The sequence below is a fragment of the Rhodococcus sp. P4_B6 genome, assembly GCF_056402215.1.
In genome coordinates this window covers 1-57385 of the sequence record NZ_JBFUHV010000048.1, presented here as the reverse complement: position 1 = coordinate 57385, position 57385 = coordinate 1, and the positions used below count along the sequence as shown (strand labels likewise).

General features: G+C 64.6%; 52 protein-coding genes and 2 pseudogenes (1 of these 54 cut by a window edge). 18 read left to right on the top strand and 36 right to left on the bottom strand.

Annotated elements, in window-relative coordinates; genetic code table 11:
• Positions 1-962, top strand: the 3' portion of a protein-coding gene (locus AC1DWT_RS22820) for an oxidoreductase (RefSeq protein ID WP_477922336.1). Its footprint begins 166 nt before the window's first position; 962 of the gene's 1128 nt are visible here — the last part of the coding sequence; the start codon falls outside the window, past its left edge; the stop codon is at positions 960-962.
• Between the two features lie 176 nt (positions 963-1138).
• Here AC1DWT_RS22820 and AC1DWT_RS22815 read toward each other — a convergent pair whose 3' ends face one another.
• The 4 genes from AC1DWT_RS22815 to AC1DWT_RS22800 form a co-directional block, all read right to left on the bottom strand.
• Positions 1139-2251, bottom strand: coding sequence for a Zn-dependent alcohol dehydrogenase (locus AC1DWT_RS22815; protein ID WP_477922334.1), 1113 nt, complete (start codon positions 2249-2251; stop codon positions 1139-1141).
• A 192-nt stretch (positions 2252-2443) separates the two neighbouring features.
• The gene (locus tag AC1DWT_RS22810; protein WP_477922341.1) at positions 2444-3742 is read right to left on the bottom strand and encodes an MFS transporter; all 1299 of its coding nucleotides are present in this window, start codon (positions 3740-3742) and stop codon (positions 2444-2446) included.
• A 172-nt stretch (positions 3743-3914) separates the two neighbouring features.
• Positions 3915-5306 carry an MFS transporter gene (locus tag AC1DWT_RS22805; RefSeq protein ID WP_477922332.1) on the bottom strand — a complete coding sequence of 464 codons (1392 nt, stop codon included), beginning with the start codon at positions 5304-5306 and terminating at the stop codon, positions 3915-3917.
• A complete protein-coding gene (locus AC1DWT_RS22800) occupies positions 5270-5734 on the bottom strand; it encodes a hypothetical protein (protein ID WP_477922330.1) in 465 nt (154 codons plus the stop codon). Before AC1DWT_RS22800 ends, AC1DWT_RS22805 begins: the two co-directional genes overlap by 37 nt.
• An 89-nt stretch (positions 5735-5823) precedes the next feature.
• Here AC1DWT_RS22800 and AC1DWT_RS22795 point away from each other — a divergent pair, with 89 nt between their 5' ends.
• On the top strand, positions 5824-6381 hold the full coding sequence (locus AC1DWT_RS22795) for a nuclear transport factor 2 family protein (RefSeq protein ID WP_477922328.1): 558 nt from the start codon (positions 5824-5826) through the stop codon (positions 6379-6381).
• Positions 6382-6478: 97 nt separating this feature from the next.
• Here AC1DWT_RS22795 and AC1DWT_RS22790 read toward each other — a convergent pair whose 3' ends face one another.
• Positions 6479-7555, bottom strand: a complete 1077-nt coding sequence (locus tag AC1DWT_RS22790) for an LLM class flavin-dependent oxidoreductase (RefSeq protein WP_477922326.1) — start codon at positions 7553-7555, stop codon at positions 6479-6481.
• Positions 7556-7690: 135 nt separating this feature from the next.
• On the opposite strand from AC1DWT_RS22790, the gene AC1DWT_RS22785 reads away from it, so the two are divergent.
• From AC1DWT_RS22785 to AC1DWT_RS22775, 3 genes are all read left to right on the top strand, one after another.
• A complete protein-coding gene (locus AC1DWT_RS22785; protein WP_206016473.1) occupies positions 7691-8902 on the top strand; it encodes an acyl-CoA dehydrogenase family protein in 1212 nt (403 codons plus the stop codon).
• 93 nt (positions 8903-8995) lie between these two features.
• Positions 8996-9652 carry a TetR/AcrR family transcriptional regulator gene (locus tag AC1DWT_RS22780; RefSeq protein WP_206016474.1) on the top strand — a complete coding sequence of 219 codons (657 nt, stop codon included), beginning with the start codon at positions 8996-8998 and terminating at the stop codon, positions 9650-9652.
• A gap of 94 nt (positions 9653-9746) precedes the next feature.
• Positions 9747-10853 (top strand): CaiB/BaiF CoA transferase family protein, encoded by a 1107-nt coding sequence (locus AC1DWT_RS22775; RefSeq protein WP_477922324.1) that lies wholly within the window; start codon positions 9747-9749, stop codon positions 10851-10853.
• 93 nt (positions 10854-10946) lie between these two features.
• Here the strand turns inward: AC1DWT_RS22775 and AC1DWT_RS22770 are convergent, their stop codons facing one another.
• From AC1DWT_RS22770 to AC1DWT_RS22720, 11 genes are all read right to left on the bottom strand, one after another.
• The gene (locus tag AC1DWT_RS22770) at positions 10947-11990 is read right to left on the bottom strand and encodes an acyl-CoA dehydrogenase family protein (protein ID WP_477922322.1); all 1044 of its coding nucleotides are present in this window, start codon (positions 11988-11990) and stop codon (positions 10947-10949) included.
• Positions 11987-13138 (bottom strand): acyl-CoA dehydrogenase family protein, encoded by a 1152-nt coding sequence (locus AC1DWT_RS22765; RefSeq protein ID WP_477922320.1) that lies wholly within the window; start codon positions 13136-13138, stop codon positions 11987-11989. The genes AC1DWT_RS22770 and AC1DWT_RS22765 overlap by 4 nt, the downstream gene beginning before the upstream one ends.
• A 31-nt stretch (positions 13139-13169) precedes the next feature.
• Complete coding sequence (locus AC1DWT_RS22760; RefSeq protein WP_283334463.1) at positions 13170-13961, bottom strand: enoyl-CoA hydratase/isomerase family protein; 792 nt, start codon at positions 13959-13961, stop codon at positions 13170-13172.
• A gap of 5 nt (positions 13962-13966) precedes the next feature.
• Positions 13967-14749 carry an enoyl-CoA hydratase/isomerase family protein gene (locus AC1DWT_RS22755; RefSeq protein ID WP_477922318.1) on the bottom strand — a complete coding sequence of 261 codons (783 nt, stop codon included), beginning with the start codon at positions 14747-14749 and terminating at the stop codon, positions 13967-13969.
• 9 nt (positions 14750-14758) lie between these two features.
• Positions 14759-15523 carry an SDR family NAD(P)-dependent oxidoreductase gene (locus tag AC1DWT_RS22750; protein ID WP_477922316.1) on the bottom strand — a complete coding sequence of 255 codons (765 nt, stop codon included), beginning with the start codon at positions 15521-15523 and terminating at the stop codon, positions 14759-14761.
• Between the two features lie 61 nt (positions 15524-15584).
• Positions 15585-16715 carry a thiolase family protein gene (locus AC1DWT_RS22745; protein ID WP_477922340.1) on the bottom strand — a complete coding sequence of 377 codons (1131 nt, stop codon included), beginning with the start codon at positions 16713-16715 and terminating at the stop codon, positions 15585-15587.
• Between the two features lie 93 nt (positions 16716-16808).
• The gene (locus tag AC1DWT_RS22740) at positions 16809-17651 is read right to left on the bottom strand and encodes an SDR family NAD(P)-dependent oxidoreductase (protein ID WP_241031774.1); all 843 of its coding nucleotides are present in this window, start codon (positions 17649-17651) and stop codon (positions 16809-16811) included.
• Positions 17602-18387 carry a crotonase/enoyl-CoA hydratase family protein gene (locus tag AC1DWT_RS22735; RefSeq protein ID WP_477922314.1) on the bottom strand — a complete coding sequence of 262 codons (786 nt, stop codon included), beginning with the start codon at positions 18385-18387 and terminating at the stop codon, positions 17602-17604. Before AC1DWT_RS22735 ends, AC1DWT_RS22740 begins: the two co-directional genes overlap by 50 nt.
• 113 nt (positions 18388-18500) lie before the next feature.
• The gene (locus tag AC1DWT_RS22730; RefSeq protein ID WP_283334469.1) at positions 18501-19304 is read right to left on the bottom strand and encodes an amidohydrolase family protein; all 804 of its coding nucleotides are present in this window, start codon (positions 19302-19304) and stop codon (positions 18501-18503) included.
• The gene (locus tag AC1DWT_RS22725) at positions 19301-20455 is read right to left on the bottom strand and encodes an acyl-CoA dehydrogenase family protein (RefSeq protein ID WP_477922312.1); all 1155 of its coding nucleotides are present in this window, start codon (positions 20453-20455) and stop codon (positions 19301-19303) included. Before AC1DWT_RS22725 ends, AC1DWT_RS22730 begins: the two co-directional genes overlap by 4 nt.
• Entirely contained in the window at positions 20452-21900 is a 1449-nt protein-coding gene (locus AC1DWT_RS22720; protein ID WP_206016484.1) for an aldehyde dehydrogenase family protein, read from the bottom strand. The genes AC1DWT_RS22725 and AC1DWT_RS22720 overlap by 4 nt, the downstream gene beginning before the upstream one ends.
• Before the next feature lie 185 nt (positions 21901-22085).
• On the opposite strand from AC1DWT_RS22720, the gene AC1DWT_RS22715 reads away from it, so the two are divergent.
• Complete coding sequence (locus AC1DWT_RS22715; protein WP_477922309.1) at positions 22086-23297, top strand: acyl-CoA dehydrogenase family protein; 1212 nt, start codon at positions 22086-22088, stop codon at positions 23295-23297.
• Between the two features lie 7 nt (positions 23298-23304).
• Positions 23305-24318, top strand: coding sequence for an acyl-CoA dehydrogenase family protein (locus AC1DWT_RS22710; protein WP_283334473.1), 1014 nt, complete (start codon positions 23305-23307; stop codon positions 24316-24318).
• Between the two features lie 137 nt (positions 24319-24455).
• On the opposite strand, the gene AC1DWT_RS22705 is transcribed toward AC1DWT_RS22710, so the two are convergent.
• The 5 genes from AC1DWT_RS22705 to AC1DWT_RS22685 all read right to left on the bottom strand — a co-directional run bounded on the left by AC1DWT_RS22705 (position 24456) and on the right by AC1DWT_RS22685 (position 31255).
• A complete protein-coding gene (locus tag AC1DWT_RS22705) occupies positions 24456-26540 on the bottom strand; it encodes a hydantoinase B/oxoprolinase family protein (RefSeq protein WP_477922308.1) in 2085 nt (694 codons plus the stop codon).
• Complete coding sequence (locus AC1DWT_RS22700) at positions 26530-28617, bottom strand: hydantoinase/oxoprolinase family protein (RefSeq protein ID WP_206016488.1); 2088 nt, start codon at positions 28615-28617, stop codon at positions 26530-26532. Before AC1DWT_RS22700 ends, AC1DWT_RS22705 begins: the two co-directional genes overlap by 11 nt.
• Before the next feature lie 195 nt (positions 28618-28812).
• On the bottom strand, positions 28813-29556 hold the full coding sequence (locus tag AC1DWT_RS22695; RefSeq protein ID WP_477922306.1) for an SDR family NAD(P)-dependent oxidoreductase: 744 nt from the start codon (positions 29554-29556) through the stop codon (positions 28813-28815).
• Positions 29557-30057: a Zn-ribbon domain-containing OB-fold protein gene (locus AC1DWT_RS22690; protein ID WP_206016490.1), complete on the bottom strand. Its 501-nt coding sequence runs from the start codon at positions 30055-30057 to the stop codon at positions 29557-29559.
• 1 nt (position 30058) lies between these two features.
• Positions 30059-31255: a thiolase C-terminal domain-containing protein gene (locus AC1DWT_RS22685; RefSeq protein WP_477922303.1), complete on the bottom strand. Its 1197-nt coding sequence runs from the start codon at positions 31253-31255 to the stop codon at positions 30059-30061.
• A 238-nt stretch (positions 31256-31493) separates the two neighbouring features.
• Between AC1DWT_RS22685 and AC1DWT_RS22680 the strand changes: the two genes are divergently transcribed.
• From AC1DWT_RS22680 to AC1DWT_RS22655, 6 genes are all read left to right on the top strand, one after another.
• On the top strand, positions 31494-32108 hold the full coding sequence (locus AC1DWT_RS22680) for a MaoC family dehydratase (protein ID WP_477922301.1): 615 nt from the start codon (positions 31494-31496) through the stop codon (positions 32106-32108).
• The gene (locus tag AC1DWT_RS22675) at positions 32098-33021 is read left to right on the top strand and encodes an HpcH/HpaI aldolase/citrate lyase family protein (protein ID WP_283334479.1); all 924 of its coding nucleotides are present in this window, start codon (positions 32098-32100) and stop codon (positions 33019-33021) included. The genes AC1DWT_RS22680 and AC1DWT_RS22675 overlap by 11 nt, the downstream gene beginning before the upstream one ends.
• A complete protein-coding gene (locus tag AC1DWT_RS22670) occupies positions 33018-34253 on the top strand; it encodes a CaiB/BaiF CoA transferase family protein (RefSeq protein ID WP_206016494.1) in 1236 nt (411 codons plus the stop codon). The genes AC1DWT_RS22675 and AC1DWT_RS22670 overlap by 4 nt, the downstream gene beginning before the upstream one ends.
• A complete protein-coding gene (locus tag AC1DWT_RS22665) occupies positions 34246-34749 on the top strand; it encodes a MaoC family dehydratase (protein ID WP_477922299.1) in 504 nt (167 codons plus the stop codon). The genes AC1DWT_RS22670 and AC1DWT_RS22665 overlap by 8 nt, the downstream gene beginning before the upstream one ends.
• Positions 34746-36089 carry an MmgE/PrpD family protein gene (locus tag AC1DWT_RS22660; RefSeq protein WP_477922298.1) on the top strand — a complete coding sequence of 448 codons (1344 nt, stop codon included), beginning with the start codon at positions 34746-34748 and terminating at the stop codon, positions 36087-36089. The genes AC1DWT_RS22665 and AC1DWT_RS22660 overlap by 4 nt, the downstream gene beginning before the upstream one ends.
• 461 nt (positions 36090-36550) lie before the next feature.
• A complete protein-coding gene (locus tag AC1DWT_RS22655; RefSeq protein WP_477922338.1) occupies positions 36551-37879 on the top strand; it encodes an MFS transporter in 1329 nt (442 codons plus the stop codon).
• Between the two features lie 768 nt (positions 37880-38647).
• Here the strand turns inward: AC1DWT_RS22655 and AC1DWT_RS22650 are convergent.
• On the bottom strand, positions 38648-39541 hold the full coding sequence (locus tag AC1DWT_RS22650) for an HpcH/HpaI aldolase/citrate lyase family protein (RefSeq protein ID WP_477922297.1): 894 nt from the start codon (positions 39539-39541) through the stop codon (positions 38648-38650).
• Between the two features lie 397 nt (positions 39542-39938).
• Between AC1DWT_RS22650 and AC1DWT_RS22645 the strand changes: the two genes are divergently transcribed.
• The gene (locus tag AC1DWT_RS22645) at positions 39939-41063 is read left to right on the top strand and encodes an NDMA-dependent alcohol dehydrogenase (RefSeq protein ID WP_477922295.1); all 1125 of its coding nucleotides are present in this window, start codon (positions 39939-39941) and stop codon (positions 41061-41063) included.
• 405 nt (positions 41064-41468) lie between these two features.
• Positions 41469-41747, top strand: a complete 279-nt coding sequence (locus AC1DWT_RS22640) for a DUF3263 domain-containing protein (RefSeq protein ID WP_477922293.1) — start codon at positions 41469-41471, stop codon at positions 41745-41747.
• Positions 41748-42166: 419 nt separating this feature from the next.
• On the opposite strand, the gene AC1DWT_RS22635 is transcribed toward AC1DWT_RS22640, so the two are convergent.
• The 6 genes from AC1DWT_RS22635 to AC1DWT_RS22610 form a co-directional block, all read right to left on the bottom strand.
• Positions 42167-42976: a TetR/AcrR family transcriptional regulator gene (locus AC1DWT_RS22635; protein ID WP_477922291.1), complete on the bottom strand. Its 810-nt coding sequence runs from the start codon at positions 42974-42976 to the stop codon at positions 42167-42169.
• Positions 42977-43476: 500 nt separating this feature from the next.
• A complete protein-coding gene (locus AC1DWT_RS22630) occupies positions 43477-43629 on the bottom strand; it encodes a hypothetical protein (RefSeq protein ID WP_477922289.1) in 153 nt (50 codons plus the stop codon).
• Positions 43617-43841 (bottom strand): hypothetical protein, encoded by a 225-nt coding sequence (locus AC1DWT_RS22625; RefSeq protein WP_477922287.1) that lies wholly within the window; start codon positions 43839-43841, stop codon positions 43617-43619. The genes AC1DWT_RS22630 and AC1DWT_RS22625 overlap by 13 nt, the downstream gene beginning before the upstream one ends.
• Before the next feature lie 23 nt (positions 43842-43864).
• Positions 43865-44188 carry a ribbon-helix-helix domain-containing protein gene (locus AC1DWT_RS22620; RefSeq protein WP_477922285.1) on the bottom strand — a complete coding sequence of 108 codons (324 nt, stop codon included), beginning with the start codon at positions 44186-44188 and terminating at the stop codon, positions 43865-43867.
• A 73-nt stretch (positions 44189-44261) separates the two neighbouring features.
• Positions 44262-45089, bottom strand: a complete 828-nt coding sequence (locus tag AC1DWT_RS22615) for a zeta toxin family protein (RefSeq protein WP_477922283.1) — start codon at positions 45087-45089, stop codon at positions 44262-44264.
• A 41-nt stretch (positions 45090-45130) separates the two neighbouring features.
• Complete coding sequence (locus AC1DWT_RS22610; RefSeq protein ID WP_477922281.1) at positions 45131-45595, bottom strand: winged helix-turn-helix domain-containing protein; 465 nt, start codon at positions 45593-45595, stop codon at positions 45131-45133.
• Positions 45596-46167: 572 nt separating this feature from the next.
• Here AC1DWT_RS22610 and AC1DWT_RS22605 point away from each other — a divergent pair.
• Positions 46168-46665 carry an N-formylglutamate amidohydrolase gene (locus tag AC1DWT_RS22605; RefSeq protein WP_477922279.1) on the top strand — a complete coding sequence of 166 codons (498 nt, stop codon included), beginning with the start codon at positions 46168-46170 and terminating at the stop codon, positions 46663-46665.
• Positions 46666-46884: 219 nt separating this feature from the next.
• On the opposite strand, the gene AC1DWT_RS22600 is transcribed toward AC1DWT_RS22605, so the two are convergent.
• The 6 genes and pseudogenes from AC1DWT_RS22600 to AC1DWT_RS22575 all read right to left on the bottom strand — a co-directional run bounded on the left by AC1DWT_RS22600 (position 46885) and on the right by AC1DWT_RS22575 (position 51693).
• On the bottom strand, positions 46885-47064 hold the full coding sequence (locus tag AC1DWT_RS22600; RefSeq protein ID WP_005257571.1) for a YegP family protein: 180 nt from the start codon (positions 47062-47064) through the stop codon (positions 46885-46887).
• Between the two features lie 740 nt (positions 47065-47804).
• Positions 47805-47987 (bottom strand): annotated as a pseudogene (locus AC1DWT_RS22595) (hypothetical protein); the annotation flags it as partial.
• Positions 47988-48492: 505 nt separating this feature from the next.
• Positions 48493-49203 carry a tyrosine-protein phosphatase gene (locus AC1DWT_RS22590; protein ID WP_477922277.1) on the bottom strand — a complete coding sequence of 237 codons (711 nt, stop codon included), beginning with the start codon at positions 49201-49203 and terminating at the stop codon, positions 48493-48495.
• Positions 49200-50021 carry a phosphonate ABC transporter, permease protein PhnE gene (phnE, locus tag AC1DWT_RS22585; protein ID WP_477922275.1) on the bottom strand — a complete coding sequence of 274 codons (822 nt, stop codon included), beginning with the start codon at positions 50019-50021 and terminating at the stop codon, positions 49200-49202. The genes AC1DWT_RS22590 and phnE overlap by 4 nt, the downstream gene beginning before the upstream one ends.
• Positions 50021-50809, bottom strand: coding sequence for a phosphonate ABC transporter ATP-binding protein (gene phnC / locus AC1DWT_RS22580; protein ID WP_477922273.1), 789 nt, complete (start codon positions 50807-50809; stop codon positions 50021-50023). Before phnC ends, phnE begins: the two co-directional genes overlap by 1 nt.
• Entirely contained in the window at positions 50806-51693 is an 888-nt protein-coding gene (locus AC1DWT_RS22575; RefSeq protein WP_477922271.1) for a phosphate/phosphite/phosphonate ABC transporter substrate-binding protein, read from the bottom strand. Before AC1DWT_RS22575 ends, phnC begins: the two co-directional genes overlap by 4 nt.
• Before the next feature lie 165 nt (positions 51694-51858).
• Between AC1DWT_RS22575 and AC1DWT_RS22570 the strand changes: the two genes are divergently transcribed.
• Entirely contained in the window at positions 51859-52614 is a 756-nt protein-coding gene (locus tag AC1DWT_RS22570; protein WP_477922269.1) for a GntR family transcriptional regulator, read from the top strand.
• A gap of 55 nt (positions 52615-52669) precedes the next feature.
• Entirely contained in the window at positions 52670-53185 is a 516-nt protein-coding gene (locus tag AC1DWT_RS22565; RefSeq protein WP_477922267.1) for an amidohydrolase family protein, read from the top strand.
• 103 nt (positions 53186-53288) lie between these two features.
• On the opposite strand, the gene AC1DWT_RS22560 is transcribed toward AC1DWT_RS22565, so the two are convergent.
• Positions 53289-56570 carry a protein kinase domain-containing protein gene (locus tag AC1DWT_RS22560; RefSeq protein ID WP_477922266.1) on the bottom strand — a complete coding sequence of 1094 codons (3282 nt, stop codon included), beginning with the start codon at positions 56568-56570 and terminating at the stop codon, positions 53289-53291.
• 561 nt (positions 56571-57131) lie between these two features.
• Positions 57132-57385, bottom strand: a pseudogene (locus AC1DWT_RS22555) (TetR/AcrR family transcriptional regulator); the annotation flags it as partial.

The following is a 57385-nucleotide window of genomic DNA, read 5'->3' as shown; positions in this document are numbered from 1 at the left end:
GTAAGCGGGCGGCCGGTGGGGTCGGAATGATCATCACCGAGGGAACATTGGTTCGAGCTCCCGCAGCCGGAAGCAGCGCGAGTATGCCGCACATGTACGGCAAGGACAGCGCCGCGGGATGGCGTTCGGTCGTGGAAGCTGTTCACGGTGAAGATGCGGCGATCGTCAGTCAACTGATGCACATGGGCGTGATGCGCGGCGGCGAACCAGAATTCGAACCGGACGTTCCCACCGTCGGACCGTCCGGCATCGGAGTAGACGGTGAGCCCCTTGGACGAGCCCTCACTCGTGCTGACATGGACGCAATCAAAGACGCGTACGTCGAATCAGCGAAGCTGGCTTCCGACCTCGGCTTCGACGGAGTCGAAATCCACGGAGGACACGGAATGGTGCTCGATACGTTCATATGGGAACAAACGAATCGACGTGAAGACGAATACGGCGGCACGCTCCGGAACCGCGTCAGGTTCCCCATGGAAGCTGTTTCCGCCGTACGGGAAGCGCTTGGACCTGGCTTTCCGATCATTTATCGATTCTCGCAGTGGAAAGTGGGACAGTACGACGCGGCTGTCGCGTCGACTCCCGCGGAACTCGAGCAGATACTGTGCCCGCTTGCTGATGCGGGTGTCGACATGTTCCACCTGTCGACACGTCGACACTGGTTACCTGCTTTCCCCTCGGAAAACTCCGCCGACCAGCACATGGGACTGTCCGGATGGGCCAAGAAGATCACGGGCCTACCTGCGATCATGGTCGGGTCGGTAGCAGTAGACCACCCATTCGTCGGGGACGACCCCGCCGACGACCAGGACCGAGACGAGAAGCTGCGCTTGGTGGTGGAAAAGTTCGAACGCGACGAGTTCGACCTACTTGCACTCGGACGCCCATTACTTGCTGATCCTGAATGGGTGAACAAGACCCGCACCGGCAAGACCGACCAGATCGTTCATTTCAAGAAGTAGGAAAACCACCGAGAATTCCTGGCCGTCGGAGTCGCCATCTCCGACGGCCAGGTTTCTTTTGAGCGATTGTGCCCAGCGCGGCTGGCGACGGGTACCGGAYGGAGTCCTCGCCCGCTCAGAAACGCGCTGGGCATGCCGTCCGCGACGGCATTTTCCTCGCTACATGCGGACGAAGATCAAGACTGAGCCGGGAATGTGATCACACTGCGCGCGATTCCGCCGCGCTCCAGTTCCTCGTAGGCCTTGTCGATGTCGTCGATGGAAATTGTTTGTGAGACAAGGTCGTCGAGGTTGAGCCGCCCCTGCAGGTAAAGATCCACGTACATCGGAATGTCGTGATAGAAGTTCGACGAACCGAGCCAAGTGCCTCTGATGCCTTGCTGAAAAGGAAGCAACAAGCTGTCTCCAGGAGACGGGTGCAGATGCACCTCGGCACCCGGAGACATTCCGCCGACGAGGTAGACCGTGCCGGACTGGCCGAGGATCTGGAGGGCAGTTTGGGTAACCTGCGGGACACCCACCATGACGAAGGCATGATCGACGCCTTCGGATTCGGTCAGCTTCTGAATGGCCTCGACTGCGTCTACCTTCGTCGAATCGATGACATCCGTGGCACCGAACTTCTGCGCAAGCTCGAGTTTGTCGGTCTGAATGTCGACACCGATGATCCGTGTAGCTCCCGCCAGCGCTGCCACCTGAATGGCGTTGAGACCAACGCCGCCACAACCAAAGACCACGATCGACTCACCGGGCTGCACTTTGGCGACGTTCAGCACGACGCCGCCACCGGTTGCCACGGCGCATCCGATTATCGAGGCCTGCTCGAAAGGCATCGCCGGATCGATATTCACCAACTGATTTTCGTGCACAAGAACCTTCTCGGCGAAGCCGCCCAAACCTGTCATCTGGCCGATAGCGCCGTGCTCGTCCTCGAGACGGGGCTTCTCGTCTGGGCCCCTGTCCAGCGCGTCGGGCTGCGAGCACGCCCACACGGCGCCCTTGAGGCACGCGCGGCACTGACCGCACGGACGAAGGGCGGCCGCGACGACGTGATCGCCGACTTTGATTCGCGAGGCGGACGGCCCGACTGCCACGACGACGCCGGCGATCTCGTGCCCCAGAACCATCGGCCAGTCACCGCCCATCCCCGTTTGCGCAACCGAGATGTCGCTGTGGCAGAGCCCGGACGCACGCACTTCGACCAGTACTTCATGTCCTATCGGCTCGGCAACGCTTACGTCCGAAACCGTGAACGCTTGGCCGGTCTTCCTGATTACTGCAGCTCTCACAGCGAATCCTTTCTTGTCGAACTCTGCGGGTATATCGTGTCCGACACATCGAGCCTCGCGTTTGAAGCGGCAGGTCTCGCGAGGATCGACGGAGAAGCACGACGGATATTCATCGATTTCGTCGATGTCGACGGCGCAACGTGATGCCGCTCGGTAAACGTGCCCTCAGTGGGCTGCCTCTGAACACGGCATTCATACTCCCTCTGCGCCCGACAGCTCCGGGGTCGGGCGCTCGCCGTCCGACGACGGGTTCCGCCGGGCGGCTGCGAACAGGCCGACCGCGGCCAGGGCGACCGAGGCAATGATTGCCGGGACGACGGCCAGCAGGAAAATCGTCTTTGCCGGCACATGCGCGGCCAGGAGTACCCCTCCGATGGCGGGTCCTATAACCGAGCCCACTCTACCAACACCCGACAGCACGCCCATGGCTGTGGCCCGCAACCAGCTCGGGTAGATTGTCGCCACGACGGAGTTCACGGCCATTTGCGTTCCGATGGCGAATGCGCCGACCACGAAGACGGAACCCATTAACAGGGCCGTAGAATTGATCGAGAGCGCGGTCGCGACTGTTGCGACGGCAGCGATCGTAAAGCAGATACTGAGCAAGCGGCGAGGATTCCCACTGCGGTCGGCAGTCATACCAATGCCGATACCGCCCAGCATGGCGCCGAGATTACATACCGCGGAGGCGGCGACCGCACGGCCCTCCGGGAGACCGGCCTCGGTCAGTACCGACGGTATCCACGACATCAGAAACAGAATCAGTAGGATTGCGTTGAAGAAGACCACGCCCAGCAGCAATGTTACCGGCGTCAATTGCCGGGAGAAGAGGAGCTTCACCGAGGGCTTTCGCCCTTGACGGTCATCCAGCATGATCAGTTGGACGTCCGAGGAGTTGACGGCCCGGGGGTTGATCTCCCGCAGCATTTTCCGCGCCCGGTCCATCTGACCGGAGAGCGTCAGGAACTGTGCGGTCTCAGGCAGCCATCGCAGCAGCGCGGGCACCAGGAGGATCGGCAACAGACCACCGATGACGAACACCGATCGCCACCCTGAGTTGGGGATGATGGCGCTTGCCAACAGCCCACCCAGGAATCCGCCGCCGGCGCTGCTCGCACCGGCAATTGTGATGAAGGTGGCGCGCTTCCGGGTGGGGGCGAATTCCGCTGCGTACGCGTAGGTGTTCGGGAGGACTGCTCCGAGTCCGATTCCGGCAAGGAAACGCAGAGCAATCATCTGCTCGAGGTTCTTCGCGACGACGACACATAGTGTCATTGCACCGAAGAGTGCGACTCCCCCGATCAGCACGGGGCGCCGACCGTAACGGTCAGCGCGCGGTGCCAGCAGGACGCCACCGACGATCATGCCGAGCAGCGACGCGACAATTGCGGGAGTGAGGCTCGCGGTCGAGACCCCCCACTCCCGCGCGATCGACGGGGAGGTGATCGCCATGAGCAGTGCGTCGAACCCATCGAACAGAGACACGAGCATGATTGCCCCGACAGCCTTGCGTTGAAGTGCTGATAGCGGTGCGTCGTCGATGACGCGTTGGACGTTCAATGGTGGGGATTGCACGGGTTCCTCCGGTGGGGTGGTAGTGGAACAGTGCGTCTGCAAATCTGTTCTCAGCGAAGATCGACGGAAGGCCGGAGAGTGGAGGCGGCTACCCTGTGGGTCCGTTGGTGATGCCCGATAGTTGCGGTGCCTGCGCCTCGGCGACCTCTCCCGTGCGGCGCCGCGAGGTGTAGAGGCCAACCGAACCGATGGCAACGGAGGCGATGATCGCCGGAATGACGGCCAACAGGAAGATCGACTTCGCCGGAACGTGAGCGGCGAGAAGCGCCCCGCCGATTGCGGGACCTGCGACGGAGCCGATCCGGTCGAAGCCCGACAGGACACCCATACCGGTCGCCCGCAGCCAGCTCGGGTAGAAGGCCGCGGCTACGGCGTTGACGCAGATCTGGGTCCCGATGGCGAACGCCCCCACCACGAACACGGAAATCATCAAAGCGACAACGGATCCGAGCGACAGCGCGGTAACCACGATCGCGACAGCGGCGGTGGCGAAGCAGACGCTCAACATGCGCCACGGGCGCTCGCTACGATCTGCTGCCATGCCGATGGTGATACCGCCGAACATCGCACCCAGGTTGCAGACTGCCGAGGCTGCCACGGCGTGGCCGGTCGACATGCCGGCGTCGGTGAGCACCGACGGAATCCAGGACATCAAGAATAGGATCAGCAGCACTGCACTGAAGAAGACGATACTGAGCAGAACGGTCACCGGGGCGAGCTGCTTGGCGAAGAGGAGTTTCACCGACGGCTTGCCGCCTTCGCGGTGATCACTCATGAAGAGTCCCCCTTCTACGGAGCTGACCGCCCGAGGATCGATGGACCGCAACATCGTCCGCGCCCGGTCTGCCCTGCCGGCGAGCGTCAGGAATTGAATCGTCTCCGGAAGCCAGCGTAGGAACGCCGGCACGAGGACGAGCGGGAGCGCTCCGCCGAGAACGAACACCGATCGCCAGCCGAACGCCGGTTCGATCGCGGTGGCCAAGATGCTGCCGAGGAATCCACCGCCGGCACTCGTGGCACCGACGATGGTGACGACGGTGGCGCGCCGTCGTTTCGGCGCGAACTCCGCCCCATACGCGAAGGTGCTGGGCAACACGGCACCGAGTCCGATACCAGCAATGAAACGCAATACGAACATTTGCTCGAGGTCGTTCACGGCGACCACGGCAAGCGTCATGATGCCGAACAGGACGACTCCCCAGATCAACACGGGACGCCTGCCATACCGGTCGGCTCGCGGAGCGAGCAGCGCACTACCGATGATCATGCCGACCAGGGACGCGACGATCGCCGGCGTGAGGCCGGCCGTGCTGGTTCCCCAGTCTGCGGCGATCGACGGTGCTGTGATCGCCATGACCAGTGCGTCGAACCCGATGAACATGGAAATGAGCATCACCATGGCTATCGACGTGCGTTGGAGAGTTGAGAACGGTGCGTCGTCGATTATTCGTTGAACGTCGAGCTCGGGGCGCTGAGACACGTGTGGTCCTCCGTGGATGGCGGTGGGCGGAAGGCGAAGACACGGGGATCGACACCGAATGGGCGGCGGTGATCCGCTGCGCCCGTCATCGGCGTGTCCATGGTGTTGTCCGTCACACATACGATCTGCCTTTTTAACTTGCTTGTCAACTCACAATTTTTTTCTGCAGAGACGGTCGTCGACCATGTCGTCACCGTCCCCGACGGGATCAGATCCCGCGCCGGACGGTTCGTCGGCGAATGGGGCCCTACGCGCAAATCCGTGCGGCTAGAGAATTTCCCGTCACGCTTCTCGCTTCCGGTAGCCGCGGCGAGGCCAGCAAAGTTAGTTGGTTGACATACAAAGACCGAGGTGGTCTGCTCATCTTCGCCGAGAGCCTTCTCACCAAGCTTTCGCTGCATCGAGCGGCGCATCTGTGGAGTGGCCATCGCCCTCCTGGCAGCGACCGGCATTCTCGGCGCCAATCTGGCTCCCCTTCAACCCGATCGAAGAAGCGAATCCGACGAAAGGCCGCACGATGGACAACACAATCAGCACCGAGCCCAGCCCGGCTCGGCAGGTCTCCAGCGAGGAAATCATCGATCTACTCGATAAACAGAAGCTGTACGAGAACATGGCTCTCTACTGCCGCGCCATGGACCGAAAGGACGTCGAGACGATGAAGTCGACCTTCTGGCCGGAAGCGACGGACAACCACGGTGCCTTCGACGGATCGGCTCACGAGTTCTGCGAATGGGCCTACCGTGGTCAAAAGAGCAGCGAACACCGCTCCCACCACTACATCACCAACACGCTGATCAACGTGAACGGCAGCACTGCCCGGCGGGAGACTGCGGTGGTGTACGTGATGGTGCTTCCGGCCGCGAATCGTATCGAGATGATGGGTGGCCGGTATCGGGATTTCTGCGAACAGCGGGACGGTGAGTGGAAAGTCCTGCGCCGCACCGTAGTCTTCGACTATGCGCAGGTTTTCGACGAGATCGCCGACTTCGGGGATGTGTTTGGTGGCATCCCGGCTACCTCGCGGTTCGGTAGTCTGTATCCGGACGATCCGATTTACGAAGCACAGTGGTAATTCCGCTCTGAAGACGGACGCGCGTAGGAAGCGGGACTCCCCGTTCCTGATGGTCTGCGAGTTTGCAAGCCATCGCCGATCGGGGAGTCTCTCCTCGTCAGGAGGCGCGCAGGCGCGGCAGAACCTCGTTCACCAACAGCTTGTACGAATGCGCCACTTCGGGAGTCCGCGTGTAGGGCATCACCAGAGTCATGCGGGCCAGGMCCAGGTCCATGAATTCGCTGAGCCGGTCGACGCAGGTGTCGACGCTGCCGACGATGGCGAACTGGTCGACGAATTCGTCGGTAACCACCCGGGCCTGGGGTGCCTGCTCGCCGTGCCGGTTCATGTCGTACACCTCGGCGATTTTCAGCATGATCTGCGCCTGAGCGTCAGTTGCCGGACCGATTACCTTGTTGTTCATCACCGAGAACCGGGCCATGGTCGCCACCGTGGGCTTGACGATTTCACGCGCAATTCGGATGTCCTCCTGTGGCATCGCAATCACGACGCATCCCACTCCGACTTCCTTTCCTGCGTCGGCGGCCGCAGTTCTCGCGAGATCGACACCCCAGGCGACGCGGTTGATGTCCGCTGCCAGCCCGAGAACGACGGTCTCCGCGACTCGGGCGGATGAAGCGATCGCTTTGGGGCCGGTCGAGAACGATTCGATCGGAACCTTGGGGACGTCGTAGTCGGCCAACCACTTCAGGCTGCTGCCCGCCGGACCCGACTCGATGGCCAGATCACGAAAGCCGATTCTGGCGTCGACGAGCATCGAACCGGCGTCCTCCATCGACACCATCTCGCCGCGCAGATAGGTTTGCAACACCTCCAAATAGTGCTCGAAGCGTGCGATCGGCATGGGTGAAGCACCGACGTAGGCCAGCGCGGAGTCTCCCCTACCGATGCCCAGTACGGCACGCCCGTTCGAGATGACCTGCAGAGACGCCGCGGCCGCAGCAGTCACCGAAGGGTGACGCGTGATCGGGTTGGTCACACCCGTCGCCAACGTGATTCGACTGGTTGCCTGCGCGCAGGTGGCAAGGTAGGTCCACACCTCGGGGTACATTGCCTGCGAATCGACCATGACCGCGCCGTCCCAGCCATCGGCCTCGAGTCGTGCGGCTTCGGTCGCGGCCTCGCGTGGATCCCTCGAGGTGAAATTGGTCCAGAACTCCGTGCGTTTCGTCATGTTGGTCCTTGTCTCGCGCGTCATCGCGCGGCACCATTCCGGTCGCCCGTTGCGGCGGTGGCTCTTGCTGCCGGCATCGGTAGCTACTAACGTACACTAAATTGCTTGTCAACTAACTAAGAAACGGGGCATCTCGTGAGCCGTCCACTTGTCGATCCACGACCCAGCATTCCGCGCGCGTATCACACCGACGAGCGCCAGGCCATCCAGAAAATGGCTCGCGATTTCGCCATGCAGGAGGTCCTCCCGATCGCGAACGAGCTGGATCCCGTACACGGCCTGATCCCCGACTCTCTACGCGCAAAGATGGGCGATCTCGGTTTTTTCGGAATCTTGATTCCGGAAGAGAGCGGTGGCCTCGGTCTCGGCGTATTCGAATACGCGCTGATCACCGAGGAGCTGGCCCGTGCGTGGATGAGCGTTGCAAGCATCATCACCCGCTCCGGCATCGCCGCGATACTCGACCCTTCCCAGCGCGCCGAAGTTCTGCCCCGAGCCGCCCGCGGTGAGTGGCTCGGCGCGTTCGCGATGAGCGAGCCCGGCGCGGGATCCGATATCGCCTCCATCCGTACCCGTGCGGACAAGGTCGACGGCGGGTGGTTGATCAACGGACAGAAGATGTGGTGCACGTTCGCCGACCAGTCCGACGGTATTGTCGTCGTGGCACGGACGGAACCGTACGACGCTGCTCATCGGCACAAGGGAATTCGCCGTTTCATCACGTACAAGAATCGCGGCGAATTCCCTGCCGGATGCACGGGAACACCGGTGCGGAAGATCGGCTATCACGGGTGGCAGACGTTCGAGCTCTCGTTCGACGACTGTTTCGTTCCGGAGGATGCCCTGCTCGGGTACGAGCAGGACCCGAGCAAGCCCGACCAAGGCTTTGCGAGGGTAGCTGCGGGAATGTTGACACCGCGGATCCATACCGCCGCACGCTCCATCGGCCTCGCGCGCGGTGCCCTCGAGGACTCGATCAAGTACGTGCAGGAACGCGAACAGTTCGGTCACGCCATCGGCGATTTCCAGGCGACCCGTTTCAAGATCGCCACCATGGCCACAGAGATTGAGCTCTGTCGCGCACTGATGTATGAGGTGGCAGCCGATGTCGACGCCGGCGAGGCGTCCGATGCGCGGGCCGCGATGCTGAAGTACGCCGCCGCCGAGATGTCCGAACGCGTGACCTCCGAGGCCCTGCAGATTCACGGCGGTGCCGGCTACACGACGGACTTCCCGATCGAACGCTACTGGCGGGACGCTCGCCTCACCAAGATCTTCGAAGGTACCTCCGAAATCATGCAGCGTCTTGTTTCCGATCGGTTGTTGCCGCCCACACCTTTTCGATAGCGCAGAGCGCTATTGCACGGCTACCGAGCAGAAGACGTCACCGCGTTTCACGGGGGTAGAACAAAATTGGTTGCTGAACTAGTATCTTTAGCTATGAGAGCCCAGCAGACGCTCAACGGCCACCAGGTCCGCTCGGAACGCTCCACCCGCCTCCTCCTCCGCGCCGCGGGAGAGCTTGTCGCCGACGGCGGCTACCAGTCGATGACATTGGCTACCGTCGGCGAGCGGGCGGGTTACAGCCGCAGCCTCGCGACCGCTCGCTTCGGATCCAAGGCCAAGCTCCTCGAGGCGTTGGTCGAAGAGATCGTAGTGCGCTGGGATGTAGAGACTGTCGAGCCGGAGGTGCACGACCTCACGGGTCTGGACACGTTGCGGGTCATGCTGACCGAGATCAAGAACGCCTACCAGAAAAGTCCGCGGTCGCTGGCCACTCTTTATGCCCTGATCTTCGAGGCGGTGGGGCCGGTCCCCGAATTGCGCGAGCGATTCATCGACTTTCATCGAAACCAGCGGTCTCGGATCGCCGCCTACATCAAGAACGGGTTGCACGACGGTTCCATCCGCAAAGGCATCGACCCCGATGAACAGGCCGCGATGATCGTCGCGCAACTGCGCGGGGTGGGCTACCTGTGGAAGCTGGAGCCAGCTGGAATCGATTCCGGTGCCGTGCTCACCACCTTCATCGATCAGGTGATGAGCAATCTCGCCGCAGAGCCGGCCGGCGGCGGACCGGAGCGCCGCCCGGCCTGACTATCTGATCGCATCGCATTTGCACACATCGGACTCAATACGCATACGAACGACCTGCGACGTGTTTTCGTCTGCGGGCGGAATGAGGCATCCCATGACAGGACCGCTGGTAGGAATCCGAGTGGTCGAGCTGGCCAGCATCGGCCCCGGCCCGCACGCTGGAATGATCCTTGCCGATCTGGGTGCCGACGTGGTCCGGGTGGAGCGTCCCGACGCGCCGTTCGGGCTGGGCACACACGGTCGCAACGAGCAGTTGCGCGGTCGGCGGATCGTTACCGCCGACCTCAAATCGGCTACCGATCGCGCGACCGTCCTCGAGTTGGTGCAGCACTCGGACATCCTGATCGAGGGATATCGCCCCGGTGTAGCCGAACGTCTCGGTCTCGGACCCGACGCCTGCCTCGAGGTGAACCCCCGCCTCGTATACGGCCGGATGACCGGGTGGGGGCAGAGCGGGCCGCTGGCGCAGGCGGCCGGGCACGACATCAATTATCTCTCCATCGCCGGCATCCTCAACAGCGTCGGCCGCACCGGCGAACGACCGGTGCCGCCGCTCAACCTCATCGGCGACTACGGTGGCGGCTCCATGTTTCTTTTGGTCGGTGTTCTGGCGGCGTTGTGGGAGCGCGAGAGATCCGGGTCGGGCCAAGTCATCGACGCCGCGATGATCGACGGGGCCAGCAGCCTCGCGCACATGCTGTGGTCGATGTACGGCGGTGGCGCATGGAACGCCGAACGCGGCACCAACCTCTTGGACGGCGGGGCACCCTTCTACGACACCTACGAGTGCGCCGACGGCGGCTACATGGCGGTGGGGGCGGTGGAACCTCAGTTCTACCAGCGGTTGCTGGAAACCGTTGGCGTGGAGGGAGAGGACCTCCCGGACCAGCACGACCGATCCGGGTGGCCTGCGATACGCGAGCGACTCACCACGGCCTTCGGCGCCCGGCCACGCCAGCACTGGATCGACGCCTTCGGTTCGATCGATGCATGTGTGACACCCGTGCTTTCCTTCGACGAGGCCGCTCGTCACGATCACATGGTTCAGCGCGGCATCGTGCAGGAATTGAACGGCATCGTGCAGCCCGCCGCCGCCCCCCGATTCTCACGAACCGAACCGGGTGCTCCCCGACCCATGCCGACCCACGCCATCGATGCGGCGACCGTACTCGAGGATTGGAGCCAGCCGAACGCCACCTGAGCGTTCCCGGCCCGAATACAGAACCTCCACTCCGGGATCGGAGCGGAGGTTCTGTTTCGTCACGACGCGTTCACCCGACGCGCACAGCGATCACTATTTTCCAGCGAGCAATGGCCAGAGACCGGCTGCGCCGGCGTCCAGCGCGCGGGCTCCCACTTCTTCGGCTCGCCGACGTGCACCCCCGAATTCGTCTCGCCAACTCCAGATCCGGGTGGTGCACAGACGGAGGTCGTGCTCCTCGGTGAACCCGATCGCTCCATGAACCTGGTGTGCGATTTTCGCAACGGTGCCCGCGGCTGCTCCCGTGGAAACCTGCGCCGCGGCGACCTCGAACTGCCACGATGGCTCCTTCTCGTCCAGCGCCATCGCCGAGAATTTGGAGACCGTCTTGCAGAGCATGACCTCGCCGGCCATCCTCGCAATCTGGTGTTGCACGGATTGGAAGGCACCCAAGGGCCGCCCGAACTGTGTTCGCTCCGAGGCGTACGCCAGCGACATCCGAAGTGCCCTGCGGGACGCTCCTGAGGACATCGCCATACGACCCACGGCGCCACGTGCGACGAAGAGATCCTCGGTCACATCAGAGTCTTCAGGAACGGAATGGACGCTGCTCGCCGGGAGTGACACACGGCGCATCGTCACCCGGTCGCGCGGCTCCCCCGCCACGTTGGTGCCGGCCTCGATCTCGAAGTCGTTGCGGCCGAGGAGCACTACGTGTCGACCCGCCAAGACCACCAGGTGTTCTGCGATCCGAGCCCACGGAACTCGGGTCAGCTCGCCGTCGATCGTCCACGCGCCGGATTCCTCCGCCAGAGTTACGCCGGATCCTGCGACCGCAGCAGTCATCGGGCCGGCCGGGATCTCGGCACGACAGGAGGCGAGAAGCCATGCCCCCTGCAGCGCGGTCTCCACGAAGGGGACTTCGGCGCAATACTCTCCGAGGACCTCCAGGACAGCGGCGGCAGCGGAGACGTCACCCCCCGAGCCGCCCTCCTCCTCGTCGATCGACAACAGGGTGATGCCGATCTGATCGAGTGCCGACCACAGTGCGGCGTTCCAGTTCGTACCCGCCGACGACGGATGCCGGACACACGCGTCCTCGACCGCCTCCGTCAGTGCCTCGATGATCTCACTCATGACACATTCACCGCTTTCGCTACGACCCCACGCAGAATTTCGTTCGTACCGCCGCGCAGAGTGAATCCGGGACTGTGCAGCAACGCCTCCGCGAGCATCCGCGGCAATCGGCTCAACGCGGCCGGGTCCGGCTCGATGCCAACCATCATCCGCACACTGTCGATGAGGTCCCCCTCGAGGGTGGTCCCGAGGTCTTTGACCATGGCCGCGGCGACCGCCGGATCGTCCCCTTGCTCGAGTCGCCCGGCGACCGCGAGTGACATCTGTCGGAGGGCCCACAGACGCGAGATCAGCTCCCCCAAGCGAACGCGATCCACCGTCTCCCCTTGCCGATTCGACTCGCGGAGAGCCTCGACGAGGAGTGGGAACGTCGACAGGATGCGCTCGGGACCGCTTCGCTCGAAGGCGAGCTCACTGGTTACTTGCTTCCACCCCGCCCCCGGCTCGCCCAGGACGCGCGAATCCGGCACGAAGGTGTCGTGGAAGACGACCTCGTTGAAGTGATGCTCTCCGGTCAGCAGCTTGATCGGTCGCACTTCGACGCTCGGATCAGGGAGCTCAACGATGACCTGTGTCAGCCCCGCGTGGCGCTTCTCGCCGAGCGGCTCGGTGCGGATCAACGCGATCATCGCGTGCGCATGATGCGCTCCACTGGTCCAGATCTTCGTGCCTGAGACCTTCCAGCCACCATCCACTCGGGCTCCGCGGGTCCGCACCGAGGCAAGATCCGACCCGGTATCCGGCTCGCTCATGCCGATCGCGAAATAGCACTCGCCCCGCGCGATGACGGGCAGGAACGCCTGTCGTTGCTCCTCGGACCCGAATGACAGGAGAGCCTGCCCCGACTGACGGTCCGCGATCCAGTGCGCAGCGACCGGTGCACCTGCCGCCAGCAGTTCCTCGGTGACGACGAAACGAGCCAGCGCGCCCTGGGCAGACCCGCCGTACTTGGCCGGAAAGGCCATCCCGATCCAACCCTGCTCGGCGAGCCGGCGGCTGAAACCCGGGTCCCAGCCGGCGAGCCACTGGTCGCTGTGTGGGGTGATTCGACCCGACGAGATTTCGTCGGCTAGAAATGCGCGTACTCGGTGCCGCAACTCGACGAGCCGCTCGGGCTCTCTTACGGCGGCAAGGTTCAGGAACTCCATCGGTACCCTTCCAGGGCGTGGCGGGTGTCGCTCACCGCACGGACCATCGGCCCGTATAGCTCGGTGGGTCGGATCTGTCGAGGAACGACCGAAACGCGGCAGGTGCGTCGTCGGTGGCAAAATTGACCGCCTGTGCAGCGGCCTCGTTCCGAATCGCGGCGGGTAGGTCGATCCCGACGCCCTCGTTGAGCAGGCTCTTGGTCTGCGCCATGGCGATCGGAGGCAGTGCTGCCAGCTGTCCAGCGAGGTCGGCGACGAAGCCGTCCAATTCTTCGGGCGGGCGAACCCAGGTCACCATTCCCAGGCGGTATGCCTCGTCGACATCGATCACCTCGGCGAGCATCGCAAGGCGCTTCGCCTGCTGCAGCCCGACGATTCGCGGGAGCAGCCAGGATCCACCGAAGTCGAGGGAGAGCCCCCGCTTCACGAAGATCTGACTGAACCGCGCCCTGCTGGATGCGACGACGAGATCGCAGGCCAACGCCATGTTGGCCCCGGCACCGGCTGCCACCCCGTCCACCTTGGCGATAACGGGCATTGGCAATTCGAACAGCGACGATGCTACGTCGCCGATACGGCGCAGCCGCGGGATCGGATGCTCCTGATGTTTGCTCTTGGCGACATCTGCGCCCGCACAGAAGGCGTCGCCCGAGCCTTGCAGGACCACCACACGCGTGTCCGGGTCGTTACGAATTTCCCGCAGCATCTCGCTGAGCGTGTGCCACATCTCGGTATCGATCGCGTTCTTGCGTTCGGGCCGGTTCAGCGTGATGGTCGTGACGCCGTCGGATGCGTCGAGTGTCACCGGTTCCGTTGTGTTCATCGGAATCATCTGCCTTCGAACGTGGGGGTGCGCCGCTCGGCGAACGCGGCGCGCGCCTCGGCAGAGTCCCTCGTCCCGTGCACGACGGCCAGGTGGGAGGAAATCAGATCGAGCGCGGTCCGCAGATCGGAATGGACGGATTGCTGGGCGGCTCGTTTGATCATCGCGATGTTGATCGGTGGTTGCGCGGCGAGTCTGTCCGCGAAGCGCCGATAACCGTCGGTGAACTCGTCGTCGGGATGAACGGCGTTTGCCAGACCGATTCGCAAGGCCTCGGCCGCGTCCACGAAGTCGCCGGTCCACAACAGTTCGAGCGCTTTGGACATGCCGACCAGGCGCGGCAGGTAGTAGCACCCGCCGTCGCCTGGTACGAGTCCGACGCGGATGTATGCCTCCGACAGCCGGGCCGACTCCGCGAGGATACGAATATCGCACATGAGTGCCATATCCAGCCCGGCTCCCACCGCGGCACCGTTCACGGCAGCGATCAGAGGCTTGGTCAGATCGTCCGCGGCGCGGGCGACCTGGTGGACTCCTTCGGTCAGCATGGTCTTTAAGGCCATCGGTTCGGCACCGACGGCGTCGAGCACCGACAGGTCGATACCTGAGCAGAATGCTCCCCCGGCGCCGGTGACCACGACGACCCGTACATCCGGATCCTTGCGCGCCGACCGGAGCGCAGCCGCCCAGGCGTCGATCATCTCGAGTGTGAAGGCGTTCTTCGCGTGGGGGCGATTGAGCAGAATCGTCCCCACGCCGCCTTCGACGGTGTACTCCAAGTCAGCCATGTGCGATGCCTAGCGCGGTGCCATGCGGAGAGCACCATCGAGGCGGATCGTCTCGCCGTTGAGGTAACCGTTCTCCAGAATGCTCAGAGCCAGGTGAGCGTACTCTTCGGGCAACCCGAGCCGGGACGGATTGGGAACGCTGGCCGCCAGTCCGTCACGGATGTCCTCGCGCAGCCGACCCAGCAGCGGCGTGTCCACGATGCCGGGGGCGATGGTGCACACGCGAATGTTCTTGCTGGCGAGATCGCGTGCACCGGTGATCGTCATGCCGACGACTCCTGCCTTCGCTGCGGAGTAGTTGATCTGACCGATCTGGCCTTCGAAGGCCGCGACGGACGCCGTCATGATGATCGCGCCGCGCTCGCCGTCGATCGCCTCGTGCTTGGCCATCCGTGCGGCCGCCAGACGGAGCGCGTTGAAGCTGCCGATCAGGTTGAGCTTGATGACGAACTCGTAGTCGGCGAGGGACCCGGGGTTGCCCTCCTTGTCCAGGATTCGGACCCGGCGACCACTGCCGGCGCAGTGCACCAGTCCGCGGAGCGGCCCCAGAGTCTCGGCTGCATCCAGTGCATCGCCGAACGAGACCTCGTCGGTTACGTCTCCAGCTGCGAAAAGAGCGTTGTCACCGAGTTCCTTTGCCAGCGTTTCGCCGTCCGAATTGGGGAGGTCGATGAGTGCCACCTTTGCGCCGCCGTCGAGCAGTCGCTTCGAAGTGGCGAGCCCGAGGCCGGACGCTCCGCCCGTTATAGCGAAAACGGATCCGTTTACCTGCATTGTTCTTTCTCCTTGTTCTTCGAAATCTGTAGGGCTCAACGAACGTGGGTGGGTTCGTTGACTAGAGCAGCTCGAGGATCGTCGCGTTGGCCAGGCCGCCGGCCTCACACATGGTCTGGAGACCATATCGAATACCGTTGTCTCGCATGTGATTCATGAGGCGGGTCATCAGGATGGCACCGGATCCTCCGAGCGGGTGCCCGACGGCGATGGCTCCGCCGAGAGGATTGAGCCGATCTTCCTTCGCTCCGGTCTCGGCCAGCCACGCCAGCGGGACCGACGCGAACGCCTCGTTGACTTCGAACACACCGATCTCGTCGATCGACAGTCCGGACTTCTTCAGTGCCAGTTCCGTCGCCCGGATCGGGGCTGTCAGCATGATCACGGGATCGTCACCTGCCACGACCGCGGTGTGAATACGCGCGATCGGTGTGAGGCCGTTGCTGCCGGCAACCTCCGACGACGTCAGGAGCAGGGCGCCGGCGCCGTCCGAAATCTGTGAGGCGTTTCCCGCCGAGACCACTCCGTCCTCCTTGAATGGGGTCGGCAGGGTGGCGAGCCTCTCGAGTGTCCCGCCCCGGCGAATGCCCTCGTCCGCGTCGAGGCCGCCGAGCGGCACCAGCTGTGAGGCGAATGCCCCCGCATCGGTTGCCTCGGCCGCCAGCCGGTGCGACCGCAGCGAGTACTCATCGAGCGCTGCGCGGGACATTCCCCAGCGCTCCGCGATCATCTCGGCACCGATGCCCTGGTTGAAGCCCTGGACGCCGTAGCGCTCCAGCAGAGTGGTGGGCGCTGGCTGACCGTCCTGGGCGGCACTTCCCATCGGCACTCGGGTCATCGATTCGACCCCGCCGGCCACGGCGAAGTCGTAGTGGCCGGCGATGATTCCAGCAGCCGCGAAGCTGACGGCCTGCTGGCTTGATCCGCACGCGCGGTTGACGGATGTCGCCGGGACGGTCTCGGGCCAGCCCGCGGTGAGCACCGCGTTTCGGCCGACGTTGCTCGCCTGCTCGGACACCTGGCTCACACAGCCCCACACAACGTCGTCGACGATGTTCGGGTCGATGTTGTTGCGCTCGGTCAGTGCTTGCAGGACCGTTGCGGAGATGACCGCGGGGTGGATGTCCGCCAACGCTCCCTTCCGCTTGCCGATCGGTGTACGGACGGCATCAACGATTACCGCATCTCGCATGGTCACTCCCAAGAATTATTGTCTGTTAGCCAACAACTATTTTGCCCTATGGAACTCGGCTATTACCTCGACGCAAGACGTCGAGGCCGAACGTCACTGCTTTGCAGTCTCGCCGCCGTCGATTACGTAGACGGCGCCGGACACGAATTTCGAACTCTCCGACGCGAGATAGCAGACCAGGGGTCCGATCTCGTCGGGCTCGGCCATACGACGCGCCGGGATCTTACGCACTCTCTTCGCCAGTACGTCCGGGTTGCCGGTGACATACGACTGCGCTTCGGTGGCGAAGGCGCCGGGAGCAATGGCGTTGACCTGGATGTCGTGCCGGGCCCATTCGGCGGCGAGGGCCTTGGTCATCTGGATAGCGGCACCCTTCGACGCCGAATACGCGGCGAGTGTGGCCTTGCCGAGAATTCCCGATGTCGAGACCACGTTGATGATCCGGCCACCAGAACCCGAGTCGACGAAATGGCGCGCGGCGGCCTGCGAGAGGACTGCCAACGATGTCACGTTGACCTCCATGACCTCATCGAAGACCGACATATCCATCTCGAGAAAGTCAGCTGCGGGCGCGATGCCTGCGTTGTTGACGACCGCGTCGAGACGCCCCAGCCGCTCGACCGCGATCTTCGCGAGACCGGCCACTTGTTCCCGGTCGCGCATATCGCACACCTGCGGCTCGATCTTGCCGGCGAATTGCTCCGCAGCCAACTCGTTCAAGCTGGCCTCTGTCCTCGCCACGGCGAGCACATGCGCTCCCTCGGCCGCCAATGTCCGGGCCGCAGCCCGGCCCAGCCCCTTGCTCGCCCCGGTCACAATGACCCCGCGGCCTGTCAGGTTCAAATCCATATCTTCGTCCTCTCCGATTCGCACGTACCGCCGCGTGTCATGCGCCTGTCCACACCGGTGCACGCTTCTCAGTGAAGGCACGCGCACCCTCGATGGCGTCTGCCGACGACCGCACGGGCGCGGTCAGCTCGGATTGCCGTGCGAACGCTTCGGCTGCTGGCCAGCTCGGGCTGTCTTGGATGATCTGCTTGGTCGCCGCGACCGCCAGCGGACCGCAGGCGGCAATCTCCGTTGCGAGTTCGAGCGCGGCGGCCACCGCCGTGCCGGGCTCGACGATCCTGTTGACCAGGCCGCGCTCGGCGGCCTCGCGTGCCGACATATTTTTGCCGGTGAGTGCCAACTCCATCGCCAATGGATAGGGCAGCCGCCCGGGCAGCCGCAGCAGGCCGCCTCCGGCGGCGACGAGGCCCCGCTTCACCTCGGGCAAAGCGAAGAACGCACTTTCCGCGGCGATGATCATGTCGCAGGCCAGAACGATTTCGAAGCCACCCGCGACCGCGGGACCGTCGACCGCGGCGATGAGGGGCTTGCGTGGGGGCTCCTGTACTAGTCCCGCAAATCCTCGCCTCGGTGTGATCGGCCGCTCCCCGCGCAGAAACCCTTTCAGGTCCATGCCCGCGCAGAAGGTCGGCCCGTTCGCCGCCAGGACGGCAACCGTGAGGTCGCGGCGCTCGTCGAACTCGGTGAGCGCCGCGTCGATCGCGGTGGCCATCTCGAGGTTGACCGCATTGCGCGCAGCGGGCCGATTCAACGTAATGATGCGCACGCCGCGGTCGTCGGAGACGAGCACCGGCTCCTCTGCGGCGGTGTCGATGGAGGTCATGGTCAGCTTCCTGGTAGTCGTGGGGCGGCGTCGAGCCGGGTTTCGCCGTTCGACATCGCGTCGTAAATGGTGTGCAGGCCGGGTAGCCCTCTCCTGAAACAGCGTTCGAGGAGTCAGGTGTTCGCCGGCAATTCCAGTCGCAGCAGGCGGGCAAGGTTGCCGCCCAGGACGCCGCGTTCCTCGTCGGCGCTCAGCCCGAGTGCACGAATGGCCGCGATTTCCGTTGCGGGGTCGGTCATCGGCCAGTCCGAGCCGTACACGACGCGATCGGCGCCGTGCTCTCGAATGATCCGCCTGATCCGTTCGACGGGGAGGGTGCCCATGCTCGGTGGCCACGAGGTCTCGAGGTACACCCCGGTCCCCACCGACCACTGCTCGGCCTCATCCAGCACTTGGTAACCGCCATAGTGCGCGGCGATCAGCCGGAGTCCGGGGATGTGCTTCATCATCGCGTTGAGATCGCGCGGCGCTCCCCGGTCGTTCTGCTCTTCGGTACCTCCGGAGCCGACGTGCGCGATCACCGGGACGTCGTTCTCGGCCAGGGCAGTGAGGATCTCACGCGTCCTTGTGTCACTGAAGGCGACCGATTGGAAGAGCGGGTGGAGCTTGACGCCCATGATGCCGTTCTCACGGAGAGCGGCGAGGTTGTCCTCGACCGAGAGATCGGGGTGAACCGTACCGAACGGCAAGAAACGGGAGCGGTCGACTCGCCCCACGAACTCGTTTGTGCGCCAGACGGTTCGACCGGCATTTGCCACCGCGAGAGTCATTGCCATGTCGATGCCGGCGTTGTCCATCGTGCGTCGTAGCCCGTCGAGGGTGCCGTCGTGGACCGGGTCCAGGCCGACGGGCCGGTCGGCGAGCACTTTGCGGGCGATCTCGTCCGGCCAGACGTGACAGTGTGCGTCAATGATCATCGGGAGTGCTCCTTGATAAGCTGCTTGGACAACGAGTCGAGCAGTACTTCGGTCGCGCCCTCGTACACCCGCATCGGCCGGGCCGCTCGATAGAGGCGTTCGATGCGGGATCCGCGGACCAGACCGAATCGGCCCATCATCTGCACGCTGCGGTCGACGACACGACCGGTAACCTCCGTCGCGCCGATCTTCGCCATCGACGACAGGTCCAGGCTGCCGCGTGGATCGGAGGCGGCGGCGCGGGCGACCTGGTACGTGAACGCCCGCGCCATCTCGATCTCGGTCCAGGACATCGCCAGCATCTGAGGAATCGGGCCGAGACGCGCCAACGGGCTGTCGAATTGTTTCCGGGTCGTGGTGTGCGCGAGGGCGTCGTCGAGCGCTGCCTGCGCGGTGCCGAGGGCGGCGCCGGCGACCGAAACTCGGAAGGTGGCCAGGGTGGCCAGTACGAGCGCGAATCCCCTACCGGGCTCACCGAGGCGATGGGTGTTGGGAACACGGACATTGTCGAACTCGATGTCACCCAGGACGTGGGGGGCCATGATCTGGTAAGGACGACTGGTTCTGACACCGGAAGTGTTCGCGGGCACGAGCACCAGGGAATACCCGGACCTGCCGTTGACATCTTCCTTGCCCAGAACGCAGTAGTAGTCGGCGTCGCCCCCGTTGGTGATGAAACTCTTTGTTCCACGGATGATCACGTCGTCGCCGTCTTCGGCGATTGTGGTGGACAGCGATTTGAGGTCCGATCCGACTTCGGGTTCGGTCAGAGCCAGCGCGGCGATCGCCTCCATACGCGCCACCCGCGGAAGCCACTGCTCGCGGATCTCGTCGGTCCCGCCGACGGCGATCGCATAGCTGCCGATGCCCTGCATGGCGAAGAGAGAGTCGACGTGGCTCGAAGCCGCTGCGAGTTGTTCCCGGACGACCGTCACAGCTAGGGAGTCGGGAGACTCGAACTCGCCGCCGTACTTGGCTGGGACCTGCACGGCCGCGAGGCCGCTGTCCTTGAGTAGGGCGAGCACTTCGGCGTCGACGGAGTCGGATTCGTCCGCGCGATCGGCGTGTGGAAGGCAACGATCGGCCAAGTCGCGGGCACGGGCCTGGAGCACACGGTATTCGGGCTCGAGGATGGGGAAGCGGTCGCTCACAGCTTCACCACCACGAACTTGGTCTGAGTGTAATGACGTAGTGCTTCCATGCCCTTCTCCCTGCCGTATCCACTGTTCTTGACTCCGCCGAACGGTCCCTCGACGAGGCCGGCGACCCAGTCGTTCACATAGACCTGTCCGGCCTCGAGACGGGCAGAGACCCGGTGGGCCCGCGCGACGTCTCCGGTCCACACGCCCGCCGCGAGTCCAAATTCGGAATCGTTGGCGATCGCGACAGCCTCGTCCTCGGTGCCGAACCTGAGAACGGTCAGGACAGGACCGAACACTTCCTCACGCGCGATCGTCATCTGGTTGGTGACGTCGGTGTAGACGGTCGGCTCGATCAACCAGCCGTCTCCGGTCGCGGCACCGCCGGCCGCGAGGGTCGCGCCGTCCGCTTTGGCCACGTCGAAGTACTTCTGCACCTTGGTGAATTGTTCCTCCGTGACGATGTGTCCATAGGACTCACCCGGCTTCACCGTGCGCACCTGATCGAGAAGGAGAGAGACGAATTCGTCGTAGATTTCGTCGGCCACGAGAAGGCGAGTGCCGGCACTGCAGATCTGACCCGCATTGCCGGTGAAGGCACGTACCGCGCCTTCCGCGGCTGCCCGCAGGTTCGCGTCCGAGAAAACAATATTCGCGGACTTTCCACCCAGTTCGAGGGTGAGCGGCAGCACTCGGTCCGCCGCTGTCCGTCCGATGGCACGGCCGGTCTGCACCGAGCCGGTGAAGGCCACCTTCCGCACGTCTGCGTGCTCGATCAGTGGTTGGCCCACCGCCGCGCCGGTGCCCGTCACGACGTTCAGAACACCGTTGGGGAGGCCGGCTTCGGTGGCGATGCGGGCAAGCTCGAGGGTGGTCGCGGAAGTAAATTCGGACGGCTTCACCACCGCTGTGTTCCCTGCGAGGATCGCTGGAGCAATCGCTCTGGCCGCTTGATTGAGCGGCGCGTTCCAGGGGGTGATCACGCCGATGACGCCGTACGGCTCGTTGGTCGTGTAGCCGTGCCGACCCGGTCCGAGGTCGATCACCTCACCCGAAGGGATGTTGGCGAGCCCCGCGTAGAAGTCGAAATAATCTGCGGCGGAATCGACTTCGCGCAATGCCTGTGGACCGGGCTTACCGGCCTCGGCGCCCTCGAGTTCGGCAAGGAGCTCCCGTTCGGCGCGGATCCCGTGAGCGATGTCGGCCATCAACCGGCCGCGCTCCCCCGACTTGAGTTCACGCCAACCGGTTGCTGCGGCGGATGCGGCAGAGACAGCCGCCTCGACGTCGGCGCGACCCCCAGCGGCGATCTCGGCAACTGCGCCACCTGTCCATCGGGAGTTGGTGGTGAGGCGCTTGCCCCCGGGCGTGTACCGCTCCGCGCCGTCGATCCACTGACCGTATGCCTTCACGAGACCCTGAGGTGGTGGGATTGACTCCGAACGAGTGATGCTCATAACAACAGCATGCCTCATAACCTTAATTTGTCAACCAACAAGGATTGTCTTCTCCCCAGACACTCCTTCCGCTAAGATTTGTTCACCGACTATTTTTTGTTGACGCCCGGCCCGGCGTGGCTGAGGTGTCGCCACAGACGCCGCGGTCGGCCATTCGCCCACGCCCAACCAACGAGAGGCCACCCATGGACTTCGACGACACTCCCGACCAAGCACACCTGCGGGGTAAGACGCGCCAGTTCCTCGACGAGCATGCGGACGAACTCGAGCACGCAGACGGCCCCTATCTGGAAGAGCCCGGCACGGACCGGGTTCAAGCCCTCCGCCGGACCCAGGCCACCTTGTTCGACGCTGGGATGATCGGCTTGACCTGGCCGACGGAATACGGTGGCGGCGCCGGAACGAACGCCCAACAGGCCGTCGTCAACGAGGAGCTGCACCGCGCACGGATCGCGGGACCGATCGGACACGTCGGCCTCGGAATGTGCGGACCCACGGTATTGGGCCACGGAAGCGAGGACCAGAAGCAACGCTACATCCGGAGGCTGCTTCGCGGAGACGATTTGTGGTGCCAGCTCTTCAGCGAGCCCAGCAGCGGCAGCGATCTCGCCGCACTGCGCACCCGGGCCGTGCGCCACGACGACGGCTGGCACGTGCAGGGACAGAAGGTGTGGACCACACTTGCACAGCACTGCCGGTACGGGATTGTGCTGTGTCGCACCGATCCTGACGCCTCCAAGCATCGCGGGCTGACGATGTTCGTGATCGATATGCACGCACCCGGCGTCACGGTCCGACCCCTGCGGCAGATGAACGGGCACCAGAGCTTCAATGAGGTCTTCCTCGACGACGTCGTCATCGACGACTCCGAGCGTCTCGGCGACGTCAACGATGGATGGCAGGTCGCCCTGACCACACTGATGAACGAGCGAATGGCAGTCGGCGGGGGCGGCGGCGAACTCGGTGTCCGGAGTGATGCCTTGATCGCACATGCCGCGGAACGGCTTCCGCGGCTCGCTCCGAACCAGCGTGTGCTGGCCACACACGAGCTCGGGAAGGTGCTGGTCGATTCGCTCGCGGCCCGCTACACGGGATACCGGATGCAGACGAGCATGGAACGCGGTAAGCGCCCGGGACCCGAGGCCAGCGCGGGAAAGCTCACGGCGGTTCGCGTCGCGCACGCCACCGCGGACCTCGGCCAACGCCTGCTCGGCGACGACGCCGTCCTGGCGCGCTCGCGGGACGGAGACTGGCGCTGGGCGAATTCGGCGGCATCCACCCCTGGCGTCGCCCTGGCCGGCGGAGCCGACGAGATCCTCCGCAACATTCTCGGCGAACGAGTCCTCGGGCTCCCGTCGGACCGCGCGCCCAAGCCCACAGCATCCGAGAGCAGGTAGGGAACTCATGGAGTTCGACATCAATGACGACCAGCGGAACTTCGCCGACCACGCGCGCTCCTTCTTTGCCGATCAGGCCGGACCCGAATACGCGCGCAAGAGCCTCGATACCGCGGGCGGGATCGTGCCCGGCCGTGAGGTTCTCGCCGAGCTGGGATTCTCCTCGCTCACCATCCCCGAAGAGGCGGGCGGTGTAGGCGCCAGCCTGCTCGACATGGCCATCGTCGCCGAACAGGCCGGCCGCCAACTTGCCGGGCCTTCCCTCGCCACCGCGGCCCGATGTGCTGTACTCCTGGAAGGGGACACGGACCGGCTCCAGGCGCTGAGCGACGGAACTCTGGCCCTCGCGGTGCTCGACGGCTCGCTCACCGGGGACAGCCCGTCGATGGACGTTATCGGCGCCTCGCACTTCCTCGCACTGAACGGCGATGACCTCGTCCTGGGTAGCGGTGAGGTCAGGCCCGGCGACCCGATCGACGCCACCCGCGGTCTCGGTTACGTCACGTTGACGTCTTCTGAGGTGATTCGCCGGGACGCACGTGCCCTGTGGGACCGCGCCCGGCAGGTCGCCTGTGTCGTTCTTGCTGCCGAAGGTCTGGGCGCCGCGGAGCGTGTGGTCGAGCTCGGCATCGAGCACGCCAGAGACCGCACGGCATTCGGTCGGCAGATCGGTTCGTTCCAAGCGATCAAGCATCGCCTGGTGGACGACTGGGTCGCCGTCAATCAACTGCGCTCCCTCGTGTGGTGGGCGGCGTGGGCAGCCGACAACGCCCCGGAGCAGCTTCCGATTGCCTCGTCTGCTGCGAAGGCATACTGCGCCCCGAGCTTCGAGACGGCGTGCGAGACACTCGTTCATGTGCTCGGAGGGCTCGGTTTCACCTGGGAACACGACGCGCACCTGTATTGGCGACGCGCCAAGGTCGATCGATTACTGCTGGGCGAGGAGAGCGAACACCTCGCCGAGGTGGCTCTACGAAGCATCGCGGCGCACGCGGAAAGTAGCGACACCCTCCCGATGTAGGACCCCTGCTCGAAGACCAGGCCACCGAACGGTGGCCTGGTCATCTGCGCGAGTTCGGTCTTCAGGTCACTGGGAACGAAAAAGGCGGTGCCGGGAAAGATTCCCGGCACCACCTCATCGGTGCTGCTCGTCGCCGCTCAGCCGATCCGTTCACCCGTCCACGCGGACCAACGCGCGGGGCTGGACTCGAAGGTCCTGGGCTCACCGGTCACCGCCACCTCGGTGTGCAGGACGTGCCCGGTGCCGGGATCGAGGTATCTGCGCGTCTCCACCCCGCCGGCCAACTGCTCGACCAGAACCGGGCAGCCATCGGTCCAATGTCCGGGGGCCTGCGCGAGGACCGCACCCGAGCGAACGCTCACCGCGAACCCGCCGCGCTGCTCGACACCGGACGCAATCGGCAACGCTCGACTCGAGTCGGTCTCGCTCACCTCGACCTGAACCGGTTCGATCAAAGCCGGGTCGGCGCGCTCGAGACGCTGCTGCAGCAACTCGCTCCGGCTCGTCGTGGTGCCGTCGGAGACATCAACGCCGTATACATCACTCGCGTCCTCAGCGGTAATGAGGCCGTCCTCGAAATCGGCGAGCACGGCTGCCACATCACGATCGAGAGGATCGCCCCAGCCCCCGCCGCCCGCAGCCCGAATGGCGTAGCTGTGTCCTTCGGGGAGAGTGAATCCCTGGGCCAGAACCCCGATCGGCGTCGACCCGCCATCGGGGTCACGCAGTTCGATCGCATTCGGCCGACCCGGGTCGGCGCCGGCCGACCCGGGCATCGGAATCTGCCCGTGCCCTCCGATGCTGTTGCCGGTCAACAGCGGAGAGCCGTCAACGGTGAATTCGAAGTCGACGCCGCGTCCCCCGCGGAACTGACCCGCACCCGACGCGTCACACGACCGACGCCGGTAGTTGAAGCGAAGCGGGTACCAGGACTCGGTGACTTCCACATCGTTCGTCTGAATGGCCGCCTGACGCCCCACCAGGTAGAAGTTGAAGTCCGTGCCGTCGCGATCGTTGCCGGCCGGCGAACCGAGGGCGGTGCCGTCGATCATGATCCACGAGTCCGTCGCGCCGGACAGACCCCTACCCGAGAAAGTGACCACGCAGTTCCCGGACATCGTCTGCGAACTGGACAGGAAGGGACGGCTGACGCTGTCGGGCGAAGCCGCCACCGCCTGATGGAAAGTGCGCAACGCGGCCTCGCTGGCGTCGTGCGACGCCGCGAGATGCGCAGCCCCGACGGGTGCTGGATGAGTGCAGTTGAGCATGCTGCCCACCGGGCAGTACACCGCAATCGCGTCGTAGTACCCCTGGTTGAGGGGCAGGTCCTGCCCGATCAGACGCTGCAACTCGACCCCGATCTTGCCCTTGACGATGTACTCCTTCGTGTTGAAGAAGTGCTGCGTCTGTGGTGCCGCCCCGGAGAAGTCGAAACGAATCGAATCGCCCTCGACGGTGGTCCTGCAGGGGACCCGAAACTTCTCCTCGTTCCACTCGGTCCAACTCGTGGACCGGTAGACGCCGTCCTCGAGCAGCGCGATCTCGGCGCGGACAGCTTCCTCGGTCCGTCGGTTGAGCTCGTCGAACCCGTTCTGCAAGGCGTCCGGACCGATCCGCTCAGCGAGTTCCCGGAGCTTGGCAGCACCGACATCGACGCCCGCCATCAGGCCACGGATGTCCATCTCGACCAGGTGGGCCATGCGGACGTTGTTGAGCAAGATGTTCCAGAGGTCCCGCTGGTCGACGCCGGCCCTCATGATCTTCACTGCGGGCAGTCGGACCGCCTCTTGGAAGCAATCGGTCGCTTCGGGAGCGAACGACCCCGGCTGCATACCGCCCACGTCCACCAGATGCGACGAATTTGCGAACCACCCCACCAAGACCTTCCTGGCGAACACCGGCTTCATGACGAAGATGTCCTGCGCGTGCAGGCCACCGCCCCGGTGCGGGTCGTTCGCCAGGAAGACATCGCCGTCCTGGATGTCGTCACCGTGCTCAATGAACACACCCGCGATCGCATTGGTCGCCGCGTAGAAGTGGTAGGCGATATGACCGCCACCTGTCACCAAGTTCCCCTTGGCGTCGAGAAGGGTGCACGAGTAGTCACCCCCCTCGACCACGAGCGGGCTCACCGCAGTGCGTTTGATCGTCGCGGCGCCCTCGCCACAGAACGCTTCGAACTGGTGTCGCAGAACCTCGACCGCAATATTGTCAAGCTGCATCGGAATTCACATCCAATCGGAGAGAGCGGCGCTCGCCGACCACCAGCGTGGCGCCGCGGGGGACGAAGACGGTGGTGTCGACGTCGTCGGCCAGAGCCGGCCCGTCGATGCGGTCTCCGGGGACCAGGTCGGGGGTCCGGTAGCACGGAACCTGCTCACTGCCGGCCCGGGTCAGATACACGGCCCGGTGGGAAGACGGTTCGACCACACCCCCTGTGCGCGTGGACGTGTCGATCGCGAACGTCGCCCGGGGAAGCCGGCCGATGGCGACTGCGCGGAGGAACGTCACCTCCAGCTGCGCCTTCTGACCGACGGCACCCACCCCGTAGCGGGCTGCGTACTGTTCGAGGAAGGCCGCACGGATTGCTTCGGCATCGAAGACCGGGGTCTGCAGCGCAATCGACACCTCGGACGTCTGCCTGAAGAAACGAACCCCGACGTCGTAGTTCACAGTCAGGTCCTGCTCAGGGACCCCATCGTTACCGACCGCCCGTGCCACCTCGGAGCCGAGCCGCTCGAGATCGGCTCCGATCGCGCCCGCGTCGGCCCGATCGAGCAGCACGTCAGCCGACTTGATCCGTTGCCGCCGCACATCGGCCGATGCCGCCCCGAAGGCGGACAGCACCGACGCAGCGGGGGGCACGACAACGCGGGGGATGTTCGCCTCGGCCGCGATGCTCGCCGTGAACAGTCCGCCGCTGCCGCCGTAGGAGATCAGGGTGAGGGTGCGCGGGTCGAGCCCACTCGCGCCCGCGTGCAGGCGAGTCGCTTTGGTCATCTCGGCGAGCGCAATCTCGCGAATTCCCCACGCGGCCTCCTCGGCCGAGAGGCCGAGAGACTCGCCCAGCGTGGCACACACCCGCACGGAGGCTTCTCGGTCAAGCGTGCCGCCTACGAAGCTGGCCGGGTCGATGTAGCCGAGGACCACCAGGGCGTCGGTGATCGTTGCATCCGTCCCGCCGTTGCCGTAGCAGGCCGGTCCGGGCCACGCCCGGGCGGAGCGCGGCCCCACGCGCAGCAGTCCGCGCGCGTCGACCCAGGCAATGGAGCCGCCGCCGGAGCCGATCGAGAGCGTGTCGATTCGCGGCTGAGCAAGGATCATCCCGTGCAGCTCGCCTCGCTCGGACCGCTGCGGGAGCGAATCGGCGATGACCGCCAAGTCGAAGCTCGTACCGCCCATGTCGCCGCAGATCGCGTCGGAAATCCCCTCGTCCGAGCACACCTCGGCCGCAGCCATGACGCCGGCAGCCGGGCCCGACGCCACCAGGATCACCGGCGAGCGGCGTGCCTCGGCGAGGGTGACGGTTCCACCGCTGGTCTGGAGCAGCAGCAGCGGAACTCGAAGGCCGGTGTCGGCGAGCTCCTGCGCGAGGGCCTCGATACCGTCGAGAGCGGTAGACAGGACAGCATTCACGGCCGCAACCAGGGTGCGCTCGTACTCGCGGATACTGGGGTGCAACTCGACGCCGCTGAAGACGGGCAGGTCGGGAAACTCTTGCCGCACGAACTCGACCACGGCCAGTTCGTTCTCGTCGTTCTTGAAAGACCAGAGGAACGAGACGGCGAGCGCCTCGATCTGGTGCGTCTCGATCAGGTTTGCCACTGCCGAACGAACCGCCGCGATATCGACGGCCTGCAGCACCTTTCCGTCGCGGTCGACGCGTTCGTCGACACCGACGACAGCCGATCGATCGATGGGGCTCCATGGCGGAACGAGGAATCCCTCCTCCGAGACACGCCGCGAGCGGGCCATGGAAATGGTGTCCTCGAAACCGGCCGTGGTGAGCAGTCCGGCTCTGACGCCGTGCTTCTCGACGAGCGCGTTTGTCACCGCGGTCGTACCCAGTCCGAAGCGTTCGACCCTCCCGAGAAATGTTTCGAGATCGAGGCCGACTTGATCAGCGACGAGCTGACAAGCTCCGAGCACTCCCCGTCCGAAGTTGTTTCGGTCGGTCGGCGATTTGGCGCGCCACAGCGACTGCCCGTTGCCACAGGCGAGGTCGGTGAAGGTTCCCCCGACGTCAATTCCGATCGAGAAACCTCCTGGTGCCTGATTCGGCACCTCTTTGACGTCCATCAGTTCTCCTTGTCAGTTCGATGCAGTCATGGGCGCAATCCGCAGAGGGTCCGCCATCCGGGCGGCGTCCGCCCAGATGGCGGAGTAAGTCGGCGCCGGCGTGACCTGAATCATAACATTTAATAAGTGTTCAACCAACTAGTATTTTGTCAGCCGCAGGGATTGCACCTGCGTTCCGAGGAAATGGATTCCGCTCTAGATGTAGTAGCCGCCGTTCACGGCGATGTTCTGCCCCGTCATGAACCGAGCGCCGTCGCTGACCAGGAACGTGATGACCGGCGCGATGTCTCGATCCGGATCCCCGAACTCACCACCGAGCGGCACCTTCTGCAGAAGCAGCTCCTTGTACGCAGCAAGTTCCTCGTCGTTCATCTTTGCGAGATGATCCTCGAGCATCGCAGTCCTCGCCGACGGGTGAATGACGTTGGCCCGGAGGCCGTATCGAGCCCATTCGACGGCGATCGTCCGAGTCCACGCCGTCACGGCGCCCTTGGACGCCGCGTAGGCCGCGCCGTTCGGATATGCGGTCAGCGCCGAGGAGGACGCGAAATTGGCGATGCTGCTTCTGTCGCCCTTCTTCAGGTGCGGCAGCGCTGCCTGGTTCGTCAGCATCGGCCCCCGCGCATTGATGTCCATGACGCGGGCCCAGTCCTCGTCGTTGACATCTTCGGCCGGACCCTGCAGCAGGATCCCCGCGGCGTGAACCAGGGAGTCCACCCCACCCAAAAGATCGGCCGCCTCGTCGATCACCGAGAAGACCTGATCCCGATCGGTGACGTCGCACGTGAGGAAACGTTGTCCCGCCTGTTCGGCGACGCCGAGGCCTTGTTCCTCCGAACGGTCAAGCGAGACCACGGAGGCACCCTCCTTCGCGAGGGAACGCACACAGGCCGCTCCTACGCCGCTCGCGCCGCCGACGACTATTACCTTCTTGTCCACTTACTTCTCCGTTCCGACGCAGGTGTGAGCAAACCCGTAGACGGTCGCTCCGCCGGATGCCGGCAGCAGTACCGCGCGCACGGGCGTACCGCGCGTCAGCGCTTCGCCGCAGGTGCAGATGATCCGACCGGGCAGGCGCACTCCGGCTTTCATGTCGACCGCTCCCGTCAGGTACGGCGCTATGCTTCGCCACGGCTCGGGGAGGCTGGCGCCGCTCGCGGGAAGCTCTGCGGCGGCTTCGTGAATACGGATCGCCACATCCACAGTTCCGTGCGGATCGATTGACTCCCAGGCATATTCACCGCTCAGGCACTCGTAGCAGTGCGTTGCGATCGGGAAACGCAACGTTTCGCACTCGCCACATCGCTGGAGGGACAGGTGCCCATCGTGAAGAGACTCCCAGAAACCCGCGTTGTCGGGGTGCTGGTGCTGGGCAGGGCCCGGTGCAGCGTCCACGCGCTCCAATTCGACCACTTCACCTTTTCTCTGGCTTGCCGCCATGTCAGGCCACCTTCTCGTTCGTCAGGACCAGGGCGTCGCCCCACGGAGTGCCCCACAGCAGTGACTTCGCATCGTCGATCTGACGCTTCCCGGCCTCACCGCGAAGCTGGCGGACCATTTCGATCATGTGCCCGTAGCCGTACAGGTGCCCCTCCGCCAGGCTCCCGCCGTGCGTGTTCATGGGGAGCGGCGAGTCCAGTCCGATGCCCTGGTCGCGGCAATACGCGGCGGCCTCGCCCGCTGCGCAGAAGCCCCACCGCTCCAACGCCATCAACACCAGGGGGGAGAAAGGGTCGTAGGTGAAGAAGCCGTCAAGGTCGTCGCGTCCCACACCCGCCATCTCCAGCACGGGGAAGGTTTTCGGGGCCACGTAGTCGTAGCGCGGGCTCACTCCTGATCCCATGCCCGGCCGGGAAAAGAAGTCGTAGCTGTTCCGAGTGGCCGGAACCCCCTGCATCCCTGCGATATGCACGATGGGTCGACCCAACTCCCGCGCCCGCTGCGTCGAGGTCACCAGCAGACATGTAGCGCCGTCGACCGCGAGACACATATCGGAGGACCGCATATGGCCCATGAGCTCGGGCTCCTCCAGATACTGCTCGACCGTGAGTGGTTCCTCGCGCCGTACGGCCATGGGGTTGAGGTGGCCGAAAGCGCGCATGGTGACGGGAATTGCCGCCATGTCCGCAGATGTCGCACCGTACCGATCCATGTACTGCTCGATGACCAGCGCGGCGCCGGCCCCGGCTCCGGGCGAGCCGTGGAGTGTCCAGTTGCCGTAGGGCCCGCCTCCGTCTCGGAACGACTCATCGACGCCGCCGAGCGGTGAACTCATCGGAGGCAGTTCGAGGGCATACCCCGTCGCCGTGACGGCACTGTTGATCACGGCAACCACGTCCGCCAGCCCCATCGTCACTGCCATGGCTGCCTGCTGGACCGCCGTGGCCGCCCACCGGCCATGGGTCCACAGCTGCGAAACCCACGTCAGGTCCAGGCCGGCGGCCACGGCGAACTCGTCGTAGTCCACGCCACGCGGGGTGCCCCAATTGGTGACCATGCCCGTGACATCCGACTTCTTCAGATTCGCATCCGCCAACGCGGCTCGGAACGACTCGAACTCCAGGTGCAAGGCACTTCGCCCCGGTCTGCCGATGGACTCGCTCGTTCCCACGCCGACCACACACGCATCCAACTTCACGAAACCAAGCTCCTCTCCTGTGCACGAATTGCCGTGCCCGATGGGCCGCGTGATCGGCGCCACTCCGACGACGATAACAGAAATAACTGATCAGCAAACTAGTCTTTTTCCTGGGCCGTCCCACTCGCCCCTGCTGCATCATTCGCCACGCGCCCACCAGGCCGCCACTATCTGACCGGACTCGATCCGCAGAAAACTTGTTCGTTGACAAACTTCAATTTCACGTCATGATTGACCCATGTACTCGACATCCAACGGGACTTCCGGTCCGTCTCCCACCGTCGCCGGTGAGTCGGCAGACTCGCGCACATCGCACGACGTGGGCGACCCCGACTTCGATTCCTTCCCGCTCGTACCCAAGGGAAACAAGTACGAGGATTTCGAGGTGGGTCGGTCGATGACCCACCACTGGGGAAGGACACTGACCCAGGCCGACAACGTGTCATTTTCGACCGCGACCTGCGCGTGGCTGCCGGTTCATCTGAACGTCGAATATGCTCGGGCGCAGGGTCATCCCGACACGGTCCTGAACCCGATGCTTGTGCTGTGCACTGCGGTCGGGCTGTCCGTGGAAGATCTCAGCGAGAGTGGAGGCCCGTTTCTCGGTATCGACGACTGCGTCTTCGGCAGTCCCGTGTATCCGGGTGACACCATCACGGCGAGTTCGCGGGTGTTGAGAATGCGCACGTCCGCCAGCAAGCCTGGCGTCGGCATCGTTACCTGGCACACGACCGCGACGAACCAGCACGGCCAGCCCGTCGTGGAGTTCGTCCGCACCAACCTCGTTGCCTCCCGCGCCAAGCCACCGACAACAACACCGACTTCGAAAGCAGGAGAAAACCATGCCCACTAGCCGACTCCGCCGCAGCGAACTGTCCACTCCCGGACACAGCCCCAAGATGATCGCCAAAGCCGCTGCGAGCGACGCCGACCTCGTTTTCCTCGACCTGGAGGATTCTGTCGTTGCCGCCAAGAAGATCGAGTCGCGGCAGAACATCATCGAAGGTCTCACCACCCTCGACTGGGGTTCCAAAACCCGCGCCGTCCGCATCAATCCCGTCAGCACCCCCTGGTGCCACGGCGACATCGTCGACATCGTCACCGCAGCCGGCAACAATCTCGACGTCATCATCATTCCGAAGGTCTTCGGTCCCCGAGATGTCTGGTTCGTCGAAGACCTTCTGACGCAACTCGAGACCCATCTCGGCCTCGAGGTCGGTCGGATCAAACTCGAGGTCCTCATCGAGGAGACCGAGGCCCTCTCCCGCGTCGAGGAGATCGCTGCCTGCTCCCCTCGTCTCGAGGCCCTCATCCTCGGCGTCGGCGACCTGTCCGCCAGTCAAGGCATCCGGCTCGGTCACATCGGAGCCGCCGCCGAGGGCGTCTACGGCTACCCCGGCGACGTGTGGCACTACGCCCGCAACCGCATGATCGGCGCCGCACGTGCCCATGGGCTCGACGCCGTCGACGGCCCCTACGGCGCGATCTCCAACCCCGACGGCTACGAGCGCGAAGCCACATGGGCCGCAACCCTCGGCAGCGTCGGCAAATGGGCCATTCACCCCAGCCAGATCGCCATCGCGAACCAGGTGTTCGCACCCACCCCCACCGAAATCAAACGTGCCACAGCGGCCGTACGCGCCGTCGAAGAAGCCGAACAAGCCGGACTCGGCGCTGCAGCGTTCGAGGGCATGATGATCGACGCCGCGACCACTCGGATCTTCGTTGCGGTCCTGGAGCGGGCCCGGCAATGCGGTGTCGCATGACTGCCCCCGCGACCGGTCCACTGCGCGGGATCAAGGTACTCGACCTCACCTCGATGCTCGCCGGCCCGTTCACGACGATGCTGCTCGCCGACCTCGGTGCCGACGTCGTCAAAGTCGAGCCGCTGACCGGTGACCGGACACGAGGCGTAGGACCGTTCCGTGAAGAGGACGATCCCGCACAAGCACTAGGCGGATACTTCCAGTCCGTCAACCGCGGGAAGCGCAGCATCGTTCTCGATTTGAAGAGCAGCGAGGGAGCGGAGCGGTTCCGCGACCTGGTTCGGGTCGCCGATGTGGTCGTCGAAAACTTCTCCTCCGGCGTCATGGAGCGGATGGGTCTGGGATACGAGGCCCTCGCCGAGGTGAATCCCCGGATCGTCTACGGGGCGCTGCGCGGATTCGGCGACGCCCGCTCCGGTGAGAGCATTTACGACTCGTGGCCGGCGTTCGATGTCGTCGCACAGGCCATGGGCGGCTTCGCCGGAATCACCGGCCTCGTGGACGGTGCGCCGCTCAAGGCCGGACCGGGAATCGGGGACATCTTTCCCGGCACGCTGCTCGCCCTGGGCGTCGTGGCGGCCGTCCGACATGCGGAACATACCGGCGAGGGGCAATTCCTGGATATCGCGATGTATGACGCCGTCCTCGCTCTCTGCGAGCGCATCGTTTACCAGCACTCCTACCTCGGAGAAAACCCGAAGCCCATGGGCAACGGACATCCCTTGTTGGCACCGTTCGACATCATGCCGACGCAGGACGGATGGATCGCGGTCGCCGCACCCAGCGACAAGCACTGGCGAATCCTCACCCAAACCATGGGATGCCCGGAACTCGCCGACGACCCCCAGTTCGCCGACAACACCGCCCGCGTGGTCAACGTCGTCGCGGTACGAAAGATCCTCGGCGAGTGGCTCGCCGAACGGCCGACCGCGGACGTGGTCGCCGCACTCGGCGGTCGCGTTCCGATCGGACCAGTCAACACCGCAGCCGACATCTTCGCCGACGAACACGTTCGGACCCGGAAGATGCTGGTCGAGGTCGAGCAGCCCGGGTCCACCACGCCGGTGACGATCGCCGGCAGCCCACTCAAGTTCAGCTCGACACCGGCATCGGTCCGGGGCCGCGGCCCCAAGTTGGGCGAGCAGAAACCCGACGCCGTCCTCGCCGAATGGACCGCGACTGATCAGGACCGGTCGGTGTCGGCGACAAAGGGAGACGAAAGCCATGACTGAGCACCACAACGCGGACAGCGCGATACTCGGCGCCCACGGCTGGTTCGAGGACTTCCGGCCCGGCCAGAAGATGCGGCACTCACGCGCGGCGACCGTCGGCGAGCTCGAGGGCAGCGGGCCGGCGAAACAGGTGATGAACACGGCGCAAGCGCATTTCAACGATCATTTTTTGAAGGGGTCGCCGATGGGTGACGAGCGCCTCGTGTTCGGCCTCGCAACGGCGTCCCTGGTGTACGGACTGGCCTCCCAGGACACGGCCGAGCACGCCGCCGCCGAGCTCGGCTGGTCGCAACTACGGTTTCGCGCACCCGTCCACCACGGCGACACGATCAGCGCCTTCACCGAAGTCCAGTCAGTCACTCCGGGCGATGCACCCGACGCGCCGGGCACAGTCGTGTTCCGCCACTGGGGGCGCAACCAGAATGGCGACGTCGTCTTCCAGGGCGAGCGGTCGACATTGATGCGGCGTCGAGCTTCCCAGTCCACTGCCCTATGACGACCCTGACTGACGAGGTCATCTCGAGGGTCCGGACCATCGGACATCTCTCCGACGACGTCGTCGCCGGCGCTCGCCATTGCATTCTCGACACGCTCGGGGTCGCGATCGGCGGTATCCACGAGCCCGTGACCATACACGTTAGGGCCGAGGCGCTCGAGGAGGGCGGTCGGCCGCTGGCAACGTTGTGGGGTACCGGCGAGCGGGTCTCTCGCAGCCAGGCTGCTCTGGTCAACGGCACCGCAGCACACGCCATCGATTTCGACGATGTCGTTTCTCGGATGGACGGCCATCCCTCTGCGCCGCTGCTGCCCGCGCTGTTGGCGACAGCCGAGAACAGCGTCCTCAGCGGTCGTGCCTTCATCGAGGCCTTCGTCGCCGGTTTCGAAACCGAGGCCCTCGTAGGCCAACTGATGAAACCCTCCCACTACGCTCGCGGTTTCCACGCGACCGCCACCGTCGGCACCTTCGGTGCGGCGGCGGCGGTCGCGCACGCCCTCGGGCTCGATACCGGCGAGTGGTCCCATGCGTTCGGCATCGCGGGTGCGCGAGCCGCCGGCCTCAAGTCCATGTTCGGCTCTATGACGAAGCCGCTGCAGGTCGGCGCGGCGGCGGAGAACGGTATGCGGGCCGCAACGCTCGCTGCCCGCGGGCTGACCGCGCACCCGGACGTCCTCGGGACAAGCCAGGGCTTCCTCGACACCCAATCGGACGCGACTGGTACGCCGGCGGCATGGGACTGGACGGGATTCGCCATTTCGGATGTTCTGTTCAAGTACCACGCGGCGTGTTACCTCACGCACTCGGCGATTGAGGGCGCACTGGCGCTCCGAGACGCCGGGGTTCGGCCGGAGCAGGTCGAGACCATCGAACTCCTGGTCCCGAGCGGCCACCTGAGTGTGTGCAACATCGACGAGCCGACAACGCCGCTCGAGGGCAAGTTCAGCTTGCGATTCACTACCGCCATGGCGCTTGCGACCGGCGACCTGAGCGAGCAAGCCTTCTCGCCCGCCACGTTGACCGACCCTCGTGTCGTCACCCTTCGTAACCGCGTCACCGTCAAGGCCCGCAGCGACGAGAGCCGATCCACCGTCGTCCGGCTCACCGACGTTGAGGGTCGCGAACAGAACGTCGAGGTCGACGTCAATCGGCCTGTTCCCGCGCATCGGCTGGGCGGACGCTGGGACTCGTTGGTCGCGAAATTCCACTCGCTCGTCGATCCGGCTCTCGGCGGTGACGCTGCCCATCGCATCGTGACCGAAGTTTCAAATCTGGCCGACGCGGAGACTGTCGGACCCTTGGCGGTCGCGTTGTCGCCGCACACTCGAACCCCTCGGTAATTCGGTGGGCAGGTTGTCGCACGCTCTCATGTAAAGCGTTGTGCCCCGAACCCGCTCGGCCGATACACAGCCGAYGATCGCTGCGCAGCACGCACCACAGCATGAGCCCTCTCGTCACCACAATGAAACGGAACTACCTCCGAATCAGCGAGAGATGTTTGGCAACTTGATATTCGAGCCCCCAACATCGCTCCCGTTGGCGTGACAGAACACCTTGACAATCCTAACTGATCGGCAAACAATGTTGTGACGCAGATAACGTCGAGGAGAGCGTCACCTCCACGCCGTCACGCACAGGAATCCCGCGACGGGAAGCACCATGACGCCCGCGTGCGAACAAAAGACCCCCACACGAAGACACGCGCAGCCGATCCGGCCGAAGCGCCAGGCAAATGGAGTGGTGCCCTGAAACGTAGATAGCAGACCTGAACCATTGCTCTTCCACTAACGATTGGTCGTTGATGATGTCCCCAGTCAAGAAAACCGTTGCCGATGATGACCGCGAGAGTGCGGAATGGAGAAGAGGAGGACGAACAGTCCTATTCAGTGCTATCGGATACGGATCCGCAGCAGTACTTTTCGTCCTCACCGCGAGCGTATTCGTCAAACCCACCATGCAAGCAACAGGGTGGAGCACAAGTGAAGTCCTGGTCTCGCCGATAGCCATCTTGCTGTTGACGGCCTGCGGGCCGCTTGCGGGACGTATAGCAGACCAGTGGGGCGCCCGTCGCACCATCGTGACCGGCCTCGTCCCGTACATCGTCATGCTGGTTCTTTTCGCGACGTTGCCCATCAATAAATTCACCTTCTATGGGTTGGCCGTAGCAATCGGCATCGTCGGGTCATTTGCATATATGGTCCCGTTCAATCGCGCGGTGGCCTCCTGGTTCGATAAGGGCGCAGGAAAAGCCTTCGGCCTGGTCGGCGTGGGTTCGGCTGTCACACCACTGCTCGCAATACCGCTCGTGACGCTCGCGATTTATAACATCGGCTGGCAGGCAGGGTATTTGATTCTTGCGGGTTTCGCGCTGCTGATTTCGATGCCGGCTGTGCTCTTTGGAATAAAAGAGCGGCCTCATCAGGAAGAAGACGTCCCCGTCAGTCGCGGATCGGAGTCCGCGGCGGACTTGTCCACACCCCTCAGCGTGAAGGCGGTACTCCGCACGCCTCGCTACTGGGTATTCTCGTCCAGCATTGTCGCGGTGACAGCGGCAACAACGGCGTTCATCGCAAACCTACAGCCGATGCTCCTCGATGGGGGCGTAAGCCTGGCGGTAGCAACAACCGTGACAACCCTGTTCAGCGTCGGAATGGTCATCGGCCGTCTAGGCGGCGGTGCGTTGCTCGACATCTTCCCTAAGCACAAGGTAGCAGTAGCTGTCACGATTCTGCTCGTCGCCGCTCTAGGCGCCCTTACGATGACTGTCGCCGGCTCCGTCCCGATTGCCATAACTGCGATCGGAGTCATGTTGGTTGCAGCAAGTTCCGGGGCAGAGGCAGACTTCGGTGCGTATTTCCTCTTGAAAGAATATGGCCGCACCAATTTCGGGTCGTTGTACGCAACCGCACTGGCGTTCAGCGGCATAGCAGGCGTGTCATATCCCTACGTATTCAGCTTTATCCGGGATTCGACGGGCAGCTACTTCTGGGCGACGATCGCCGGCGCGGCGGCCTTGGCCCTCGGGGCGCTAGCCATCCTCATATTCGGCCTGACCGGACCCCGCGGTTCGACAAATTCATCCGACTGGACACAGTCCTCAACAGATCGAGACACCGTCAGCGCAGTTTGATGGACGCGCGGGGCCATGAAGTTGTCAACTGCATCCGTTGATTTCAGCTGTGGCAAGAGGCACAAGGGTCACCCTTCGAATCAATTACCGCCAACAGGCGGACACGAGGGTGACCCTTGCCATGGTCCTGTACGGCGTGTCTTGGATGAAGATCCACCGTTTTCGAAGCCCCTGTCACCCACAAGCGCCGTCACCACCGAGAAGCCCATGACCGTAAATCATCGCCGATACGGCGTACTGCAGCACACAGAATCCGATCTATCAGCCGCGGAATCGGAGCAGCCGAATCAATCAGCACCCACGACGCCGCCGAGGACTTCCGTCGGTGCTCGACCGGACCACTGCCGAGGACCGTTCGATCGTCCCGGCGCGGGTCGCTCTGAATTGAAGGTCGAGGCCACCGGCGTCCGGCGATCGAGCGATCGACCGGGGTCCGCGCGCCTGACGAAACCCGCATCGCGCAGATACGAAGACGGGACTGGCACATACGACCGATTCCGAACAGGATGCAACTCCCCCGCCACCGAGACGACTGTGCCGCCGATGGTGACGGCGGTGGTGAACAGTGTCCCCATAGGCCCGTGTCACGTCCGGGCGAGGTCGGCGATTGTCCCCGCCGCGAACATTCCGGTGACCCGTGATTCGATCATGCGGTCGGCGTTGGATCCTCTGCCCGAGCACCCGCACCCCCCGGTCCTCGGCCGCAGTCGACACGCCGTCCACCGCGCAATTACCGCTACCTCCCCAACCTGGGGCGGTAGCCGTGGTTCACGTTCGAGCGAGACTCGGATCGCTCAGATCGCGGATTGCCGCATCGAGCACAAGAATTCGCTGAGCATCGCGTACGTGCAAGCTCTCGATCATCTTCCCATCCACGACAATGACACTTTCGCCTGCGGCCAGTGCCTGTTCGTACGCCGACACCACCACGTGTGCATGCTCGACTTCCGCCGCGGAGGGGCCGAATACGTCGTTCGATGGCTCGATCTGGGAGGGATGAACGACGGTCTTACCATCGAACCCCATATCGCGGCCCTGTTGAGATTCGGCCGCAAAGCCCACCTTGTCGCCGATGTCGTTGAAAACACCGTCCAAGATCACTTTACCTGCCGCCCGCGCACCCAATACAGCAAGAGACAACGCAGTCGACACCGGTGCGCGACCGGGCCGGCTGATCGCATGCAAGTCGTTGATCAAGTCATTCGTACCGACAATGAGAACGGCAAGGCGGTCGCTGGCCGCAGCGATCTCTTCGGCTCGTAGGAAGGCTGCCGGCGTCTCGATCATGACCCACAGCTTCAACCTGGGTGATGCGCCTGCCGCTTCGAGATCGGCGGACAGCATTCGAACCTCCTCGGCCGATTCGACTTTCGGCACGAGGATCCCGTCGGCCTCGGTCTGCGCCACTGCGGCGACATCGCTCCGGTGCCATTCGGACCCTATACCATTGATTCGCACCACGATTTCTCTCGGTTGATACACGCCCGAGTCGACCGCTGCGCACACCCGCTCGCGTGAAGCGACCTTGGCGTCATCGTTCACCGCGTCTTCGAGATCGAGAATCAGTACGTCGGCAGCCAGACCTGCAGCTTTATCCAGCGCGCGAACATTGTTGCCTGGTACATAAAGAGCAGTACGACGGGGGCGAATCTCGGGGATCATCAGATTTGTTTCCTCTCGACCGGCAGTTCGGGTTGCGTGACCTCGGCACCCAGCGTCCTCGGAGGCGCTCGCCCGAGATCAGCGGGTGTGACCTACCCACGAGGGGCGGCGCGGAAGGCGGTTTTATTGTTATTCAACTAGCAATTAATGTCAACTGCCCGCTCCCAGGCATCTAGGCGTGCCACAGCTCCGTCCTCAGCTCGACGGACATGCTGCGTAAATCATAGTTGCTTGACAATCTATAAACTTCCTACACACTGATACCCGTGGCTGGAATCACCCCCCACGGGGGTCGGGGTAGGCGGCATCTCGCCAGTGCCGATGGCTCCGAGCAATATCGACGCGCGAATGGGAGTCCCAGCCGCCGTCCATCTACGCCCACGGGAGGCCCAATCTTATGAGGACACGCGCAGCTGTGCTGCACGAATCACCCGGCTCATGGAGTGTCGAGGAGGTATTGCTCGATGCTCCGCAAGAAGGCGAGATCCTCGTCGAAATGGTGGCGACCGGCTTGTGTCACAGCGACGACCACATCGCGACGGGCGATATGCCGGCCACCCATTTGCCGATCGTGGCAGGACACGAGGGTGCCGGCATCGTCAGGGAACTGGGACCGGAAGTGAAGGGGCTCGAGATCGGCGACCACGTGCTGACATCCTTCATCCCGGCGTGCGGCCAATGCCGTTGGTGCGCCAGCGGAATGCAGAATCTGTGCGACCGTGGTGCGCTCATCATGCAGGGACATCAGCTCGATGGAACCTTCCGCATGCACACCTCCGACGGCCGGGACATCGGAACGGCAGGGTTACTCGGCACCTTTGCCGAGTTCCAGGTCTTCGACCAGCAGTCCGTGATCAAGATCGAGAAGGATATTGCACTCGAGATCGCCTGCCTTGTGGCATGTGGTGTCCAAACCGGTTTCGGGTCCGCTTCGGAGGCGGGTGCCGTGAGGCCGGGCGACACGGTTCTCGTCGTCGGAGTCGGTGGCATCGGCATGAACGCGGTTCAGGGCGCACGCGCGGCCGGCGCAGCACACATTATCGCCGCGGATCCCGTTGCGCAGAAGAAGCGATGGGCCCTCGAGTTTGGTGCGACCGAGTCACATGACTCCATCACCGCCTCGATGGAGCGCATCTGGCACCTGACCAACGGCCAGGGCGCGGATGTCGTGATTCTCTGTCCGGGCGTGGTGACCAACGCCCTTCTCGGCGAGAGTTACGAGGCCGTCCGCAAAGCCGGCACCCTGGTAGTGACGGGCATTGGCCGCGAATCCGAGGAGGCGGTCATCCCAGGTCTCAACGCTAACGCTCTGGCACTGCCGCAGAAGCGCATCCAGGGCGCCCTGTATGGCATGAAGTCGCCGCGCCAGGCGATGCCGATGCTGTTGGACATGTACCGCGCCGGCAAGCTCATCCTCGACGATCTGGTCACCGCCACCTACACCCTCGACCAGATCAATCAAGGATTCGACGACATGCGTCGCGGGCGCAACATCCGCGGCGTCATCCACTTCGCTCAGTAGACGTGCGATACGCACTCTCATCGAGGGAGCACCTCGACCATGCGAACGGACATGTGGTCCAGCCCGCGCTAGGATCTCATCCCTGAGTGGAGCGCTGGTCTGCCATAATTTCTGTCCAGCGAAGACTTGATCAGTGCGCTCTTCGTCCTCGGACTCGCAGTGGGTGGCCTCTCGATCGCGACACGAGGCGCTGCGCTATCGCCGCACCATCACGATCGAGAACCCTGGAGGATCGTCTATCGCAAGCGCTCCTGAGCGCACTAATCCGTTATCCACACCTAACACTGGGGCCGACAGCATGTGGCCGCCGGTTCGTCGCCGAACAACCGGGGCCGAAAAGCAGCACCGTCCGTCTAGTTCTCGTATCGGACGAACCCCACCGGCCACGTAGGGAGAACACACAATATGYCCGGCACGAACAACGTTCGACCCACCGAAAAGACGCGAATGCTCAGTTTCGCGCTCCAATGGCAACAATACGGCGGTGGTTCCAACGAGGAAATCTACGTAAACTTCGGCCTGTCCCCCATGCAGTACTTCATGCGACTGCTCAGAATTCTCCGAAGCCCCACAGATCTCGATATGAGTGTGATCTCAGAACTCAATGCGATCTGCGCCAGCCGCCTCGACACCGAACGAGCCCGACATCACGACGAGGCGGGTCACCCTGGCGACGAGAGATAACCAAATGCTGTGGATCGAGGGTCGTCAGGCGACCTCGGTCACGGGTGTCCGGTACGCGGTTCCGAGGTCGTTGCGTTCCGAGGAGCTTGTCCGTTGAAAAGGCGCAGTGGCCTGCGCCACCGCTACCAGATGTGGCGCATTTACGACGGACCTGGACCGGGCTCGGGCTTGGGCGGCCTCGGTCGATCGTCTACGGAGGAACCGATGCATGCGCCCGGTACGTCGGCACGCTGACAAAATTCTTCAGGGCCAATACCCGCGTTGACAATCAACGTGGACCGAGTATTGGCCGTCTCGCTGGCTGGCTGGACGGCCAGGAACCCGAGAAAGCCGAGCCCAATATCCAGGAGGCGACGCAGCTGCACCGAGGGAGGCCACTCCGTCGTGACCAGTTTAATCAGTCCGCCATCCCCGACCTCCTACGCTGGACGGTTTTTCCGCTGTCCTGCGCTCGACGGTGTCTTCCGCTGCCCTGCGCTCGACGGTGTCTTCCGCTGCCCTGCGCTCGACGGTGTCTTCCGCTGCCCTGCGCTCGACGGTGTCTTCCGCTGCCCTGCGCTCGACGGTGTCTTCCGCTGCCCTGTGCTCGACGGTGTCTTCCGTCGACGACCGCGGCCGAGATGCTGCATGCACTGCTCAATGTAAAGCGTGAGTAAGGCGATCGGGTCGGTGCCCTCAGGATCGAGCTGCCACAAGTAACCGACTCCGCGCAGGTGCGCGATGATCGCCGTTGCTTGCTGCTCAGGGTCTACTCCCGGCTCGATCGAACCGTCCTCGATTCCGGTCCTGATAATCGATGCAAGTTGAGACCGGAAATCGCGGTGGAAATTCTCGAACCTCGCGCGTAGGTCCGGGACCGGCCTGAGCGCCTCGAACATCAGGGCGTACATAACCGCCAGTGACCATGGGTCGCGTTCATAGGCATCCCGGATTTTTGTGAGTAGGACCCGTAGAGTCTCGAGCCCGTGCAGCCCGTCCGTGTCCGACAACTCCGTATCGAGACTCCAGTGCTCTTCAATCTCGTCAACGAGCACTTCGAGGAGTTTGGGCTTCGATCCAAATCTGGCCGTCGCGAGACTCCGGCTATAACCGGCCCGTTCACCAACAGCGGCCAATGTCATCATCTGATAACCGCACTCGACCACGAGATCGCCGGCCGCACGGATGAGCAGGCGCGTCGAGCGCTCGGATCGGACTTGATGGCCGTTCGGCTCATTTGGATTCGCCACGAGTCAATTATAGTTGATTGACAAGAACAGGCTTCCCATGAACCAGGAGACACTCACACGCTGTGCCGGATCGGCGGGCCAGCAAGGTGACTATGGGCTGCCTCGCATTAACTCGCCCGGTCCGAGCCATGCCGGCTGGGGCCGCGTTGAGGTTGGCCGAGCATCTCGGATCCCGGGGCCGCGGGTCGGGCCGAATGCTTCCAACAGAAGTCAAGGGCGCGGGCCCAGGTTCTAACCCGCCAAGCTGAGGACTTCCACACGTCTCTTGCGCGGCCGGCCTTCAGTCCGGTTCGAACTTCAGACTCTGTCGGTGTTAAACCCAGACACTGGGCGGGTTGCGGGCTCGGCCAGAGGACACGTGTCGAGCACCGCCGCAAACATCCGGGGCAGTCTATCGCCCACCCGATCGGAACCTACCTGTTGCCGCTGCGGGCTCGTCGCCGCTCCGCGACCGCCTTCCGCGCGATCTTCAACTGCTCCGCGACCACCGCCGGATCGTCCTAGTCGTCGATCGGAACCGCGGGCTGCGCGAGCGCCTCGTCCCGACGGGCCCAGCGCTGCTGCTGATACTCGAGCACCTCCCGCAACAGCAACCGGTGCCGGGTGCCGACCCTCTCCGCCGGCAACTCCCCCACATCGATCAACCGGCGCATGTCGGCCGGCTCACCCCGAGAAGATCCGCGTACTCGTCCGCCAACTCCTCCAGGCGGCGTTTGGTGTCCTCATCGAGCCGGAAGACGTGCCGTTTCCCGAACGGCTTCCCCTGCGGACTCGGCACCCTCCGAGCGGCAGGCGGGTGGGTGGCCTGGTTTGCGGCCGCGGTCTGCCGGCGGGTGTTCCGGGCGAGGAGCAGGTCCCGGTTCACGTCCCGACGGTAGATCTCCTCGGTCACCGCCTCTCGAGGTCTCGCGGGTTCGCCAGGAGCTGGCGGGCGGCCAGGCGCATGAGTTCGGCGCGGTCGGAGTCGAGCCGACCGGCGAGGGCGTCGAGCTGCCGGCGCAGGTCGTCGTCGAAGTGCACGTTCGTGCGCGGGCCGAGGGTCTCCGGGGTCAGGTCACGGGCGGCCCCGATCGTGGCCAGGTCGGCGGCGAGGTCTCCCGGGTCGTCGAGGAGTCGGCGGACCGCGACCCGGATGGCCGCGGCGGTGAGGGCGTCACCGTTGCGACCGATCAGCTTCTCGAGCCGGACCAGAGTGGAGCGATTGAGATACACGCGGGTGCGGAACTTCAGATCGGTGCGTCCTCGCGGAGCACCGCATGCCCGGCCTTGCGGTGTGGGCCGGTGGTTATCGTCCTTCGACCAGTTTGCCGTCGACACGCCGCGAGACCAACGGCTCGGCGCCGAGTCTGCGGTCGATGTGGATGAGGGTGACCTGTGTGATCGCCGCTGCGASCGAGCTTTCGAACGCCGCGCGGGCGTGGGCTGCGCACCGGCTCACCGMACCCTTCTCATAGAGCCGYGCGATCGCCGCGGGCGGTGTGAACCTGCCTCCCATCCGGTCCTGCCCGCTGATCCCACGGAGCCGGCCCTCCCACCACCGACGCACCGCCTGCTCATGGGCGATCGACGCCGGTACTTCGACGTCGACGATGCGCACGTCGGTGTAGTCGTGCKCACTGAGCTGGGCCATGAGGATGYCMCCKWGCGGACCCCATTGCAGGGTGCCTTCGATGACGACGTTCTCGCGTCGTTGCAGGCACACCTCGCGGACGTCGTCGATGACTTCGGTGGATTCGGCGTGGACCAGGGCCGCGAGTTCCCGGGGGGCTATGGGGTGCGCATCGGCGAGCGTCGTCGACAGCAGGTCCGCGTAGTGACCGTCCGCGATGGCGCGGCGCAGGAGTTCGTCCTTGACGATGTCCGCGTCCAGATATCGGTAGCTSGTATCGACCAGGTSAYGCTCACGCAGCGCCGTCGACTTRCCTGCCCCCGGTGGCCCCGCAGAAATTATCGCGGCGCAGTGCCCGTCGCGATCGGGCTCCGCGAGGTCGAGGTACCACTCGATGACCTCCTGCAGCGTCCGGTCTCGCCGGCGATCATTCGCGTACAGGTCGAGGGTGCTCCSGCCACTGYCRGGGTGCAGCGGCTGCCCGTGTTGACCCAGGTGYACCAATTGYCGAGAAACTKCCTCGCGCARTGGTTCTSMGGCCACRCTCACCGCCGGGCCGCAGCGCGCTGCGCCTGCCGTGCGGTGCGGGTGCTGTCGAACARSACGTCCCACTCGTCGTCGGAGAGCAAACCCCGCCGATACGCCCGCCGCACCTCATCCCAGCTGCCCTTGGCGTACGCGTCCATCGACTGGTCGCCTTCGGTGGGTACATAGCCGTAGGTGTAGTTCCAGTGCACCAGCGTGTCCATCATCTCGTCATCGGTGATCACCCCGGCCGAGCGCTGGTAAATCACCTCCTGCGGGGTTCGCTCGAGTTCGCCGGGCTGCTGCAGGACCCGTTGTGCGAGCCGGTGGACCTGCGTTGCCGAGATTTCCAGGAGATCAGCGATCTGGCGCAGCGTGAAACCCTCGTTCTGCGCCTTGTCGATCAGCCGCAGTCGGTCCAGCCGCAGGAGGTGTTCGCGCGCGGAATTGGCAGCGAGAGCACTTCTGGTATCGGTGATGGTCATATCCACCCCTTTCTGAACTCTTGTCCCAAATTGTAACACCAATATGGAAAATCCGACCTGCTGATGGGAGCAGTACCGCCCGGTCCGATTCAGACCCGCGCCGGCCCGCCACACGGTCTCGCACGTCGGCGGCGGGTAGCCCGGCCGACCCGGACGCATCCGCGATGCGGCACGCACGCCACCGTCCGCACGCGATTGCGCCTCAGCCCTCGACGCGCCGGCGAGAAACCGGCGACGAACTACTACGACCTGCCACCCTCCCGGGGCCCGCAACGGGACGGCCYGCCACCCGCGCCGGAAACCGCCGGCATCTCCGATGCCCGGAGGCGGTCGCGCACGCAGGCGAGCACGGCGAGTTCACGCTCGAGGTCGGCCRGTAGCGATCAGAATCGTGCCGCCCCGGATGGCGCCGAGAAGAACTCCGGCAGCACGGCACTCGTGGGCCAACACTTTGCTTCGGGGGACATGCTGTCACCGCAGGTCCGATGCCCCACCCTGCGAACCAGTCCTCGACCGGACGAATCACCGGTCGTCCTGCCGGTCGGGTGTCTGCGGCCCGTACTGTGTGCCCCATGTCCGCACGCCCCGGCAGCAACCGCACCACCGACGCCGCGCTGCCGTCCCTGGCCACCGACGATGCCTCCCCGGCTCCCCACATCCTCGCGGCGGCGGCTCACACCGGAACGGACATCGAACTGCGGATCCACACCTCCATCACCCGGTTCGACGTCGCCGCCGAACAGTGGTTCCCCACCGTGGCCGGCTTCGTTGTCACGGTCATCGTGCACACGCACGACGCGGCAACCGGCGGGCCACGGTATCTGCCGCCCGCCGAACCTGCCGAGTGGGCGCGGGCGATCTTCTCCACCGCCGGCGCCGCGCATGGCTACTTCCTCGGCGCCGTCGACCCGAACACCGGCACCCACCGGCGCGGACAGCTCGCCTACCGCCTCTACCTCGACACCGACCGGCAGCCGATACCCGTGCCGCGGCAGCTGGTCACCTGCCCGCACTACCTACTACCTGGCCTCGACGGCAGAGCCGAGATCACAATTCCCACCACGGCCTGACCCCCACGGCAGAAGCCAGACGCCGCGGCGCCGACCCCACTCGGCCGCACAAGGCCGACTCGACGCCATCGGGAAAGCCTGCGAACGAAGACCTTTCGGATCGCCGACTGCAATCCCGGTTTTCGTGCGGCCGCCCTTCGCCACGACGACGACCTCCGAAACCCAACCCCTCCCCAGCCCCGCCGGCCACACATCGTCGCCACCGGCCACACCCTCGGGTCAGGTCAAATCCTCGGTGGGAGCGGAGGCGGCATTGTCCTTGATCGACGCAATCCCGTTCTGGGCCGCCGCCTTCGAGGTGTACCCCTGGCTGGCCGCGATGATCTCCCCGTTGGCTGCCTTCAGGTGAAACCGGAACTTGCCGCCGGTGTCCTTGAAAAGCTCGAACTTCGCAGTCATCGCCCCTCCTCCGCGTGAGCCCACGCCGGTCGCGGACACCGTCCCCTCACGGTAGGCCCGACAAACGCTCATCGGCGGCGGAACCACCATTACGGCGGCGCACTTGACCCCCAGCCGGGGCATGTCATCTTCGCAGGTCAGTCGATTTGATCGGCCTCGGTGTCCCACCGCACCGGGGCGGAAAGCACTGCAATCGAGATCGGGCCAACGCATCACACCGAGCCGACGAGTTCGAAAATAGTGTGATGGTGTGGATCACAATCCCTGGACTTCCCCACCGTGGCTCACGAAGATCACTCATGCGCCGCTCGTCACTACGTGCAGGTTGACCGTGTAGCGCCCCTGCCAGCTGATATTCAGCGTTGGCGGGGGCTGCGCTTGGCTGTCCCCCAACACAACCCACGCCGCCACGACTGCCACAGATATCCCCGGGCCCGCGATTTCCGGCCGACGGTGTCACTCATGAGACAGTCGCCGCCGCCTCGACCGTGGCCCGCCTATTCGGTGCTCGACCGACAAGCCGACACCCATCCCGGCGGTGTCAGGGTGCACCCAGCCTCGGCAACCCGATACGCCCAGCACCAGCGACGAACTCCCCCTTGCCCTCCTAGGCTGAGTACCGCCGGGAGGCGGATCAGTTCAACACCTGGTCCGTCCTGCCACCCTGGGGAGAACCCTGCAGCCCGGTCGCCCCTCGGGGGCGCGGTCTCTGAGTGGTTCTTCCACCGGCCAGGGTCGGTCTACCCGGCGGATCCTGGCGTGCTCGGGTCGGCAATGAGGTCGTCGGTGTCGGCGAAGACCAGGCGACCGTCGTCGAGGGCGACAGCCCATCGATGCACCGGAGCCCAGGCATGCCCGCCCTCCTCGGTGTCGGTCAGCTCGGCGTAGTCCTCGATGATCCGACCGGTCTGCGCCGGTTCGGACGTCGCCTACGCCACCCGACTACGAGACGCCGGGCTCCCCTCGCACACTCCACCAAGCGCCCGGCGCCTACCACGGCTTCGATCTGGTCGAAAAGAAGACAGGCATCGCACGGGTCTACCTCCAGTCACAGATAATCGCGCTGACTACCGCTCTCGCCCCCAACGATGGGCTTACACCGTCCTGACGGCCTGACTGACAACCTCAATCAACCAGTCCGGTCGGTACTTCCCGAGGAGATTCGGTTCGATCTCACGATCGGTGTTGGGTGGTCCGAAACCTGGGACATCGAGCAACGAGTACCGCTAGTGACGACAGACCCGGACCGCGACAAGTGGGCGGCGGTCTATGCGGGCACCGTCGTTCAGCACGCAATCCTCTCGCCCATACAACGGCCGCGGACAACGTCCCGAAGAGGGCAGTGCGGCCTTGCCCGGGGACGGCTGATCCCTGAATATGGGAAACGACGCCGCGACCAGAATCACCGGCGTTGAACCGATCGCCCTGTCATTCGGTGAAACGCGCGGACCAGAGCCGGATAGTTTCATCGGTGGCACCGTGCGAGCGCACCCACCCGCGCACTCCGCCTGGGTGCGTATCCCAGTGCGACAGGACCCCTTCGATGGCGGCGGGGACGGCGCCGCGGAGGTCACGGTCGTGGGGATGCGCCCGGCCGAGTTCGGGAGCAAAGCGGGTGATCCGCGCCAGGACGGCCGGCATGTGTTCGTTGGTCAAGACATAGTCGGCGACGATGTCGCCGGGTTCGACGCCTGCGATGCGCAGCAAGAGAGCCACGGCGATTCCGGTGCGGTCCTTGCCCGCGGCACAGTGAAGCAGCACCGGTCCGGGGGCGGTGGCCGCGACCCGCAGGACGTCCGCGAGTTGCTCCCCCGCGTTGATCAGGATCCCCTGGTAGATGTCGGCGAGCCGGGCACCCTGGCTGGGCGCGGTGACTTCGGTGTCGGTGAGCAGGGAGATCAGATGCACCGCGGTGCCGTCGGACTGCAACGGGTGTGCACGGGTGGCGAACTCCCGGGGGCTGCGGAGATCGACGACGGTCCGGACCGGCCATTCGGCGACGGCGGTGGGGTGGGCATCGCCTGGGGCGGGCAGCGCGCTGCGGTACAGCACTCCGGGACGTGTCCGGCGCCCGTCGGCCGCGGGCAGGCCATCCAGATCGCGGAGATTGGGGAGAACATCGATGTCGGTCACCGTCATATGAGCTTCTTCCTGAGATAGGAGGCGGCGCGGTCGAGGGTCACCACGACCACGAGCACGACCAGGACGATCGTGAGGACATTTCCGTACTCGAAGAGCCGGAGTTGCTGGGTGAGTTCCATGCCGATACCACCGGCGCCCACGATGCCGAGCAGCGACGCGGCGCGCACATTCCCGTCGAGCACGAGGAGGGTGTAGCTGGCGATGGTCGGCACGGACTGCGGCAGCAGGACCCAGCTGATGCGCTGGGAGCGGGTCGCACCGGCCGCGGCGGCCGCCTCCCAGGCCCGCATGTCCATGGTCTCGAAGATGTCGGCGAACAGCCGGGCCATCCCCGCCGCCGACCCGATGATGATCGCCAGGGTGCCCGCGAGTGGGCCCAACCCGACCGCGGAGACGAACAGCAGCGCCCACATCAGCTCGGGGATGGCCCGGGTGACATTGATCGACGTTCGCGCCGCGTGGTGAAGCCAGGCCTGACCGAACACCGAACGGGCCGCGAGCAACGCCCACGGCAGCGCGAGGAGGACACCGACGGTGGTGCCGATGACCGCGATCGCGAGGGTCTCACCCATCAGGGTGACCGCCGTCGGGAGGATGGACAGGTCGGGCGGGAACATGCGGCCGACGAAATCGGTGATGTGCGGGATCCCGTCGAGCAGGGCAGCGGCGGAGAATTCAGTGGCCTGCGCCGACCAGAGGATCACCACGGCGGCAACGAGGACGCCGGCACCGGTCTGCCAGGACGGCCGACGCAGCGCGGCGAGGTCAGACGTCGACATCGGCGTCGACGGAACGCGTTCGGTATCGAGGGACATCACCGCACCCCCATGAGCGCACGGTCGGGTTCGGCGTAGAGCAGATCGAGATCGGCGGTCGTGACGGATGCAGTGGGGCAGTCGAAGACGAGGCCGCCGGCACGCAAACCCACCAGCCGGTCTGCGACATCTCGCGCCAAGTCGACGTCGTGCAGATTCAGTACCGCGGTGAGTCCCTCGACACGCGCGAGTCGCACGATGTCGTCGACGACGCCGCGGGCGAGAACCGGATCGAGGTTCGCGACCGGTTCGTCGGCGAGCAGCATGTCGGGATGCTGCGCGAGCGCGCGGGCGATCGCCACCCGCTGACGCTGCCCACCCGACAGTGCGTCCGCGCGCTTGCGCAACTGGTCCTCGAGTCCGAGGCGGCGGACGGCCTCGACGGCGATCTCCCGGTCGGCGCGCCGCACGAAGTGCACAAGGCTCGGCAGCAGCGGCTGACAGGCGAGACGCCCGATGAGCGTGTTGGACAGCACCGTCGCACGTTCTACGAGTTGAAACTCCTGGAACACCAACCCGACTCGCGCGTGGGCACGACGCTTGGCGCGGCCACGCAGCCCGCCGCGATCGATTCCGTCGTGCAGCACCCGCCCCGATGTCGGTGCCGCGAGACCGGCGAGGCAGCGCATGAGCGTCGACTTCCCGGCGCCGCTGCGACCGAGCACCGCGACGATCTCGCCGGGCGCCACCCGCACCGACACCTCCTGCAGGGCCGTGGTGCCGTCCGGATACCGGTAGCTCACCGCGTCGGCCTCCACCCGAGGCACTCCGTGTCGTGTGGTCGTCATTTCCGCGACAGCTCCTCGAGGTTCACACCGAGTTCGGTTGCGGCGTCGCGGAAGATTGCGAAATCTCTGTCCTGTGCCGTCTCGAATCTGGTCGCGCCGACCACCCCGAGGGCCGCCGTGTTGTCTCCGCCCACGAACGCGTCGACGATGCCCTGCTCGATCGCGGGGTCGAGCCCCTTGCGCGCGATGATCACCAGGGAGACCGGGATGGGGTCGGACTCGGCGACGATCCTCTGCGCGGTGCCGTCGATGACGCCCTTGTCGACCATCGTCTGGTACGAGGACCGGGCGTCCGCGGCGCAATCGACCGAGCCCTGCTTCACCGCCAGTTCGGCGGTGTCGTGGCCGCCCGCGTAGCTGCCCTCGATGTCGGTGTCGGGGTCGATGCCCGCCCGCTTCAGCAGTAGCTTGGGAATGTAGTTGCCACTGGTGGACCCGGCGTCGACGAACGCGATCTTGCGGCCGCGGAGGTCGTCGATCGAATCGATGCCGGTACCGGTGCGGCACACGAACACCGAACTGTAGGCGGCGCCCTTCGCGACCACGAGCGGCTCGACACCGGCAACGGCCTCGGCGAGCGGCGTCGGGAAGGGGCTGAATGCGGCGACGTCGATAAGTCCGGACCGCATCGCCTCGACGATCGACAGGTAATCGCTCGTCGGCTTCACTTCCACCGACGTGCCCGCCCCGTCCGCGATCAGCGAGGTGATCGGGGCGAACTTCGCCTGCAGGTCCGCGTTGGCTTCCGCGGGCGGCAGCCCCACCTTCAGTACATCGGGTGCGCCGTCCGGGGCGGAGGAGTCGCCGCAGGCGGCGGCACCGCACAGCGTGACCGCACAGGCAGCGGCGGCCAGCGTGCGGCGCAGGGTCGGGTGGATGCTCACGGCGGGGCCTTTCCGAGAAGTATTCGAAGTTGATGCCCGAATATTCATCTAGACAAGTAGCGTAAACCACGCTCACGGATGTCCGGCAAGTGAATGGGTCTTGAACAGGTCATATGCGATTTGGTCGAAGCGCAGGCATCCTCGAATGTCCTCTAGACTTGCCGCATGCCAAGCAAAACGTCCGCAAGCCGGGTACCGCTCTACCGACAGGTGCAGGACGTCCTCCTGCAGCGACTCGACAGCGGCATGCTGGAACCGGGAGACCGGCTGCCACCCGAGACCGACCTCGCCGCCGAACTCCGGGTCAACCGGCTCACGGTCCGCCAAGCGATCGGCGAGCTGACCCGCGCGGGCCGACTGGTGGCGCGGCAGGGGTCGGGCACCTTCGTGGCTCCGCTACCCCAGCACTTCCCCATCGAACTCGCCGCCAGCTACATCGGCGGTCCCGACGGACTCGGCGCCGCCTTCACATCAGTCGGCCGCACGTTGAGCGAGACGCCCGTGGGCAGTGCGATCGTGCTCGGTGGCACTGCACCCCAGGCCGAGGAGTATCTGCCAGGCCGCCGGCTACGCCGCATCGACACCGTGCTCGCGGTCGACGGCGAACCCTGGTTCGCGAACTCGGTGTGGATGGACGATCGCCGGTTCGCCGGCATCGACCGGCACCTGCAGGACGGCGTCCCGCTGTACACGGTGTGGCGCGACGTCTACGACGTGCGACTGAAGGCCGCCTGGAGATCGTTCGCCGCGGCGGCTGCGTCACCGCGCGTGGCGGAGATACTCGAAATCCCTCCGGGCGCACCGGTACTGCTACGTGAGGGCCTCAATCTCGACGAGGACGGCAGCCCGACTGTGTACATCCACCGGTCGTGCCGCAGCGACCGCGTACGGTTCGTCGCGAACTACCTACAAGCGGACTGAGCCTCCGAACATCTTGTCGCCCAAGGCCAAAGGCAGAGGCCCGCGAGATCGTTCAGTGGCGAACAGCTCGACCAATGAGGGCACTCATGGTTCTTATCGACTTCATGGACCGCTACGGCATCCAGGCGCAGCCCTCTCGGTGTCGGACCCAGGATTCGAATTCCTCACCGGAACAGAAGCAGCCGAGATGTCGCGCTACTGCAACACCTACACCGCCGATCTGTTCAAGCAGCATCCCACCCGATTCGGTCGCCTGGCCGTACTGCCGATGCGCGATACCACCGCCGTCATCCGGGAACTCGAGTACGCGCTCGACACCCTCCACCTCGACTGGGTGGGCCTACTCTCGGCCTACGAAGGCGCCTACCTTGGCGATCCCCGCTTCGAACCACTGATGCTCGCCCTCAATGCCGGTCGGCATATGTGTTCGTCCACCCCGCGGCCATTCGCGCCGACGCAAAACCCGAACTCCCCCTTCCCGACTTCCTCGAAGAGTTCACTTTCGAGAACCCACGGAAGTAAGCACAGAGCAGCCGGCGTATTTGGTCACGAACGGCGACGCCCCGCATAAAGCTCAACCTCCGCCACCTCGTCAGAAACGACTCGGCCCGTTCCCGAAGTGGTCTAAACGGTCACAGTGGGCCAGAGATGCTTCCAACATCCGTAAGACCGTGTCATCGACTTTCCGGCGGAGGTTGCTGCGGTGCGGCATCGCTCGATTTCGCCGATTCCACTACCCATGCCGCAATCTGTGCGCGTGAGTTGAACCCCAGCTTCGTCAGGAGATGCTCGACGTGCCCCTGCGCGGTGCGGGGCGAGATCGCCAGGCGCGCTGCGATCTCCTTGTTGGTCAGTCCTTCGGCGATCAGAGCGGCGACCTCACGCTCGCGCTTGGTCGGCGTGACCGATGGACTAGCTGCTGAAGCAGGGAGTTTTGGAATCTGCTCGCCCAGGGCATAGGCGACCGCAGCCTCGAAACCGAGCATACTGCCCTCCCGGTGTGCCGCGGCGAAGGCCTGCTTAGTCATCGCCTGTCGAGTCTTACGTTCGAACTCGTCCTGGTACACGAGCATGTCCGGCAACAACACCGTCGAACTCCCTACTGAGCGACTGAGTTGCTCGGCGGCTCCAGCCAACATGACCCCGCGTCTGGGGTTCCCTTCCTCAGCTGCGATCCACGCCAGTGCTTGCATGCACATGCTGGCCTTCATTCGGTCGTTGACTTTCCTGCCTGTCTTCAGTGCCTGCACGAGTAGGCGAGTAGCTCGCGTGCGATCGCCTTTTCGCCACACCGCAACCGCTAGCGCCCACAATGTATGGGCCCGATGCACGGATTCGCCTCGCGCCTCCGTAATCGTGAGCACGTGCTCGTAGCATTCGATGGCCCGCTCGGTGTCGTTCTGCAGTTCGCACGTGATGCCGAGGCCGTCGAGAGCGAGGACCTGAAACAAGAGGTCGTCCCGTGCGATGTACACGCTGACCGCACTTTCAAGATGCAAGCGTCCATCGGACAGTTTTCCTCCGAACAGTGCGAGATATCCAGTGGCGTGGTCGATGTGTGCGCGAATCAAGGGGTTATTCGACTGGTCGACGAGCGTACGACAAGCTTCCACCAGGTCCGCCGACCCCTGAAGGTCACCCTGCAGTCCGCTCATCAGGCTATATGCAAATGTCGCTTTGGCTCGTTCGACAGTGAGGGTACCAACCTTGCGGGACAGAAGGCGACCGAGCCACCGACGCCCCTCGTTGAGCGACCCCTGGGAAAGCCAGAACGGGCATAGTGCGGCAGCGATCCGCAGTCCCGTTGCGGGATTGTCGGACACGCAGAAATCCAGCGCCTCGCGGATATTCGGTTGTTCCCGAGTCAGTCTGGAGATCAACGCGAGCTGCCGGGAGCTGATCCATTCGGTTTCCGCCTCGACCGCCAGCCGCTCACACCAGTCGCGGTGCCGACGGCGAAGCGCGATGTAGTCGCCGTTCTCCTGCGCCTTTTCCCGTCCGTAGGCGCGGACGGTCTCGAGCATTCGGAACCGCACCGCGGAGCCCGACTCTTCTCTCGTCAGGATCGACTTGTCGACGAGGAACGTCACGGTGTCGAGGAGGTCGTCTGCGTCGTCACCATCGCAGACCTGTTCCGCGGCCTCGAGATCGAAACTGCCCGCGAACACCGAGAGCTGCGCCCACATCCGTTGTTCCGCAGGAGTGCACAGGTCGTAACTCCAGTCGATGCACATCCGCAACGTCTGCTGCCGCGACGGCGCGTCCCTGCTGCCGCGAGTGAGGAGTAGGTAACGATCGGTGAGACGCTGCAGGATCTGATCGGGTGTCATCGCGCGAAGCCGGGCAGCCGCCAGTTCGATCGGTAGCGGCAGCCCGTCCAGCCGCTGACAGATTCGGGCGATAGTGACCTTGTTCTCCTCGGTGAGCTCGAATCCGGGGACTACGGCAGCGCCGCGTTCCGCGAAGAGGGTGACCGCATCGTTGCGGGGCAGTCCTTTCGGCAGGTGATCGGGATCAGGGACGGGCAGCGGGGGAATCAGAAGCGCGGTTTCCCCGCCGATTCCGAGCGGTTCGCGACTCGTCGCGAGAATTCGCAGCCGAGGGCACGCGCGCAGCAGGATTTCGGCGAGTTTCGCGGCCGCGGCCACCACCTGCTCGCAGTTGTCCAGCACGAGCAACACGTCACGCGGGGCAAGGAACTCGACGAGCACCTCGTGCGGGGGTCGCGCAGACTGGTGACGCAACCCCAGCGCGGCCACGACCAGGCCCGCCAGCAGCGTATCGTCGCGCAGCTCACCCAGTTCCACCAGCGTCACACCGTCCGAGAAGTTTCGTTGCGCCTTGGCGGCTGCGCGTAGAGCAAGTCGGGTCTTTCCCACCCCGCCGATTCCGGTCAACGTCACCAGCCGCGACGTCGACAACAGGTTCGTCGCCTCGGCCAGTTCCGTGCGGCGGTCGACGAAACTGTTCAGCTCCAGCGGAAGTCCACCCGTTCGGCCCGAATCCGCCGGTGACCACGACGGCCGGACTGACGCTGCGCATTGCACCGCGGCCGGTTCGGTGTGCATTGCCATCTCGTCGACCGGGAAGCCGTGATGCAGTTGGGACTCACGGAGTTGCCGACCCAGTTCCACGGCGGAGGGGCGGGCGCCGGCCTCGGTGGACATGGCACGTTCGATGACAGCGCTGACCCCCTCGGAAATGCCGTGTTCGCGCGGGTTGGGAACCGGCTCGGACGTGATCCTCAGGAACTGTGCCACCAATTGCTCACCGCTTCGGCGTTCGAACGCCGCATGACCAGTGATCGCCGCGAACAGGGTGGCGCCGAGGCCGTACACATCGGCGGCCGGACTCGGAGGCTCACCGGCGACCACCTCGGGGGCGGTGAACGCCGGCGAACCCGTGACGACGCCGGCCGTGGTTTCGAACCCACCGGCGATGTGGGCGATGCCGAAATCCGTCAGCGCAGGCTCGCCGTAGTCGGTGAACAGGATGTTCCCGGGCTTGACGTCGCGGTGCAGGATCCCGAGGCGGTGGGCAGTTTCGAGGGCGCCGGCCATCTTCACCCCGAGTCGCAACGCTTCGTCCAGCGGGAGCGGCCCGTGGCGCCGGATCCGCTCGTCGAGCGACCCCCCGGCGTGGTACGGCATCACGATGAAGGGCCGGCCGTTATCGGTGACACCGGCGTGGAAAACATTGACGATATTGGGGTGACCGGTCAGCCGGCCGGCCGCACGCTGCTCACGCAGGAACCGTGCCCGATTCTCCTCGTCGAGGTCTGCGGTGAGGACCTTCACCGCCACGGTGCGGTCGAGCGCAGCCTGCGTGCACCGGTACACGACGCCGAAACCGCCGCGGCCGATCTCCTGGGCATCCTCGAATCCGGCCGCCGCCAACTCCGCCGTGACCGAACCGGACACGTCGCGTTGCGTCGCGAATGGATCGACACCGGTCATCGGCTACATCGATTCATCCGACACAATACGTTGCAAAGGCACGGGCTTCTTTCACCCCTCAATCATGCATCCCCAACGATGTCGCGGGTAAGCCCGATCAGGCCAAGGGCGAGCAACATGGCGCCGAGTCACCGATGATGGCTCATTCGGTGGGACAGCTACTAAGCCTGGAGCCACCGATGTGGTGTCCGGGATGGGTGAGCCGAAACGACGAGATTCCCTTTGCTTGCTGAAAGAATTGGACTGCCTGTTGACGCGGCCACAGGCGGTAGACGTAGCGGCCGTCCCCTTTCACATCGCGAAGCCTGCACCTGCGGCGGATTGCAAAGGCACAGTCCTGCAAACGGGAGGCACGGGTGATCTTCAGATGCAAGGAAGGTGATTGTGTGCAGGCGCCCCGCAATATGGCYATCCACCACGCGTCACTCTATCCAACACAAACCACCTCGGTCACACCAGCACGCTCCGATCCGCGAAAACTGCTGAGCGCCCAATCGCCAACGCGCACCTTCCTGTGTTGAGCAACCCGAGCCCTCCGAATCACTGCGCCATGGCGACTTTTTACTGGCGCTTCAGGTTTTTAGACAAGGGGCGACCCCTGCGAACCGTGACGCCATCGGTCGGCGCTACGAGGGCTGGAAGGACGAACGTTTTCAACATCCGCGCAAGGGCAGGATCGCTGGGTTCCATGGATTCCATGCTGTTGAACAGTGCAAACTGCACAAGGGCGAGCCAAGTGTAGACTTCCGACGAGTTAAGGTCACTTCTCATTTCACCCCGGGTCCTCGCCTCTTTCAGAAAAGGCTCCCAAAGGT

What these genes read in the sequence shown, in the direction of transcription:
- AC1DWT_RS22720 (WP_206016484.1), bottom strand. Translation starts at nt 21,900, where the DNA reads ATGAGCATCACTCGTTCGGAGTCAATCCCACCACCTCAGGGTCTCGTG.
- AC1DWT_RS22690 (WP_206016490.1), bottom strand. Translation starts at nt 30,057, where the DNA reads ATGGCGGCAAGCCAGAGAAAAGGTGAAGTGGTCGAATTGGAGCGCGTG.
- AC1DWT_RS22700 (WP_206016488.1), bottom strand. Translation starts at nt 28,617, where the DNA reads ATGGACGTCAAAGAGGTGCCGAATCAGGCACCAGGAGGTTTCTCGATC.
- AC1DWT_RS22600 (WP_005257571.1), bottom strand. Translation starts at nt 47,064, where the DNA reads ATGACTGCGAAGTTCGAGCTTTTCAAGGACACCGGCGGCAAGTTCCGG.
- AC1DWT_RS22780 (WP_206016474.1), top strand. Translation starts at nt 8,996, where the DNA reads ATGAGAGCCCAGCAGACGCTCAACGGCCACCAGGTCCGCTCGGAACGC.
- AC1DWT_RS22645 (WP_477922295.1), top strand. Translation starts at nt 39,939, where the DNA reads ATGAGGACACGCGCAGCTGTGCTGCACGAATCACCCGGCTCATGGAGT.
- AC1DWT_RS22560 (WP_477922266.1), bottom strand. Translation starts at nt 56,570, where the DNA reads ATGACCGGTGTCGATCCATTCGCGACGCAACGCGACGTGTCCGGTTCG.
- AC1DWT_RS22710 (WP_283334473.1), top strand. Translation starts at nt 23,305, where the DNA reads ATGGAGTTCGACATCAATGACGACCAGCGGAACTTCGCCGACCACGCG.
- phnE (WP_477922275.1), bottom strand. Translation starts at nt 50,021, where the DNA reads ATGTCCCTCGATACCGAACGCGTTCCGTCGACGCCGATGTCGACGTCT.
- AC1DWT_RS22570 (WP_477922269.1), top strand. Translation starts at nt 51,859, where the DNA reads ATGCCAAGCAAAACGTCCGCAAGCCGGGTACCGCTCTACCGACAGGTG.
- AC1DWT_RS22665 (WP_477922299.1), top strand. Translation starts at nt 34,246, where the DNA reads ATGACTGAGCACCACAACGCGGACAGCGCGATACTCGGCGCCCACGGC.
- AC1DWT_RS22660 (WP_477922298.1), top strand. Translation starts at nt 34,746, where the DNA reads ATGACGACCCTGACTGACGAGGTCATCTCGAGGGTCCGGACCATCGGA.
- AC1DWT_RS22795 (WP_477922328.1), top strand. Translation starts at nt 5,824, where the DNA reads ATGGACAACACAATCAGCACCGAGCCCAGCCCGGCTCGGCAGGTCTCC.
- AC1DWT_RS22800 (WP_477922330.1), bottom strand. Translation starts at nt 5,734, where the DNA reads ATGGCCACTCCACAGATGCGCCGCTCGATGCAGCGAAAGCTTGGTGAG.
- AC1DWT_RS22750 (WP_477922316.1), bottom strand. Translation starts at nt 15,523, where the DNA reads ATGCAGGTAAACGGATCCGTTTTCGCTATAACGGGCGGAGCGTCCGGC.
- AC1DWT_RS22675 (WP_283334479.1), top strand. Translation starts at nt 32,098, where the DNA reads ATGCCCACTAGCCGACTCCGCCGCAGCGAACTGTCCACTCCCGGACAC.
- AC1DWT_RS22810 (WP_477922341.1), bottom strand. Translation starts at nt 3,742, where the DNA reads ATGCTCGTGTCTCTGTTCGATGGGTTCGACGCACTGCTCATGGCGATC.
- AC1DWT_RS22680 (WP_477922301.1), top strand. Translation starts at nt 31,494, where the DNA reads ATGTACTCGACATCCAACGGGACTTCCGGTCCGTCTCCCACCGTCGCC.
- AC1DWT_RS22715 (WP_477922309.1), top strand. Translation starts at nt 22,086, where the DNA reads ATGGACTTCGACGACACTCCCGACCAAGCACACCTGCGGGGTAAGACG.
- AC1DWT_RS22590 (WP_477922277.1), bottom strand. Translation starts at nt 49,203, where the DNA reads ATGACGGTGACCGACATCGATGTTCTCCCCAATCTCCGCGATCTGGAT.
- AC1DWT_RS22630 (WP_477922289.1), bottom strand. Translation starts at nt 43,629, where the DNA reads ATGCGCCGGTTGATCGATGTGGGGGAGTTGCCGGCGGAGAGGGTCGGC.
- AC1DWT_RS22745 (WP_477922340.1), bottom strand. Translation starts at nt 16,715, where the DNA reads ATGCGAGATGCGGTAATCGTTGATGCCGTCCGTACACCGATCGGCAAG.
- AC1DWT_RS22605 (WP_477922279.1), top strand. Translation starts at nt 46,168, where the DNA reads ATGTCCGCACGCCCCGGCAGCAACCGCACCACCGACGCCGCGCTGCCG.
- AC1DWT_RS22735 (WP_477922314.1), bottom strand. Translation starts at nt 18,387, where the DNA reads ATGACCTCCATCGACACCGCCGCAGAGGAGCCGGTGCTCGTCTCCGAC.
- phnC (WP_477922273.1), bottom strand. Translation starts at nt 50,809, where the DNA reads ATGACGACCACACGACACGGAGTGCCTCGGGTGGAGGCCGACGCGGTG.
- AC1DWT_RS22775 (WP_477922324.1), top strand. Translation starts at nt 9,747, where the DNA reads ATGACAGGACCGCTGGTAGGAATCCGAGTGGTCGAGCTGGCCAGCATC.
- AC1DWT_RS22765 (WP_477922320.1), bottom strand. Translation starts at nt 13,138, where the DNA reads ATGGAGTTCCTGAACCTTGCCGCCGTAAGAGAGCCCGAGCGGCTCGTC.
- AC1DWT_RS22755 (WP_477922318.1), bottom strand. Translation starts at nt 14,749, where the DNA reads ATGGCTGACTTGGAGTACACCGTCGAAGGCGGCGTGGGGACGATTCTG.
- AC1DWT_RS22770 (WP_477922322.1), bottom strand. Translation starts at nt 11,990, where the DNA reads ATGAGTGAGATCATCGAGGCACTGACGGAGGCGGTCGAGGACGCGTGT.
- AC1DWT_RS22655 (WP_477922338.1), top strand. Translation starts at nt 36,551, where the DNA reads ATGATGTCCCCAGTCAAGAAAACCGTTGCCGATGATGACCGCGAGAGT.
- AC1DWT_RS22760 (WP_283334463.1), bottom strand. Translation starts at nt 13,961, where the DNA reads ATGAACACAACGGAACCGGTGACACTCGACGCATCCGACGGCGTCACG.
- AC1DWT_RS22670 (WP_206016494.1), top strand. Translation starts at nt 33,018, where the DNA reads ATGACTGCCCCCGCGACCGGTCCACTGCGCGGGATCAAGGTACTCGAC.
- AC1DWT_RS22730 (WP_283334469.1), bottom strand. Translation starts at nt 19,304, where the DNA reads ATGATCATTGACGCACACTGTCACGTCTGGCCGGACGAGATCGCCCGC.
- AC1DWT_RS22650 (WP_477922297.1), bottom strand. Translation starts at nt 39,541, where the DNA reads ATGATCCCCGAGATTCGCCCCCGTCGTACTGCTCTTTATGTACCAGGC.
- AC1DWT_RS22705 (WP_477922308.1), bottom strand. Translation starts at nt 26,540, where the DNA reads ATGCAGCTTGACAATATTGCGGTCGAGGTTCTGCGACACCAGTTCGAA.